This window comes from Paenibacillus cymbidii (assembly GCF_004764705.1).
GTDB classification, from domain to species: domain Bacteria; phylum Bacillota; class Bacilli; order Paenibacillales; family NBRC-103111; genus Paenibacillus_AN; species Paenibacillus_AN cymbidii.
Genome location: NZ_SHLX01000012.1, coordinates 57,672 through 115,342, shown reverse-complemented (window position 1 = coordinate 115,342; position 57,671 = coordinate 57,672). Strand labels below are relative to the sequence as shown.

The following is a 57,671-nucleotide window of genomic DNA, read 5'->3' as shown; positions in this document are numbered from 1 at the left end:
TCAAACCGCGCGGGCCGAAAGAGGATTTTCATGACATGGCTGTTCATTTGATGACATGTTGCGGCTTCGGCGCCTTCTTCTCGCCGAACGGCTCGCCGAGCCGCGGGATCAGGAGCCCGCGTTCCTCCAGCCCGCGCCGGCGCCAATCGGCAAGCAGCCGGTCGAGCGCTTCCTTCGGCGTGTCGTCGGCGAGCTTGAAGGCGCCGTAATGCATCGGCACCATGAAGCGCGCGCCGGTGTCGAGAAACGCCTGCACCGCCTCTTCCGGCGTCATGTGGGATGACGCCATAAACCATTCCGGCTCGTAGGCGCCGATCGGCAGCAGCGCGTAGTCGATCGCGAAGCGCCGGCCGATCTCGGCGAAGCCGCGGAAATAGCCGCTGTCGCCGCCGAAATAAACCGTCGCGTGCCGGCGGCCGGAAGACCCGGCCCCGGCCCGGCCGTCCGCCAGCACCCAGCCGCCCCAGTGGGACGTATTCATGTCCCACGGCGTGCGCCGCGTCCAATGCTGCGCCGGCACGAAGGTGAAGCGAACGTCGGCCAGCGCCGTCGACTGCCACCAGGCGAGCTCGGTCACACGTTTGAAGCCTTTGCGCCGCAGCATCGCGGCCAGCCCCTCGGGCACGAACAGCTGCGGCTCGCCCTTCAGCTTGCGCAGCGTGGGGATGTCCAGGTGGTCGTAATGGCCGTGCGAAATGAGCACGGCGTCGATCGCCGGCATATCCGCAAGCGGAACGCCGGGCGGCGACAGCCGCGGCTGGAACGCCATCTTCTCCGCCCATACCGGGTCGGTTACGATCGTCAGCCCGCCCAGCTTGATGAGGAACGTGGCATGTCCGATCCACGTGATTTCCGCTTCCTGCGAGCGGCTATGAAGCTGCTCCGTGTCGACGTCCCGGACAGCGGGAACCGTGTACATGAAGTTTTTCGTCTGCAGGCGGATTTTCCGTTCCTTGCGCCATTTTCTCAGATCGGACAGCGTTTTTTTCGTGCTGACGCCGTCCATGTTTTCGTACCGTTTGCTCAAGCGTTGCATCCTCCTCGGGTCGTTAGGCGGTTGCGGCGGCTCGCGCCCCGCATCGGTTACCGCTAGCGTAACATAAAAAGCCGCGCCGATGGAATCGGGCGACGGCGGTGCGGGACACTCGGCGGAATAAGCCATGTTTTATTGGTTATTTCGGCAAAAGAGGACAACAAACGAAAAATAGCCAGTGAAATCGCTGGCTATTTCTTGGAAAAGGTCCGTTTGGAGGTTGTTTGAGCAGAATAGCCAGCGAAATCGCTGGCTATTTTCGATGAAACGCCTAACAAAGGGCAAATAAGCAACTTTTTATGGCCTATTTTGAAGATGAGGTCCGCCCCGGCCAACTCGCCTAGAAGCCGGTTGCGTTCGCTTGCGCCAATTCGCGCTGCAACTCGTCGTGAATGCCGCCGTTCGTGGCGATGACATTGCGCACGGCCAGTTCGTACGGCCGTCCGGCCGTATCGGTGATGCGGCCGCCCGCCTCCTCGATGAGCAGCGTGCCCGCCGCCATGTCCCAGGCGTTCAGCCCGATTTCCCAGAAGCCGCTCAGGCGGCCAGCCGCCACATAAGCCATGTGAAGCGCGGCCGAGCCGGCGATCCGCACGTTGCGCACCTTCGGCGCAATCGCACGCACGCCGTCCATGTTGATCGGCAGCGCATAATCGCGGTCGGCCGGGAAGCCGGTGGCGACCAGGCTGTCGAGAAGCCGCGTTTCGCCGGAGACGCGCATCGGCTTGCCTTTCAGGTAAGCGCCTTTGCCCTTCTCGGCGACGAACAGCTCGTCGCGGCACGGATCGTAGACGACGCCGACAATCACTTCGCCGCGGTATGCGAGCGCTACCGAAACCGAAAAAAACGGAAAGCCGTGCACAAAGTTCGTCGTGCCGTCGACCGGATCGACGATCCACAAGTATTCTGCGCCGCTCATTTGCGCAAGTGCCCTGGCCGAAGCCGCCGGGCCGGGTTCGACGCCTTCCTCGCCGAGAAAGGAGTGATGCGGGAAATGCGTATGAACGAGCCGTCGAATGAGCGATTCCGAGCCTTTATCCACTTCCGTCACGAGATCGTGCGGAGAATATTTCAAGTCGAGCTTATTGAAGTCGCCCAGCTTGCTCTTGATCCATTCGCCCGCCTTGGCGGCCGTATTGATCGCCACGGCGGTGAAGCTTTTACCGCTGAGCGCATAAGTTGCGTTATCCGCTGCCATAAGTAACCACACTTTCTTGTCGCCGCCGTTGCGGCAATCTATGAAACTGCCACCGGGTTCGGTGACAAGTTCAGTATAGTCAATATACGGCGCAATTGCTACGGCGTTTCAACCAAAAAACATCGGCCGATCTGACAATAGCCCGATTACCACAATCCGATGCCGTCCGCGATCAGCCGCAGCGACAGCACGAACAGCGTGGCCCGCAGCAGCCAAAGCAGCCCGCGGCCGCTCATCCGCGACGCGATGCGGGCGCCAAGCCAGCCGCCGAGCCAGGCGCCGGGCGCAAGCGCGGCGACGCTCGGCCAGTCGATCTCGCCCGCGGCGACGTGCGTCGCGCTGCCGAGTATCGCCGACAGGAAAATGACGAACATCGAAGTGGCCGTCGCCACATGCGGCGGATAAGCGAACAGCAGCACCATGACCGGCACGAACAGCGAGCCGCCGCCGATGCCGAACAGGCCGGAGATGAGGCCGACCCCGAGCCCGACGAACAGCGCGGGAATCACGCTGTAGCCGTACTCCCAGGTGTGCCCGGAAGCGTCCGTGAACGTGCGGCGGATGCGCCATTTCAGCTCCACGGGCTTCAAATAATCGCGGGCGACCATCAACCCGGCCATAAACAGCATGAAGCAGCCAAATGCGAGCTGGAACGTCGCCTGCGGGAACAAGCCCGTGAGCGACGCCCCGGCGACCGCGGCGGGCCCGCTTGTGGCGAAGTACAGCCAGCCGCTGCGAAAATCGACGGTGCCGCGCTTCAGGTAAGTGAGCGTGGAAGCGAGCGCCGTGACGATCAGCACCGTCAGCGACGTACCGACGGCGACAGCGGTAGTAATGTCCCGGTCCAGCAGGTGCGGGCCGATATAAATAAGCGCCGGCACGATAATGATGCCGCCGCCCAGTCCGACAATGCTGCCGAACGTGGCGGATACGATGCCGATAAGCAGCAGCAATAAATAAGCGAGCATGATGCGTCTTCCTCTTCCTTTGCGCTAGTGTCACTTGTAACAGTACACCTTCGGCACCGGCTTTGCAAAGCGAATTTGGCGGGAGCGGAACTACCGTGCGGCGGCGATTTGTGGAATAATGATTTTATTATATCGAAGCAAGTCAGCGAAGCTACGGGTTCGGAAAGGACGCAACATGAACGCAGACGCGAGACCCCACACTCCACCACAACCGTTGCCTCCGGCGGCCAGATGGCTCGCTGCAGGCGGCTCGCTCTTTTTTGCCGGCGCGCTTGCCGTTTCGCTGCGCTATTCATCGGCCGGCTTGTTTCACTCGTTGCCGCACATGCTCGGCCTGCTGCTTGCGGCCCTGTTCGCCGCCGCCGCAGCGGTGCTGCTGCTGCGCCGTCTTCCGAGCGCCGCATACGCGGCCGTGCTGCTTGCGCTGACCGCAGGCCTGCGCGTCGCCTGGGTGCTCGCCGTCGATACGCAGCCGGTGTCCGACTTTCTCGACATGTACAACGCGGCCGTACAAGCGGCCCATGGCGATCTGTCGTTCGGACACAACGAATACTTCTCGCGCTGGGTGTACCAGCTTGGCTTCACGCTGGCGCAGGCGGCCGTCATCGCCTTGTTCGGCGACGGCCTGCTGCCGCTGAAGCTGCTGAACGTACTGCTGCAAGCCGCCACCGGCTGGATCGTGTACCGCACGGCGGCGCAGCTGTTCGGCGAGCTCGCCGGCCGGGCGGCCGGCTTCCTGTACGCCGTATACGTCCCGCTCATCGTGATGGGTTCGGTGCTGACGAACCAGCACCTGTCCACGTTCCTGTTCGCGCTTGGCTGCCACGCGGCGGCGCGGCGCCTGTGGCGTTCGCCTGCCGGCGTTGTCGCGATCGCCGCCTGCATCGGCTGCGGCGCGATCGTTCGCCCGCTCGGCGGCTTCTTCCTCGCGCTTGTCCTCCTGTATGCGCTCGCCTGCGAATGGAAAGACCGCTTCGGCGGCCGCCCGTGGCGCTCGCTCGGCAAGATCGCGGCAATCTCCGTCATCTACTTTGCAATCCAGCAGTTGGCCGGGCTGGCGCTCGTCGGCTCCGGCATCAGCGATTATACGCTGGCCAATCGCGAGCCGTACTGGAAGTTCATGGTCGGGATGAACCCGGCGACCGACGGCGGCTGGTCGCGGGAGGACGAACAATACGTCGCGGCGTATCCGATCGGCGAAGCCCGCAATCGCGCCGAGTTGGCTCTGTTTCGCGAGCGGACAAGCGACGCGCGTCAGGTGGCGGCGCTGGTCGGCCGCAAGTGGACCGCCATGTGGGGGCACGAGGACGCCGCCGCGATCTGGGGGTTGTGGGGCGTGGAGAAGCCCGGCCTGGCGAAACGAATTTCGCAGATTGAACGAATCGAATACATGGCGTTCTGCCTCTTCGGCGCCGCAGGCTGCGCGGCGATGGCGGTTGTGCGGCGGCGCGCCGGCGAAGCCGCCTTAACCGAGGCCGCCGCCTCCCCTGCAGCGCAAAAAAGCAGCGCGGCGCTTGCGCCCGCCCTGCCTTTATTGCTTGTGCTCGTCTACGCCGCACTGCACCTTGTCATCGAGGTGCAAACCCGGTACCGATTCGATATCATGCCTTGGATGCTGATGCTTGCCGGAGCCGGCTGCGTTTGGCTCATCTCACCAATACCGCCGCTAGTCAACGGTAAGAAAAACCATCAGGGAGGGTCACTCTGACGGTCCTTTTGGGTTGGGAGTTTAAACTTACTCCAATGTTGCCAGGCTAAGCGGCGGTAACAGGCGCGGCGCACGTGTTTGAACGTTATCCCATTGACTCAGGCTGGCGTGGCGGGTGTGGCAGTTCGTGTATGGGGAGAGGACGGGGCGAGGCGATGGTGGTCAACGAAAGGATGTGTTTGCCCGTTATCCCGTTGGCTCAAGTTAGCGCTTTTATAGAAATGGGATACAAGTTGTTGATGCTTGGGATGGAGCCAAGGGGATAACAGGCACAAGGAAGTTCCGGAGAGGACAACCCCGCTCAAGTTGAGCGAAGGGGATAACAGCACAAGGGGGTTCTGATGAGAACAACCGTTCCAGTCTGAGCGAAGGGGACAGTGAGCAGAAGGGGGGCAGGTGCTTATGGCAAGGAGGGTGACGTAGGCCGGACTCAAGCGACAACTTTGCATGCCATAAACGATGGCTTCCAAACTACCCTCTTGCCAAATAGGCCATGTTTTCTTGCCTATTTCGCCAAAAACGGGCCGTCCCTACGAAATAGCCAGTGATTTCACTGGCTATTTCGCTTGAAGTGCCTATTGGAAGGCGATCTCGGGCAAATAACCAGTGTTTTCACTGGCTATTTCCAATGAAGCACTCGAAATGGTGCAAATAGGCCATTTTTCATAGGCTATTTGGGTTGCCGAGCAATCAATCGGGCCACTAAGGGGGCGGCTCTGGAAGAAGCGGAGCGCTTTCCGTAAGAAAACGACTTCGAAAGCATACACGCTTAGGTCGCCTTTCTTTTCGGATGTTGGCCCCTTATATGTCTAAGAAGTCGCGAGCTCGACCCAAATAACCGTCGTCTCGCGGTCGGGCAGCAGCTCCGCCACATTATAGCCGCCATGAACCGCTTCTTCCGGGATGCGGAACCGGTACACCGGCCCTTCCGGCCGCGGCCCGGCCAGTTCGGCCACTCCCTCGGCGGCGCAAACGACGCCGTTCAAGCGCACTTCTCCGGAGAGCTCCTCGCCCGGCAGCACACCAAGGTAAAGATAGGCCGGCCCCTCCGGCCGCGGTCCGACATGCAGCCGGAATTCCCGGAACCGTCCCGGCGGGCATGCCGCCGGCAGCTGGAAGCCGGCGGCTTCGCCCGGCGCCCACGTATCCGAATAGGTCACGATATGGCGGCGCGGCTTGCCGGCCATCGTCTCCAGCGCTCCCGCTCCGCACAGCAGCTCGTTATAGTTGTCCAGATCGGCCATCGCCGTGTCCGAATCCATATAATTGAACAAATAGATCCGGTCGGCGCCTCGCGAAAGCAAGCTGCTTGCGGCGCCGCGCACCGTCTCCAGCGTGTTCATCTGCCGCAGCGCCGACTTCGGGAATGCGCGGATGAGCACCTCGATGCCCGCCGCCAGCGTCACGTCTGTGCCGCGCAGCAGCTGCTTCCATAGCTCGATCGGCATATCCGTTTCGATCGTCGCCCAGAACGGCGTTACGACGAGCATGTCGACAAGCCCCCGTTTCGCCCATTCCACGGCGTCCATCCCGAGACTCAGAGCCGTTTGCGGCCGCGACGCCACGCGCGCCGACAGCTTGATGCGGTGCCCGCGCTTTGCTTCCCAGCGGTCCAGCAATGCGCGAACATCGGCGGTAAACTGCGTCAGAATCGCCGCGCCTTCTTCCTCGAACCCGGGGCGGAAATGGTAGCCGAACCGCATCCAATCGAGCTCCAGCCCGTCGAAGTCGTACCGCTCCGCCAACTCCTCGATCAGCCGAAAATGATGCTCGCGCACTTCCGGCCGGGCATAATCGAACGCCTTGTCGGCCCAGTCGTCGAACTTGTACGGTGCCCGCCGCAGCTCGGGATGCTGCCGCCACAGCGTGCTGTGCATCGGATCGAGCTCGTTGTCGACGCAGTGAATGTCGTTCATGCGTACCGAAATCCACGGCGAAATGCCGCGCTCGCGGGCGCGCGCGATCCAGCGCTCAAACAAATCGATGCCGTCGCGATGCAGCTGCCAGCCGCGATGCACCCATTGTCGCCGCAGCTCGCGCGCCTCTTCGGGCAACCCGGCAAGAAACGGCTGGTCGTTGCCCCCCAGCGGATCGTAGCCGCTCCAGAAGCTTTCCCAGACGCGGCTGTCGTAGCAGGTGCGCATCGCATTCACGTTGAGCACAAGCTCTTCGACCTGGGTGTCCGCATACTGATCTACCCAGCGCTCGACTTCCTCCGCCGTTAACTCCCGGTGCCGTCGCGACACGATGTAATGATTGCAATCTTCGTTCAAGCTTATTCCCGCCATGTTGTTCGTTCCCCTTCCCGCCGCTTCGGGCATACGGACAATGGAAGCCGCCCGGCATCTCCTCACGGATAACCGGGCGGCCTCTTCTACATCTTACTTCAACTTTTTGTTCTCATAAATGATCGGCAGCTTGTTTACTTCCTCCGTCAGCTGTTTGCCGCCCGCCTTGTTCCAGCGATCGACGTAAGCGTCCCATTCCTTGTCGATGTCGAGTTGGCCGGTAATCGCCTTGACCTGGAACTCCTGCATGATTTTCAGCATTTCCGCCGACTGGATCGATTTGTTCTCCGATACGATGAAATCGACCTGCTTGATATCGACGACATTGTTGATCCGCGGCACTTTTTTGCGGTTCTCTTCAACCGCCTTCGCCACCGCTTTGCCGTTGACGATCTCGTTCATCGGGCCGAAGTAAAGCGGGAAGATGAAGATGCCTGCCCCTTGTTCGGCCGCGTCGACGCCTTGCTTCATGACGGCACCGCCGTTCACCATATCGTATGTTTGGCCGGCAATGCCGAATTTTGCGGTAACGGCGAGCGAGGCCACTGCGTCCGCATACTGGGCGTCGGCAATCTGCATGGCGCGGATCACCTGCTCGTCGGTCGCCTTGGCGCCGAACATGAGCCCCCAGCCGACCCATTCGCCGTTGCCGTAGCCGCCGCCGAAGCCTTCGGGACCGACGATATTAGGCAGCTGCACCGGAACCGCCGCCGGCGTCTTCTGCGACAGCAGGAACAAGGGGTCTTTGCTGATTTCGTTCATATAAATTACGTTCGTAAACTCGGTGCCGATTTTGTTGTCCAAAATTTTTGCCTGGCGCTCCGGCTTCTTGTCGCTGACCGACGCCGGGTCGATGATGCCTTCCTTCCACCAGGAATTAAGCAGCTTGAGCGCTTGCTTGTAGCGATCGGAGACGGCGCCGAACACGATTTTGTTGTCGGCTGCCTTGCCCCATTGGTTCGGATTGACGCCGTAAGCGGCAAAAATGTTGTTGAAACCGTAGTAGTAGAAGTTCGCTTCTCCAAAAACATCCTCCAATCCGTACGTATCGTTTTTGCCGTTGCCGTCGGGATCGTCGAACGTAAACTTTTTCAAAATGTCGTGCAGTTCATCAAGCGTCATCGTATCGCCCAGCTTGGTCACGCCGATTTTGTCCAGCCAATCCTTGCGGGTAAAAATCCCCGAGTTGGAAAGCCCCGCCGCCGAACCTACCGGAACTTGAATCAGGTCTCCGGTTTTGTAATCCTTGGAAATCGCCCACGCCGTTTTGTCGTCATATTGCTCGATGATTTTCATGACGTTCGGCATGTACTGCTTGACCATATCCATCGAAATTTTGCGGATGACGCCGTCGCGGTAATATTGCTGCGCGTTCCAGGTGACCATGACGTCCGGGATCGTGCCGCCGGCAAGCGTCACTTTCAGCTTCTCGGCGTCCATCGAATTGATCGGGACCGCTTTCAGATCGACGTTGAACTTGTCTTCGAATATTTTTTCGACCGGCGTGCCGTCCTTCCATTTGCTCATGTCAATCATGTTCAAATAAGTAAGCGTCAGCTTCTTCTCGTACGGATTCGTCGCAGCGGACGGCTTCGCCGATGCGCTTGCCGCACTGCTTGAAGGCGCGGGCGAGCTGCCCGTTCCTTTGCTTTCCTTGTCGCTGCTGCAAGCCGACAGCGCCACAACCGCGGCCATCGTTGCCGCGAGACCGGCGGCTGTCGCCGTTTTGCCTTTGCCCATCGAACGTCTCCCCCAGTAATGGTTAATATATATAGCAACTTGAATGGACGAACCGCGCGCGTTCGGTTATCCTTTCAAAGCTCCTATCATGATGCCTTTCACAAAATACCGCTGCAGAAACGGATAGACGAGCACGATCGGACCGATTGTGACGAAGATGAACGCCGCCTTGAGCGTGTTCGGATTGACGGCATTCACCTGGAGGCCCAGCAGCGCTTTGGCGGTGCCGATCGCCCCGTCGTCGTAATTGAACATGATTTTGCGCAGCAGCATCTGCAGCACTTGTTTGTCCGGATCGTTGATATAAATCATCGCGTCGAACCAGGCGTTCCAGTGGGCGACCATCGTCCATAGCGCAATCGTCGCCAGCACGGGCTTGCATAGCGGCGCGATGATTTGCGCAAGGATGCGGATCGGCCCCGCGCCGTCCATCGCCGCCGACTCCTCCAGGCTTTTGTCGATCGAACCCTGGATGTAGTTGCGCATCACCACGAGGTTGAATACGCCAAGCACGCCGGGCAATATCAGCGACAACCGCGAATTGACCAGTCCAAGATCGCGGATCCACAAATAGGTCGGAATCAAACCGCCGCTGAAAAACATCGTAAACAGAAAGTACACCGTGATCGCCCCGCGCAGCGGCATGCCGCGCTGGCTGAGGGCGTAAGCCGCACACATCGTGACGACGATCGACAGCGCCGTGCCGAACACCGTACGGATGAGCGTATTGACGTACCCCCGTGCGACGTCGTCGTTGCTGAACACGATGCGGTACGAATCGAGCGTGAAGTGCTTCGGCCAAAGCTGCAGCTGCTGCGTCAAAATATCGTTCGGCAGCGAAAACGAAGTGACCAGCAAATTGTAGAACGGGTACAGCACCGAAAGCATGAACAGCAGCATGAAACCAACATTGACCGCGTCGAATAAAGTTGTCGTCCGTTTGCGCATCCGATTCACCTACCAAATGCCGTTTTCGTTGTTGAATTTTTTGACGATCCAGTTCGCCCCGAAGATGAGCATGAAGCCGATCACGTTCTGGAACAACCCTACGGCGGCCGCGAAGCTGTATTCGTTGGCGCCGCCCATATTGGCGAGGCCCCGCCGGTATACGTAGGTGTCGATAACGTCGGCAACTTCATAAACGCTTACCGAATACAGGTTGAAAATCTGGTCGAAGCCCGCGTGCAAAATGCCGCCGACGCTCAGGATGAACATGATCGTCGCCACCGGCACAAGCGCGGGGATGGTGACGTACCGCGTTTTCTGCAGCCGGCTCGCCCCGTCCAGATCGGCGGCTTCGTACAACTCCGTGTTGATGCCGACAATAACCGCAAGATAGATGATGCTGCCCCAGCCGATGCCTTGCCAAATGCCGCTGGTGACGAGAATCGTGCGGAACCATTCCGGCGTGACGAGGAAGTTGATCGGCTCTTGACCGAACCACCGCAGCGCCATGTTGACCACCCCGACATCGACCGACAGCACCGACGTGACGACGCCCGCCAACACAACCCAGGACAGGAAATGCGGCAAGTAAGAAATCGTCTGCACAAACTTCTTGAACCATCCGATCCGCAGCTCGTTCAGCAGCAGCGCCAGCACGATCGGCGCCGGAAAACCGAACAGAAGCCGGTACACGCTGATGAGCAGCGTATTGCGCAGCACCTCGTAGAAGCTTTTGATCTCGAACAGGTTGCGGAAGTTCTCGAGCCCGATCCATTCGCTGCCGCCGATGCCTTTCATGATCTTGTAGTCCTTGAAGGCGATCGCGATGCCGTACATCGGGATGTAAGAAAAGACGAACACCGCAACGACCGCCGGCAGCAGCAGCAAATAATAAGTTTTGTAGTGGCGCAATGCCCGGCCCAGTGTTCTTGTAGCCATCCCCTGTCCTCCTGTTTCCGTTGCTCTGTTCCCATTGTAGAGGCATTGCAAGCGCTTAAACAGTAGGCGACATTGAACAAAAGAGGGCAGTTTTCAACTGCCCTCCGGGGTAATCGTATTGATCCGTTCCGCCTCCGCCTGCTCCTGCAGCAGGCGGAGGAAGTCGTCCGCATCGGCGCCGCCGCCGAAATATACGTTCATCCGCTGCAGGAACATGGCAAGCATCGCCTGCTCCATATGCTGGGCGAGCGCGGTGTCCTCGTTGCCTGCCGGCCCCGTCACAACCGCCGTTTCGTCGCGAATCCGTTTCAGTTCATCCAGGAAGGACGGCGGATAAATGCCGGTATGCACCCGGTTGTCGCGGTCCTGATACGTGTCGAACAGCTCGCGGAAATCGCTGGCGTTCGCCTGGCCGTAAGCCGAGGCGGCGCCGGAAAGCCCGGCGGCGGCTTCCGTCGTCAGGAAACGAACGAACTGGTACGCTTCGTACGGGTGCTTTGTGGACGCGCTGGCCACATAGCCGGAGCCGGCGGACAGCCGGAACGATTTTGGCGGCACCGACTCGTTCAGACGCGGATAAAACGTGGCGCCATAGCGGAACTTCAGCCCGTTCTCGCCGCCGAGCAGCTTGTCGTCGAACCGGCGTTTGTTCCACACCTGCGGCGTGCTCCAATCGGCTTCGATCATCGCCGCACGCCGATCGGCGAACAGGAACCTCGCGTCCCACTTCTGCAGCTCGATCTGCGCGAACGACGGAGCGGCGCCGCTATCCTGCATGCCCTTGTACCACGCCAGCGCCTGCCCGACCCGGCTGTCCCGGAATTGCGGGCTGCCGCCGGACAGAAACGACCAACCGCCGTTCAGCAGCGGGATGAAGATCGTGTCCTCCCACGACGACGGCACGAAGCCGAATACCCGGTCAGCCCCGTCGCCCGGTCGCGCAAGCTTGCTTGCCATCGCCGCCAGCCCGGCCAGCGTCGTCCGTTCGTTCGGGTAAGCGAGGCCGGCCTCGTCGAACATGTCCTTGTTGTAATACAACACCGAATAGTGCAGACTGGACGGCAGGAAATAATAGCTCCCTTTTACCTCCATCTCCGTCATGTAGGAGCCGAATGACGCCGCCGGATCGAACCGGTCGGCTTGCAGATACGGGCCGAAATCGAGCAGCACGCCTTCCGTCGCCCGCTGGATATGATCGCCGCCGTCCATCATCATGACGTCCATCGGCTCGTTGACGGCCATCGCGACGTCGAGCGATTTCATGTAGTCGGCGTCCCCGCCGGGATATTCCTTGTATTCGATGTCGATATCGGGATGCTCTTTGCTCCACTGGGCGATGATCCGGTTCGCGTTGCCGCCGCTTGCATACCCGTGGCCGACCCAGACGAGCTTCACGCGGTTCCCGGCGGAAGGCGGCTCCCCTTGGCCCGCCCGGCTTCCCGGCAAGCGCGCCCACCAGTAAACGGCGCCGAGCGCGGCAGCGGCGGCGAGCAGCAGCGCAAGCTTGCGGCCTGTTGCGTTCATGGGCGCACCTCCTCGATTTCCTTCGGCACGGCCAGCGGGACCGCCAGCGTCACCTTCGTCCAATAGCCGTACCGGCTGGCGATCGTCATGCCCGCCTCGCCGCCGTACATCAGCGCCAGCCGCTGACGAATGTTGCGCAGGCCGATGCTGCCGCCGTCGCCATCGCCGCTGCTGTCGCCTTCGGCAAGCGAACGATTCAGCTGCGCAAGCGGCTCCGGCGCAATGCCGCAGCCGTTGTCGCTCACTTCGATCTGCAGCCTCCCGCCGGCAACACGAGCGGAAACGGACACGCAGCCTCCCGCCAGCTTGTCTTCGATGCCGTGCAGCAGCGCGTTCTCCACGACCGGCTGCAGAATGAACCGCACCACCTGCAGCTGCAGCGTGTCCGGCTCGATGCTCCAGACGATGCGCAGCCGCTCGCCGTAACGAATCTGCTGCAGGAACAAGTAGGAGCGGATATGGGCCAGCTCGTCGCGGAACGACGTCAGCTTCAGCCCGGCATTCGCGCCCGAGCGGAGAAACACCGACAGCTCGTTGATCATGTCGACGGCGATATTGTTCTCCGGAGCCAGGTCCAGCGCGGCCCACTTGATCGTTTCCAGCGTGTTGTACAGGAAATGGGGATTGATCTGCTTCATCAGACTGGCGAGCTCGGCCCGCTTGAAGGCAAGCTGCACTTCGCGATTGATGACCTCGACACGATAAATGTCGCCCATCAGCTGCTGGATCTTGTCGACCATGCCGCTGACGTGCAGCGACAGCTCGTCGATTTCGTCCAGATCGACCGCAAGCGGCGCCACCTTGTACTGGAACTTGCTGTCGACCGTTTGGCGGATCTGGGCGACGAACTGGGTGATCGGGCGCGCGATGCTGCGCGACAGGAAAAAAATCGCGATCGGAATCAGCGCCAGCAGCGCCAGCAGCAAGTAGCCGTTCATCAGCATAATTTCCCGGCTGCCCTGGTAGATGCCCGTATTGTCGAGCGTGCTGATTACATACCAATCGGGCTTCTGGATTTGATCCACCAGAGCCAGTTGCTTCCTTCCTCCCAGCGTCGCCTGCCGGATGCCCGCTCCTTCCGCCAGCAGCTTGTCGATCTCTTCCTCCGTTTCCCCGGTGGCGCCGTTGTTTTTGCTGTAGACGATTTGGCCGCCGCTGTCCGTCACGATGACGTTGGCCGACGGAATGGCCAAATTCGCGCCAAGCGCCTGCAGTTCGGCTTCATTGATCGCAAACAGGTAATAGCCGAGCAGCCGGCGCGGATAGTCGGTGCTCCAAATTTTTTGGCCGACGGTGATGACGTGATCCCCGAACGGGTCCTTCGGCTCGTTCAGGTACACCGTTTCGCCGTTCGAACGCTCGAGCGCGCCGTAAATGTCGCGGTAGTGAATGTTTTTTTCATTGAGCCGGGAATTGATCGTGGAGAAAACAAGCAGCCCTTTGCTGTTGTAAATGTTGAGGTAGTTCAGGTTCTTGTTGACGATCTGCTGGTAGGAGAAGAAGCTCTTGAACTCCTCCGCCATCACTTCCTGGTTGTCCGGGAAACGCATCATTTCCTGAATGTTTTCGTTCCGCAGCACCGCGTTCAGAAACCTGTCGGTGTTGTTCAGCTGCAGCTGCAGCGTGTCGCCGGATTGACCGACGAACTGGTTGTAGTATTTGATCATGTGATCGCGCGTCAATTGCACGGAGAAGTAGTAGCTGACGGCCATGATCACCGCCACGCCGGCCAGCGCGGCAAGCAGCCAGCAGCCGAACAGGCTCGCGCGGAAGCTGAACCGGTGCCGGCGCACGATCCGGTAGTCCAGCAGCTCGTTGATGCTGCCGATTCGCTTGAATTCCGCCAACTGCCGCTTCATCCGGTCGATCGGCGACAGCAGCCGGGGGACGAACCAGTTCTCGTATACCGCCAGGCAAACAAGCAGTCCCAATACGACGAATACGAGCCAGCGCCCGTACGATTGCTGCAGCGCGCGGTATTCCGGGTCGTCCATGCCCAGCTTCAGCTCGAAGCCGTACTGCGACGCGGGCGAACCGATCGTCTGCTCGGACGGCGAGACGCCGGAAGCGGGCGCGCCGGCCGGCACGAGCTCGAACGTAAACACGGAGCGCGGGGAAACGAGCGTCTGCAGCATATCGGCGCCGACGGTCACCGTTACGACGGCATCGCTTGCTATCGGTTTCTCGTAGACGAACCGGTTCTCGAACAGCAGCCGGGCGATTTGGCGCGCTTCGCCGCCGTCTTCGGGCGGCAGCGCGAGCCGCGTCGACCAGACGCCGGCGTCCGCTGCGCCAAGCGGGCTTGCTGCGGCGGCAAAGCGGTTCAAGGTGCGGATTTGCGCCGTCGACAAATCGGCCCCCGCCGCGCCGGAAGCGAGAAACGTTCGCCCGTTTCGCCAGGAGATCAGAATCGATTCGACATGGGGGTAAAAGCGGGACAAGCTCGCCAGATCGGTTTCGATCCGGCGCAGGTGCTGCACTTCCGCCTGCTCGTCCGCTTCGCCGAACTCCATCTCGTCCATCATCGAACGGTTTTCCGAGATGAGCAGCGGAATTTTTTCCGCCTGGGCGAACATGACGTCGATATTTTGCAGCATCTGCTGCCGAATGAAACCGAACTCGCGGTTGCGTTCCTCGTCGGCCTTGCCGATCGAAAGCAGGTACGACACCGCCGCCGATCCGGCAAACACGAACAACGCCAGCAAGGCCGTGGCGAAACCGAGCTTGCGCCGCAAGCTGCTGCCGTTCATCGGTGCACCTTCTCCGCGTATTCCTTCGGCGTTTGCCCCGTACATTCGCGAAATACTTTGCTGAAATGTTTGGCGTCGGTATAACCGACCTGATAGGCCACCTCATAAATTTTGAGCAGCGGGTCGCGCTGCATGATCGCCTTCGCCCGGTTCATGCGCGCCGTTTTCAGATAGTGATGGAAATTCACCTTCTCTTCGCGCTTGAACAGCATCGACAAATATTCGTGCGTAACCCCGTAGGATACCGCAAGGTCGGTCAGTGAAACCGGCTCCGCCAGATGGTCGCGAATATGCTGCTTGAGCTGGTGGACCAGCCGGTTTCCGGGATCGCGGCCCGACGATTCGCGCTGCAGCGCCGCCAGCGCAAGGCGCTCCGTTTGCTCGTGCAGCTCCTGCAGCCGGACCGCTTCGCGGGCGAAACGTTGCGCCGCTTCCGCCGGATCGACGCCTCCTGTGTCCGGACGAAACGCGCCGCTTCTTTCGTCGCGAACTTCGCCCGCAACGCGGAGCATGTCGGCATATGCCGCGCGAACGCTGTCCGGCGCGAATGCCGCGTCTTGCAGCTTGCGTTGCGCCTCTTTCAACCAGCGGCGGACGGCTTCCGGATCGCCGCCCCGCACAAGCTCTCGCCATTGTTCGCGCTGCTCCCCGGACAAGGGGAAGCCGGCTGCCGGAGCGGCGAAACGATACGCCTGCCGCGCGAACGCGACGGGAAACGCGCTGTAGAACAGCTCCCGCTCGAGGCCGGCGCGCGTTTCGGCCGCAAACGGCGCGAATCCGTCCGCCTGCCGGAAGGAGGCGCCAAACACGCATGCCCGCAACGACGGGCAAGATGCGGGCAGCGCCATCGCCTTTAGCTGCCATTCTTCCTCGCTGGGCTGTTCCTCCCGGTCGTCCGCAACGAACAGGAGGCCGTAGCCGAAACCGATCGCTTCGGCAATCAGCAGTTCGCCGCCGCCCGGCGCAAAATGCCCGCGGATCGCCTGTTCGGCCGCGTCTCCCGGTTGATCGTTGGCCATGGCGGCGTATGCGACGCGGCAAGTCGCGCGCGGATTGGCGCGAAACAGCAGCTCCGCAAAAACGCCGGCCGATTCGGTTTCCCCGCCGCCGTTCAGCAGCTTGAACCATTCGGTTTCGAGCTGCGTCCGCTGCTGCAGCCGCAATTGAACCGTCTGCTCGCGCCGCCGGTCGAGCGACTCGCGGATTTTGTCCAGCAGCTCGGCCACTTCCTGCACTTTGACCGGCTTCAGCAAATAATCGACCACCGTATATTTCAGCGCTTGCCGCGCAAATTCGAATTCCCCGTATCCGCTCAAAATGACGACATGCGCCTGGAAGCCGGAGCGCAACAAGGCGTCCAGCAGCTCGAACCCGGACATGCCGGGCATTTTGATATCGAGCATAATCAGGTCCGCCGGCTGGGCGCGGAACAAGCGAAGCGCTTCCAAACCGCTCGCCGCTTCCGTCGTCACTTGAAATCCGTGCCGCTCCCACGGGATATGCTTGCGCAGCCCGGCGCGGAGATGATGCTCGTCGTCGACAAGCATGACCGTGTACATGCCGTTGCCTCCTCGCGATGCGTGATGTGTCTTGGTCGGACCGGCTTTTTTTACCCCCCATTGTATCAAATCTTGCGCTCTCGCATAAGCGGGCGACTTTAAAGTATGGAGGGTAGTTTTCATCTCTCCCGCAGCCCGTTTTGGCGCGGCAGAGGCGATCTGCCTTCCGTTAAGCCGTTCCCTTGCGCGAAAGTATATGCTTGCCCCCGGTTCCAAGCGCAACGCTTTCCCATATACTATCGAAACGACGAATCTATTTGCTGCCGGGAACCCCTCTACCTGGACCACTGGAAGAGAAGCGACCGCGTTCAGAAGCTTGGAACCGAATCGATGCGGAGTGGAAGAAGGGAGTGTTCAAAAAGGCGGCTTTTTGAACAACCTCTAAAAAGGAGGAGTTTGGAGTGGCTGATCAAAATGCGAATACAAACGGCAAGCGGTTGACCGGGCCTACGGGACCGACGGGACCCACGGGGCCGACAGGGCCCGCCGGGCCGCGGGGAGCGACGGGCGCTACCGGGCCCGCCGGACCGCGAGGCGCTACCGGACCTGCAGGCGTGCGGGGCGCGACAGGAGCGGCGGGACCGCGGGGAACGACCGGACCCGCTGGCGTTCGCGGGGCGACGGGCGCGACCGGAGCGGCTGGCGTAAGAGGCGCGACCGGGCCGGCGGGCGTTCGCGGCGCTACCGGCGCAGCAGGGCCGACGGGCGCGACAGGCCCGGCCGGCGTGCGGGGCGCGACTGGGCCGACAGGCGCAACCGGGCCGCAGGGAAGCAAGGGCGATAAAGGCGACACGGGCGCTACCGGGGCAACCGGACCGGCGGGGTCCGGCGGCGGAGCGACCGGGCCGACGGGACCGAGAGGGCCGCAGGGGCCGGTAGGACCGCAGGGGCCCGTTGGACCGGCAGGCGCGCAAGGACCGGCGGGGCCGCAGGGCATGAAGGGCGACACCGGGGCAACGGGAGCGACGGGAGCGCAAGGCGCTAAGGGCGACAACGGCGCGACCGGGGCGACGGGAGCGACGGGCGCCACGGGGCCGGCAGGCTCCGGCGGCGGGGCCACGGGGCCGACCGGCGCAACAGGGCCGGCAGGACCGACGGGGCCGCAAGGCGCCAAAGGCGACACGGGCGCGACTGGGGCGCAGGGCGCTAAGGGCGACAACGGCGCGACCGGGGCGACGGGTGCGACGGGCGCCACGGGGCCGGCAGGCTCCGGCGGCGGGGCCACAGGGCCAACCGGCGCAACAGGGCCGGCAGGGCCGACGGGCGCCACGGGGCCAGCGGGCGTGGTAGGCGCGACGGGACCGCAGGGGCCAGCGGGCACTGCCGGGGCGACGGGGCCGCAGGGGCCGGCAGGTACTGCCGGTGCTACGGGACCGCAGGGGCCGGCAGGCACTGCCGGTGCTACGGGACCGCAGGGGCCGGCAGGTACTGCCGGTGCTACGGGACCGCAGGGGCCGGCGGGTGCGCAAGGCGTCAAAGGCGACACCGGCGCGACTGGCGCAACCGGGGCAACCGGCGCGACCGGGCCGGCGGGTTCCGGCGGCGGGGCTACGGGGCCGACAGGGGCAACCGGGCCGGCAGGCGCCAAAGGCGCGACCGGGGCGACAGGTCCGTCAGGGCCAACCGGCGCGACCGGAGCAACCGGGGCGACAGGTCCGGCGGGGTCGGGCTCGGGCAACCTGCCTTACGTGAACCTGAAGCAGTGGGCCAGAGGCGACGGCGTTACCGACGATACGGCAGCTTTCGCCCAAGCGATGGCGGCTTTGCCGAACGGCGGCACGCTGGTCATACCGATCGGCACGTATAAAGTGACAAGCGTCCTCATCGCCAGAAGCAACCTGACCATCCAGGCCGAGGAGGGCGCCGTCATCACCAGCAATACCGTTCCGTCGACGCAGGACGTGCCGCTGCTCCGCATAACGGGCAACAACACGATCGTCAGCAGTTTGACGGTAGCCTACACGGGTCCTGCGACGCAAGCCGCTGGGGCGAAAGCGCGAAACGGCATCGAGGTGCGCGGCAACAATATCCTCCTCGAAAACTGCGAGGCCCGCAACATCACCTGGGCGGGAATCGCCGTCGGCGGCGCGGATACGAGCAGAGTCATGATCCTGAACTGCTACAGCCACAACAACGGCCATTCCGGCGTATGCTGCGGCTACACGGCCGGCGAAAACTCCGGCTCGATCCAGGGCTATCCGACGGACGTCACCGTCATGGGCGGCAACTTCAACGACAACGGCAACCCCAGCTTCAACGGGGCCGACGGTTACGGCGTGTCGATGGACTGCATCACCGGCAAAGTGATCGGCGCAACCGCCAACCACAACTGGGGCCGGGGCATCGATTCCCATTACGCGGTGAGAAGCATTCAATTTTCCGACAACTATTGCGAAAATAACGGCATCGTCACGGACGGCAGCAAAGACACCGTCGGCATCCACGTCGTCCGCCAGGCCGCCAACACCGTCATTACGGGCAATGTCGTCAAGGATATGCCGCGGCTCGAATGCGTCGGAATTCTTGTCGGCGGCACGCCCAGCTATCCGACAGGCGTCCAGAACATCGTCATCAGCAACAACATTACGGAAAACATTCTTAATGCGGGCATCTACGTGCGCGGCTACAAAACGGAATCCGCCGTCATTACCAACAATATCGTGCGCAACACGCTCGGCCTGTTCGTCGGACCCGAATCGAACGATCAGTATTCCCACGTCAAAAACCTGCTCATCCAGGGCAACTCGGTCACCAACACGAACAACGACGCCTATATGCAAATTTTGGACCAGAAGAACGGCGACTTCATCTCCGTCACCGCCAACGCCGCCAACAGCTTCCAGCTTACGTTCACGAGCGGCAATACGGGCAAATACAAAGTCAACGGCAACCGGTTTACTTCCGCCATGAGCATCACGGCGCCCGGCAGCACCGGCGACACTTCCAACAACTGACGGACGCGCCGCCGCATAGCCCGCCCCTCGACAAGAGGCGGGCTTTTTGCCGTGCGCTCCGCTTCCGAAAAAAATAGGCCATGAAAAATGGCCTATTCGCCTCTTTTCCCCCTGCTCCATCGAAAATAGCCAGTGATAACACTGGTTATTCGCATCAAACAGCTCCAAAATCGAACTTTCCTGCGAAATAGCCAGCGATTTCACTGGTTATTTCTTGGCATCCGTCCATTTCTGACCAAATAGCCAATGAAACATGGCTTATTTCGCAACATGGTGCAACGAAGCCGGCCTTTCGGCGCGCATCCGGCGGCAATTTCCCATTTTGTTTGGATACTTGTGGCGAAAGTGGTATGGTTAGATGGAAGCGTTTTTACCAAGCGGCTGCACGGCATTCGCACTCCCATTTCCCGACAGGACGGTGTTACGCATGGAACTCTCCCACATCCGCGAAGCTGCTGACCGGATCAAACAAAATATCGCCGGGGTAATCGTCGGCAAGGAAACGGTCGTCGATCAATTGCTGATCGCCTTGATCGCCTCCGGCCACGTACTGCTCGAAGACGTCCCCGGCACCGGCAAAACGCTGCTCGCCAAGACGCTAGCCGCTTCGCTCGACTGCTCGATGAAGCGCATCCAATTTACGCCGGACCTGCTGCCTTCCGATCTCAGCGGCATCCATTTCTACAACCAGCGGACGAACGAATTTACGTTCCGGCAAGGCCCGCTGTTCGCCAACGTCATCGTCGCCGACGAAATCAACCGCGCCACCCCGCGTACGCAGTCGAGCCTGCTCGAGTGCATGGAGGAGCGGCAGGTAACCGTAGACGGCGAAACGATGCCGCTCGAGCAGCCGTTTCTTGTCATCGCCACCCAGAATCCGGTGGAAAACCAGGGCACGTTCCCGCTGCCGGAAGCGCAGCTTGACCGGTTTCTGCTGAAGGTGAAAATGGGGTATCCGTCGACCGGAGAAGGGCTCGAAATTATGCGCCGGTTCAAGGAATCGAGCCCGCTTGCGCAGGTGGCGAGCGTCATTCGCAAAAGCGATGTCGTCGCGATGCAAACGAATTATTCGCGAGTACGCGTAAGCGACGACCTACTACGCTATATGCTGCAAATCGTGGAAGCGACCCGCGCGCACGACGACATCGCGCTTGGCGTCAGTCCGCGCGGCAGTCAGGCGCTGCTTCGCGCGGTGCAGGTGCAGGCGCTGCTGCAAGGCCGGGAATACGTCATTCCCGACGATGTCAAAGCGATGGCGGCGCCCGTGCTGGCGCACCGTCTGCTGCTGCGGAACGCGGCGCGGCGCTCTGCCGGCGACGCCGAACAGCTGCTTGCGCGCATCGTAGGCGGCATCGCCGTGCCGGCCGAAGAGCTGCAGCGCAGCTAGGGGCGGCCATGAGCATTCCGTGGATTTTGTTCGTCGCCTGCGTGGTGCTGTTCGTGCAAATGCGAATCTATCGCCGATACGGTTTGAGAAAACTGCAGTACAGCCGCCATTTCAACGTTGCGGCCTGCTACGAGGGCGACGAAGTCGAAATGATCGAACGGATCGCCAACCGGAAGCTGCTGCCGCTTCCCTGGCTGCGGCTCGAATCGATGATTCACGCCGGCTTGCGTTTTCGCGGCCAGTTCAATCTGGATATCAAGAGCGGGCAATTTTTTCAAAATCATACGAGTGTATTCCACCTGCAGCCGTATATGCAGATTACCCGCACGCACCGCGTCGTTTGCGCGAAACGCGGCCACTACCTCCTCCAGTCGGCCACGCTGACGTGCGGCGACCCGATCGGCCTGCAGCGCAGCTACAAGCAGCTGCCGCTCAGCTGTGAGCTGCTCGTGTATCCGCGCGTCGTGCCGCTGGCGGACATTCCGCTGCCTTCGCACAGCTGGCTTGGCGATTTGGCGGTGCGGCGCTGGATCGTCGACGATCCGTTCCTGCTCGCCGGCGTGCGCGAGTACCGTTCCGGCGACGCGCTGAACCGCGTCAACTGGAGCGCCACCGCCCGCACCGGCAGCTTGCAGGTGCACAAGCGCGATTACACGGCCGATCATCGGCTGATGATTTATGTGAATTTTGACGTTACGGAGCAAATGTGGAAGGATGTGTCCGATCCGGAGCTGATCGAGCTCGGCCTTTCCTACGCGGCTTCACTTGCTACTTACGCGATTCGCCAAGGGGTCGAAACCGGCTTCGGCTGCAACGGCTATACCTCCGACGCCAAGAACGAAACCGTTCGCGTCCCGGCCGGCAGCGGACAGGACCATTTGCAGACGCTGCTGGAAACGATGGCACGGCTGGAAATGGCTCGATACGTCGGCATCGACGCGTTCCTCGAGCGGGATGTCGCGGAAGGTGTCACGCAGCAGGACATCGTGCTGATCACCAGCTTCGTCAGCGACGCCATGCAGACGCACATCGACAGCTTGCGGCGCGCCGGCAATGCGGTCGATATCGTGCCGCTGACGCGGGCGCTGCTGACCGGCTCCGTTGACGCAGGGCAAGCGGCCGCGGCGTTGGCAGCCGAGGAGAGGGGCAGCTATGAAACGAGATAACGGCGGCGCAAGAGCCGCACAACAATTGCTGACCGCCTGGCGCCACGGGTTTGTCGAGCTGCTGCTGTACTATCCGTTTCTGCTGCTCGTCGGCTCCCTGATCGCCGAAGACGTCGACTTGCGGTTATGGCTTCCGGGTTTGACGGTTTTTTATGCGGTCGGATTCGTTTACCGCCGTCTGTTCGCCATCCGCCGCCGACTGGCGCTTATCCCGCTTGGCGCGGCAACCGCGCTTGTTGCGGCGTGGGCGCTGTTCGGGCTGTCGCTCGCGGCTGCCGTCACGGCGGCCGCAGGCGGACTCGCGCTGTACCGCGGCGCGGCATCCGCCGGCAGGGCGTGGTCCGAAGCGTTTGCGCCTGTGCATTATACCGTCGGATTGGCCGCCTATTTTCTGCTGACGGCTTATGTCGGACTGGCCAAACCCACGCCCGATTTGCCGCTGCAATCGACGGTTCCCTGGCTCGGGCTGCTCGCTCTCGCGATAACGCTGTTCGCGGCGGGACGGACGAACCTCGACCGCGAAGCGCAAGTGACCGGCATGCCGGCCGAAGGCAGTCAGCCGGCTGCGGCGTCGTCGCATTCCGTGCTGACGCGCCGGGCGCTGCGCAACAACCGGCTGCTGATCGCCGTCCTGCTCGCCGTTGTGCTGCTGGTCGGCTTCATCGGCCGCATCCGCGACGGCTTCGTGTGGCTCGCGGCCTGGCTGCGCGACTTCGTCGCCTGGCTGCTGTCGCTGATCGGCCCCGGCGAACAGGAGCCGCCGCCCCCGCAGGCGTCAGCTCCGCCGCAGCAGCCCATGCCGCTGCCGGAAGCGGGCGAGCCGTCGTTTTTGGCCAAGCTGATGGAAACGATCTTCATGATCATCGCTTACCTCCTGCTCGCTGCGCTGGCGCTGTTTGCGCTCTATATGGCGGGCAAGGCGCTTGTTCGGCTCGGCCGCAAGCTGACCGCCTGGCTGAACCGGCGGCTCAAGGACGCCGGAGAAACAACGGACGACGGCAGCGGGTATGTCGACGAAAGCGAATCGCTGCTCGACTGGAAGCAGCTGGCCGCCGGTTACCGGCAGCGCTGGCGGGACCGGTTCGGCGGCAACCGCGACAAAGAACCGGCCTGGGAAGAGCTGCCCGACAATCGGGCGCGCATCCGCTACCTGTACCGCCAGGTGCTGCAGCGCAGCATCGCCGCGGGCTACCGGTTCCGGCCGCAGCTGACGCCGCGCGAGACGGCCGACGAACTCGGCCGCGGAAGCGGCGGAGGCCGGGCGCCGCTGCCGGACGAGCTGCTGCAGGCGTACCAGCGCACCCGCTACGGCGAAGCCGAGGTCGACGACGCAACGGTAGCGCGCGTCGCCGGCCAGGTGCGCGAGCGGCCGAAGGGCGAGCGCTCGTAAGGTGCCCGCCCGCTTGGACGCGCGGCGTGGCGGGGTTGTCTTGCGAAATAGTGACGCAACGGTCGCGCGCGTCGCCGGTCGCCGGCCAAGTGCGCGAGCGGCGAGGGGCGACCGCACGGCTTGCTGCTTCCTACTTTTCGGCCAGACCGCCGTTCGTTAAATAAAGCACGCGGTCGCACAGCGGCACAACGCGTTCGTCATGCGTCACCATGACTGCGCTTTTGCCCGACTGCTTCACTTCGCCGGCGATCAAACGTACGACATCCATCCCCCTGGAGGCATCCAGGCTCGCTGTCGGCTCGTCGGCCAGAAGCACGGCCGGATCGTTCATCAGCGCTCTGGCGATGGCCGCACGCTGGCGTTCGCCTCCCGACAGCTTCTCGGGATACGCACTTCCGCGGTGGCTCAAGCCGAGCTTGTGCAGCATGTCGCGCGAGCGTCCGGCCGCCTTCATTCGGTCCATTCCCCCCAGCCTTGCGACAAACAACAGCTGCTCTTCCACCTTTAAATAAGGAATCAGGTGCGCGCTTTGGAAAATAAACCCCAGCTTATGCAGCCGCATGGCGGCCAATTCCTGCCCGTTTTTGCCGGATATCGCTTCCCCGTCCACATAAACTTCCCCGCCCGTCGGCTCCAGCAGCGCGCCGGCGATCGACAGAAATGTGCTTTTCCCGGAACCGGAAGGCCCCATAACGGCGACCAGTTCGCCTTCCGCCACTTGCACGTTCAGTTGGTCCAGCACCGTTCGCTGCATGCCGCCGTCCTCGAACGTATGCGTAATATTTTGCAGGATCAGCCTGTGTTTCATGCCGCAGCCCTCCCAATCGCGTCCAAGGCGTCGATTCGGGTCACTTTCCAGACCGAAAGCAACGATCCGGCTAGCGACATCGCGATAAAAGCGACGCTCGTCAGCGCCAGATCGGATACAGGAAGCCGGAACGGCATGCCGGCGGGCAAACCGGCTTCCACCGCCTGGACAAGCAGGATGGCGACTGTAAGGCTGCCCGCGGCCAAAACCAGCACCTGAAGCGTGACGCTGCGCGCCAGGTAGGCGGATCGGGCGCCGATCGCTTTCAGAATGCCGAACTGGCTGCTCTTCTGAATGGTAATGACGTAAAAAAATACCGCCAGAACGAAAGATGCGATAATAAACAGGAATACGATCATCATCATCAGCGAGCCTTGTTCTTCCTTGTAGCCCGGAATGGCCGAAACGGCTTGCGATTTGGCCACGACTTCGGCATCCGGCAGCAGATCCGCAAGCTGCTTCGCCTGCTGCTTGTTCGCCTTCACGGCAATCGCGCTGTAGGTCGTGCCGGCCTCTGCCGAAGCCACTCCCGGCCGCGCCGAAGCCGCCGACTGAATTTGCCGCCAGTCGGACTCGTTCAGGAATACCGCCGGCGAATGGCTGAACGATTCATGGCTGACGAACCCGCCGACCGTCCATTTCAAGCCGGAAGCCGAATCGACGATCACGTCGCCAAGGCCGATCCCCGAATCCTTCAGTTTGCTGTCGACCACCGCTTGGCCCGACTTCTGCGACGAAATGGCCGCCCCGGCGGTTACCGGGGGCATCAGCCAGCCTTCCGGCCTGATCCCGAGAAGCGTCACGTCGAGCTTGAGGGCGGTTCCTTCGGCCGTTACGGTTGCCATCCTGACTCCCAGCGGCTGCGCATACTCTTCTCCCGTTATGGAGCCGGCCGCTGCCAGGTCCTTTTCACCGATTTGCGAGCGGGTGAACCGATGATTCGAATCTTTCTCCATAATAAAATGGGTTGCGGTCATATTCTGAATCGATGCCGCGTTGTCATAAGCGAGACCGCGCGCAAGTCCGGTAACGAACAGGACCAGGAAAGCGACCAGCAGCATAATGGTTGCCAGCAGCGAATACCGGACTTTGGCGAATCTCATCTCCCGAATGGCCAGATACATTGCGCTTCCCTCCTTGATGGTTCCAGTGTAGGGGGCGAAAATGAACGGCGCGTGAATAACTCATTACAAAACGGGAAGCGTTACGATGAACTGTGTGCCGGCTCCGGGCGCGCTGGTTGCTTCGACGTTTCCTTCGTGCAGCAGCACAATCTTCTTCACGATGGCGAGTCCAAGGCCGGTTCGGCCGGAAGCGCGCTCGCGCGCGCTGTCGACGCGGTAGAACCGGTCGAACAGAAACGGCAGATGCTCCGCAGGGATCCCGTCCCCGGTATCCGCAATAACGACGCGCGCACAAGACGACGTCATCTCTGCGCGGATTTCAATTTCCCGGCCGGGCGGAATATGGTTCACCGCATTGCCGAGCAAATTGATCCACACCTGCATCAATAACACGTCATCGCCGCAAATCGAAATCGACTCCGGAACGGAAAGCTTCAGCAGCAGCTCCTTCTCTTCCAGCTGCCATTGCAGCATCTCGGCTGCTTGACGAATTTGGCCGCGCAAGGCGAACTGCTTCTTGTTCAGCGCCTCTCCCCCTTGCTCCAGAGAAGAAAGCAGCAGCAGCTGTTTGCCCAGCAAGGAAAGATGGCGGCTTTCGGCTTCAACAATCGCCGCATATTGCTCCCGTTCCTCCTGCGGCAAATCGCTCTGCGCCAATATTTTGGCAAAGCCCTGGATCGAAGCGAGCGGCGACTGAAATTCATGCGACACATTCGACACAAACTGCTGGCGCGCAAGGTCGACCCGTTCCAGCTCCCGGCTCATCGTCGTGAAGTGTCCGGCCAATTGACCGATTTCGTCTCGCCTTCCGGCTGTCAGCCGCAGATTGTAATTTCCTTGCGCTAACCGCCTTGTCGCTTCGGTGAGCCTCGTAATCGGCTTGACGATGTAGCGGGTGCTGATGACAAAAAGCAGCATGCTGATGATGACGGTCAGCAAACCGACCAAAGCAAAAAAAGAGCGAAGCTCGCCGAACTGCAGCAGCACGTCCGGCCGCATGAACAAGGCATACGGCTTCGCCGCCAATTGAACGGGGACGCCTACCGTGTTGCTCAGGCGGTTGTCGAAGAAGCCGGAGACGAACGGCTTGTTCGGAAACTGCGCCACGCCGTGGTAGACGCCGCCGCCAATCACCAGCGCGACGTCCCGCTCGTCCAGATCCTGTTGACGAAAGCTTTTTCCATAAAATTGATTATCCGCTTTCCCGTCCGTCACATAGATTTCATAGCCGAGAGCGGCGGCATTGCGCAGATAACGATCCATGCCGGCAGGCTCCGCTTCAATAAACCGCTTCATCTCCTCCGCGATGGACACAAGCTTCCCGTCGTTATAAGGCTTCAGCTTGACATGGTAATAAATGTTCGATGCGAAAAAACCGAGCATGCTGCTGGCGAAAATAACGGCCAATGTGATCAGCAGCACCCGGCTGTAAAGCGTCTTCATTTATTCGCTCACCACCATCTTGTAGCCGATGCCCCGTACCGTCTGAATCGTAAAGTCGTCGGCGTAATCGGCAAACCGCTGGCGGAGCCGTTTGATATGGACGTCGACCGTCCTGTCGTCTCCCTCGTAATCCGCTCCCCATACGAGAAGGATCAACTCGTCGCGCGAAAACAGACGCCCCGGATATTGCGCCAGCTGAGCCAGCAGCTCGAACTCTTTCATCGGCAGCAAAAAAACTGTTTGACCGTCGGTAACTTCCACGTTTCTGCGGTCGATGGCGATGCGATGCAGGCGGATCGTATCGTTCGAAGCCCGGCTGTAGCGGCGGAACAGCGCCTTGACCCGGAAGAGCAGCTCCTCCGGCTCGAACGGTTTGGTCACGTAGTCGTCCGTCCCGCGAAGATAGCCTTGTTCCTTATCCGACAGTTGGTCTTTGGCGGTAAGCATAATAATCGGGATGTCGTAATGGTGCCGAATATGCCCGCACAGCTCAAACCCGTCCATATGCGGCATCATGACATCGATGATGGCGATGTCGATCGGCTCGGACTGCATCACCTTCACCGCCTCGGCCCCGTCCCGCGCTTCGTGCACGCTGAAGCCTTCGCGGGTCATGACATAACGGACCAGCGCCCGGATATGCGGATCGTCGTCTGCCAGCAGCAGATGGTTCATCGCGATCCCTCTTTTCCTCGGAGTTTTCAGACACGCCCTAGCATAGCACAAATCGAAAAGAGGCGCCCCAAGGTCGACTGACCTTTCGGGGCACCCCTTTTAATAGGCGCGATTTACGGATAAAACGTGCTCGCCGGCGTCGTCGAAGGGCACCAGCGGGCGCCCCGGAGAAACTCGAGCAGCGCGTCCTTCGCCTGCTCCGTGCCGATGTAGTACAGCGCCTCCGCCGCATGCGCGCGTACGTAGCGGTTGTCGTCCTCCATCGCGCGCACGAGCGCGGGCACGGCCGCTTCCGCCGTCGCGCCCAGCTTGCACAGCGCCAGCCCGGCCGTGAAGCGCACCTGCGCGTTCCCGTCGCCGAGCGCTTCGGCCAGCGCCGCCACAAGCGCAGCGCCCGCGGTCCCGCCCGCGCCGATGCAGCCGAGCGCTTCCACTGCCGCGCAGCGCACGGGAGCGGACGCGTCGCCCAGCTTCGCGGCCAGCGCCTCTGCCGCTCCCGCCGCGGCGGCGCCTTGCTCGCCGAGCGCAAACGCCGCATGCGCGGCCGTCTGCTCGCGCTCCGCGCCGAGCGCGGCGACAAGCCCCGGCACCGCCTGCGGCCCGGCGACGGCAAGTCCGTACGCGGCGCACCGCGACGCTTGCTTCGCTTCGCCGTGCAGCGCCGCCAGCAGCGCGGCCCGGCCCGGCTCGCCAAGCGCAGCCAGCGCGTAGGCCGCGTCCAGCGCAGCCGGCTCGTCGGCGCCGGCCAATGCGGCGGCAAGCTCGCCCGCGCGAGCCGCCGACCCGTCAACCGCTGCCGCAACGCCGCCGCGGCCCTGCAGCCAATGCCACGACTCCCGCCACAGCGCCTCCTGCCGGCGAACCGAAGGATCGAGCGAGGCCGGCAGTCGCCATTCGCGCTCGCGATTGTCCCAGCTCGGCGAGGTCGGCAGCTCCGTACGCATGAACTCGAACTTGAGCATGTACCGCTCCTTGCCGGCGGTGTTCGCCGTCGAACGATGCCAGATGTCGTAATGAATCAGCGCAAACGTGCCCGCTTTTCCGCTCGCTTTGGCCTCCGCCTCGTGCTCGTCTCCCGCAAACGTGCGCGACTCGTAATACTGCGTGCCCGGCATCACGCCCGTCGGCCCGAGCTCCAGCGGCGTATCCTGCGGAAAATACATGATCATCGCCCACCACGGCCGAAGATGCCGGGTGTAAGAGTAGCCCCAGTAACTGTCCTTGTGCCAGCCGCCCGGCTTCGGCGAGTTGTTGAAATGGCCGTGCCGGTGCGCATGCAGCATGTAGTTCGGTCCAAGCACGCTGGTCAGCGCGCCGCGCACGATCTTGTGGTCGAACACCTGGCGAAGCTCGCGGATGCGCGGCAGCAAATTGTTGCCCGGGTTGCCTTCCTTGCTGTACACCTCGTTCAATTGGCCGAGCAGCCGCTCGTGAAACGCATCGGAAAAGTCCGTCTGCAAAATCAAATACCCTTGCGCCAAAAACGTACGCATCTGTTCGTCGCTCAGCAATTGCAGTTGATTGGTCATGGTTGTCCTCCGCCATCGTGGTTTGCGCCGGCCGGCAATGCATGCCCCGGCTGCTGACCTTATTGTAACGGCGGGCAGTACGGACATGAAATGACCGATCCTCACTTCCATTTGCATAAAACTAACCTGTTTTCGGCGCAATCAGTCCTGCTGTCCGAACGTATGGCGGTATTCGGTCGGCGACATGCCGACCGCTTTGCGGAAGCTGCGCGAAAAATAATACAGCTCCATGCCCAGCTCTCCGGCGATTTCCGAAATCGATTTGCCGGTCGTCGACAGCTGCAGCTTCGCTTTGTCCATCCGCAAGCGGTGCACGTACTGCATGGGCGGAATGCCGACCAATTCGTGAAAATGGCGGATAAAATAGTTCGGGTGAAAATGGATATGTTCGGCCATTTGCGGGATCGTAATATTTTCGTGCAAATGCCGTTCGATAAACGCCAGGATGCGCTGGATTTTGTGCATCTGTTCGTCTTCCACGACCGCTTCCGGCTCGTATTGGCCGGCGAACGCCGTCTCCAGAAATTCGCTGACGATTTCGAGCAGCACCGCTTTCTGCAGCAGCCCGGCGGTCACTTGCGGACTGCGGTACGCTACGATCAGCCGGCGGAACAGCTCGATCATTCGCTCCTGATCCGGCACGTCGATCCAGTAGGGCGATTTGAGAAACCGGAACAGGTTCGCATCGCCAAGGTTGGCGGTGAAGTGGCACCAAAGCTTGCCGAACGGATTGTCGCCGTTTGTTGTGAAGTACGACTGGGTAACCCCGGACGGCATGACGAACAGTTGCCCGGGCTTGGGATAATACGTCGTCCCGTCGATGACGAGCGCCCCTTCGCCCTCCTGAATATAGTAAAATCGGTTGAACTCGGGGACAAAATTGTACTGCCGCCATCTGCTGTCCACCTTCGTATAGGCAGCCAGCGACAATTGGCACTGCACGTTCGCCAGCACGCCTCTTAGCCGCGACAGCGATTTGACCGATTTGCGCATGGAATGTGACAACCCTTTCTCCGCTACCTGAAGGTGGCAATCGTCGCCCCGTCGACCGGAACGATTCCCGGTTCCCCGCGCAGCTCCTCCATCAGCCGCAGCAAGGCTGCGTCCTTGGCCTTCGCTTCCAGCATCACGTCGAGCCGCTCCGTCTCCGGCGCAATCGCGCGCAGGAAGCGGAGCAGCTCCGCCGCATCGACGTAGTCGGCATGGGCGCGCGGTTCGCGTTCGCTGCGCGGGCTCGAAGCATGAATTTTGGGCGGCACCCGCTGCCCGGACCACGTCCGCGCGATGCGCGGCCAGAGCCGGACGGCGTCCTCCCCGTCATGGTTCACCATATGGTGGTGAATGTCCAGCACCATCGGCGCGCCGACCTGCTCGCACACGGCCAGCGTTTCCGCCGCGGTGAACGTTTTGTCGTCGTTCTCCAGCGTCAGCCGGCGCTTGACGCCGTCGTCCAGCCGCGCGTAGTTGCCGCAGAAGCGCGCCGCAGCCGCCGCTTTGTCGCCGTAGGCGCCGCCGATATGGATGTTGCTTTTGGCCGTGTCGTCCAGCCCCATCAGTTCGAGATACCGCACGTGCCGGCGCAGGTCGGCGATCGAGCTCGCCAGCACATCCTCGCGCGGCGTGCTCAGCAGTGTAAAATGGTCGGGATGAAACCCCGTCCGCATCCCGTGCTCCCGCACGTAAGCGCCGATCGCCGCAAAGGCGGGCGCCAGCTGCGGCAGCGGGTCCCAGTCCGCCACGTCGCCGTGCCCGATCAGCGGCACCAGCTTGGAGGAGAAGCGGTACAGGTGAATATCGTGCGCCTTGTTGTGGCGCAGGAGGCGCAGCGTGTTGGCGAGGTTCTCCCCGGCGATGCGCGCGAGCCGCCTTAGCGCGGCGTCGCGGTCCGGCAGCTTGCGGAAGCCGGTCAGCGTCATTGTTTTGGCAGGCGAGGCGTTGTCGACCAGCAGGGACATGGCGACGTAACCGAAACGTACAAGCATGCGCATCACTCCGCGTCTGTCGAATCGTAGAGCCCTGTTGGCGTTACGATTCCCCGATCCGGTCCGGTTCAGCCTGAAGCGAGTCTACCATATCGGCTTGCAAAAGCAAACGGGTTCCGCGCCCGCTTCGCCCTTCACTCCAGTTCTACCGCGCCTCCGGCCACATGCCGCTGCTTCAGCACGACCCACATATGCCCGGCGTCGGTGGGCAGCCGGCTGCCGCCTTTGGGCTCGAGGCTGATCGCCAGGCCGCGCAAATCGCCGAGCCGTTCGCCGCGGTAGTATACATGGCTTGTGCCGCTTCCGGAGCGAAGCACGCCGGCGCTGGCGTACTCGTCGCCCGTGACGATCCACGCCTGGTAATCGCGATCGCGCAGGGGAGCGAGCCCCTCCATCACGACCAGCACCTCCTGCGAACGCCGGTTCATCCAGACGTAGCCGGTTACGCCTCCCGCGTCCGCCGCCTGCCCTGGCTTAAAAGCGAACTTGACCGTTTCCGGCTTGAGCGCGATGTCCATATGCGGAATCGTGCCGTCCTGCGGCGCCGGTTCTCCCGGCGCACTCGCCGGCGACGACAAGTACAACGCCAATGCGAGCATGCACATGGCGACGGCTGCCAAGGCGTGCGATTGCCGTCGCGGCTGCAGGCGCCGGAGGAACGCGGCCGCGCGCCGGCGCCGGACGGCATGGGCGAGCCGCTTTCGCAGCGTGGCCGGCGGCGCAGCCGTTGGCGTTGGCGTTGGAGCCGGCGCTGGCGCGTCAAGCAGCCTGCGCCATTCCTCGTACATGGCGGCACAATCGGCGCAGCCGGCGATATGCCGCCATACTTCCCGCTCCCGCCTGTCGCCGAGCCGGCCAAGGGCGCAGTCGACGATCGTTTCTTCGGGCATTCCGCATTTACTGGGGTTTGCCGCCATAGATGCGCCCCTCCCCTGCCGAACCGGATTGCGGCGAGTCGCCCCAGCCGAGCTGCTCCATTTTCCGTCGCAAATTGCCGAGGCCGTAACGAACGAGCGATTTCACCGTGCCGAGCGGCCGCTCCAGCGTCTTTGCCAGCTCCTGCTGCGTGCGATGCTCGTAATACATGCCGCGCAGCGCCTGCTGCTGCCGGCTCGGAATTTGCCGCATCGCCTCGCGCAGCGATTCGCGCTGCAGGTTGACGAGCACGCGCTCCTCTGCCGTCGTCGTCTCGGCCCTTTCCGCCGCGGCGCTGCCGACGACCGTGCGCTTGCGTTGCCTCAGCCGGTCGATGCAGCGGCTGCGCGTTTTTACCGCGAGCCACGCCTCGACGCTGCCGCGCGCCGGGTCGAACTTCCCCGGCTTCTGCAGCACCTCGAGGAAGATGTCGTGGCACGCATCTTCCGCTTCCATCGCGTCGCCCAGCATGTGGGCGGCGATTTTGTAGATGAGCCCCGCGTATCGCGAGTAGAACCGATCGAACGCATCCATGCTGCCGTCCGCCATTTCGCGCAGCAGCGCGGCCGCATTTTCCGTGTCGCAAGCGGTTTCGCGCATGTTGAACCCCTCCCGTCGTTCCCTCCGGCTCCCGTACCTTGCCTCTCTCTTTACTGCATTTGTAGCAGAAAAACAGCCGGAATTGAAGGATCCGGCCCGCATTTTTATGTTGTTTTAAGCGAAAATTTACCTTATTTTCAGCTTTCTCGCCAAGGGCGCGATGCGCTGAATTTCCGCGAATCCGACGGGGTTTGTTTTTTGCCTCGTTTACCAGTGGAGAGCCGATTGGTTGGTTTTTCCTTCCCGCTTCGATTGGATTGGATTCGAAAAGAGATCCATTCTCCGCCTTATTTGTCAGAGTCCTCCCAGTGACAGCGATTTAAGTCGGTTTTTCCGCCTTATTTGCCCGGGTCCTCCCAGCGGCAGCGAGTTACGTCGGTTTTTCCGCCTTATTTGCCCGGGCCCTCCCAGCGGCAACGATTTAAGTCGGTTTTTCCGCCTTATTTGCCCGGGTCCTCCCAGCGGCAGCGAGTTACGTCGGTTTTTCCGCCTTATTTGCCCCGGTCCAGGCAAACTGTTCGTTTATGCGCGATGACGATAGTCATTTGGGCCGGATTTGACGCTCTCCCCACTCGTGAATCGACGGCCTCTTTTTTATCCTCTATTTTCCGCCCCCTCCGTTTCCCCTGGAAATAAATAAATTCCGGCGCGGTAAATCCAAACGGCGGCGAGCGCCGTACTCAGGGTGATTCATTTCATATTCAGGAGGTCATCGACATGAGGAAAAGAAGGTTGCTGGGCGGGCTGCTCGCCGCCCTGCTGATGCTGGCGCCGCTCCCGCTCGGCGGCAAAGCGAGCGCCGCGGACGCGTCAATCGAGCTGTTCACGCCGTATACAAGCATATCCGTTCCCCCGGGGGAAGTCGTATCGTACGATATCCAGGCGATCAACGGCAGCACCTCGATCCAGAGCGTCGATCTGGCGGTCAAGATGCCTTCCGCCGACTGGAAATACGAGCTGACCGCCGGCGGCAAAAACATTTCCCGCCTGTCCGTCAAACCGAACGAACCGCAATCGCTCAGCCTGCAAGTTACCGTGCCGCAAAAAATCGACAAAGGCGACTACGCGTTCGGCGTGCTGGCGAACGGCGCAACGGCGCTGCCGCTGAACGTGACGATTTCCGAGCAGGGCACGTTCAACACCGAAGCGACGGTAGCGCAGCCGAACGTCGAAGGCCACGCCGACGCCACGTTCAGCTACAGCATGACGATCAAGAACCGCACGCTGGAGAAGCAGCTGTACGCGCTCAAATCCGACGTCCCCCAAGGCTGGACGATCACCTACAACGTCAGCGACAAAAGCGTAACATCGGTGCCGGTCGACCCCGGCAACTCGGAAACGGTAAGCATTACGCTCGACCCGCCGGATCAAATCAAAGCCGGCTCGTACAAAATTCCCGTCACCATCGCCGGCAGCGGCACCCAGTCCAACGCCCTACTCGAAGCGGTCGTCACCGGCTCGTACGGCTTGACGCTCGGGACGCCGAGCGGCGTGCTCAGCACCGACATCACCTCGGGCAAAACTCGCAAGCTGACGCTCCAGGTGACGAACAGCGGCTCCGCCGATCTGAAGGACGTGCAGCTGTCCACCAGCGCGCCGGTCGATTGGGAAGTATCGTTTGCGCCGCAGAAAATCGACAATCTGGCCGCCGGCCAGTCGGCCCAGGTGGAAGCGACGATCAAGGCGAGCGGCAAATCGATCGCCGGCGACTACGTCGTGCAAATGACCGCCAGCTCGCCGGAGAAATCGGCCGACGCCCAATTCCGCGTCGCCGTCAAAACGTCGATGCTGTGGGGCTGGATCGGCGTCATTATTATTTTGCTGGTAGCGGGGGGCATCTACTACTTGTTCCGCAAATACGGGAGGCGGTAACCGTGGGCGAACCGATCATCGAGCTGTACGGCTTGTGCAAACAATACGGCGAACAAACCGCGGTCGACCGGCTCACGCTTACGGTGAACAAAGGGGAAATATTCGGCTTGCTCGGTCCGAACGGGGCGGGCAAATCGACCACGATTCTGATGATGCTCGGGCTGACCGAACCTACCTCCGGCACCGTCAAAGTGTGCGGGCTCGATTCGACCCGCCAGCCGCTGCAGGTGAAGAAACGCGTCGGCTACTTGCCGGACGACGTCGGCTTCTATGAAGACCGCAGCGGCTACGAGAACCTGCTGTTTACGGCCGCGCTAAACCGGATCGAACGGCCGGTCGCCGAACGCCGCGCGCGCGAGCTGCTCGACCGGGTTGGGCTCGGCGAAGCCGCCCGCAAGAAGGCCGGCGCCTACTCGCGCGGCATGCGGCAGCGGCTCGGGCTGGCCGACGTGCTGATCAAGCAGCCCGAAGTCGTCGTGCTTGACGAACCGACGCTCGGCATCGATCCCGAAGGGGTGCGCGAGCTGCTTGAGCTCATCCGCCGGCTCAGCCGCGACGAAGGCATCACCGTGCTGCTGTCGTCGCACCATCTGCACCAAGTGCAGCAAATTTGCGATCGCGTCGGCCTGTTCGTCCGCGGTCAACTGCTGGCCGAAGGCACCGTCGAAGCGTTGTCGCGGCAATTGTTCGAAGGCGAGCCGATCGGCATCACGGTGGCGGCCGAACCGCTGACCGACGAGCTGATCGCGCTCATTGCCGGAATTCCCGGCGTGATTGCGGTGGAGCGGGACGGCGGCGCACTGCATGCGTCATGCGAAAGCGACATAACGGCCGCGATCGGCCGCACCGTCGTCGAAGCCGGCGCTGCGCTGCACCAGCTTGGCAAACGCGAGCTTGGGCTCGACGAAATTTACCACCGCTATTTTGAAGGAGGGGAGAAACGTGAAGCTGTCGCCAAATCAGGCCGGCGCAAGTGACGACGCCGCCATTGAAGCGTCCTCATCCGGCAAGGCAGGCGTTCTCCATCCGTTCTGGGTCATCGTGCGCAAAGAAATCGGCGACCACGTCCGCAGCTGGCGGTACATCGTGCTGCTGGCGCTGATGGCGCTGACGTGCATCGGTTCGTTGTACGCGGCGATCCAGGGCATTCGCCATCCCGACGCGGACACGCAGCAAACGAACGATTTGCTTGGAGACGCGTTCGTTTTTCTCAAGCTGTTTACCGAAAGCAACGGCACGCTGCCGCCGTTCATCACCTTCGTCTCTTTCATCGGCCCGCTGCTCGGCATTGGCCTCGGCTTCGACGCCGTCAACGCGGAGCGCGGCAAAGGCACGCTGAGCCGGCTCATGTCGCAGCCGATCCATCGCGATTACGTGATCAACGGCAAGTTCGTCGGCGCCCTGGCAGTCATTTCCGCCATGTTCGCCGCGCTGGTGTTCATGATGCTCGGCGTCGGCCTCGTCGTCACCGGCATTCAGCCGTCGCCGGAGGAATTTTGGCGGATGATGCTGTTCCTCGTGCTCAGCATCTGTTATGTCGCCTTCTGGCTGAACCTGGCGATCGTCTTTTCGATCCGCTTCCGCCAGGCCGCCACTTCGGCGCTGACGTGCATCGCCATCTGGATTTTTTTCAGCGTGTTTTATTCGATGATTATCGACCTGATCGGCAGCTCGACGTATCCCGGCGACGCCGCTTCCACTTCGGATCTCATCAGCCATACGCAGTGGATGCAGTTCCTGATGCGGCTGTCTCCCGGCCAGCTGTTCAGCGAAGCGACGTCGACGCTGCTCACGCCAAGCGTGCGCAATCTCGGCCCGTTGACGATGGATCAGGTCATCGGCGCGATTCCGAGCCCGCTGCCGCTCAGCCAGAGCATCCTGCTCGTTTGGCCGCAGGTGACGGCGCTGATCGCGCTGACCGCCATTTGCTTCGGCCTCTCGTACGCGCTGTTCATGCGTCAGGAAATTCGCTCGCGCTAGCGGAGTAATCGTTCGAAAACCCGCGGTATTTATGCCGTATTGACAATTGTTGGACGTTCAGGCATAATGAAGGCAATAGTGTCGGGGAAGCACCTCGCAAAGTCAAACACGGGACGTGTTTCTTTGCGGGGTGCTATTTTATTGGGATCGGGGGCCGTTCGCATGAAAAAGAAAACCTATGAAGAGGTCATTAAAGAGTCGCCCGTTACGTACGACTTGTACGCCAATATGGCCGACGACGGCAACCGCTACGAGATTGCCGACGGCGTATTGGAGCTGATGAGCCCTTCGCCTACAACAACCCATCAATCGATCATTGCCGGGTTGCACCTTAAGCTCAACGAAAGCTGCCGAAACGAATTCATTATCTTCTTATCTCCGATCGATGTCATCCTGTCCGATACGGAAGTGCGGCAGCCGGACATTGTCATGATTCATCGCACGCGAAAGTCCATCATCAGCAACAGAGGCATTAACGGCGCTCCCGATCTTGTCGTTGAAGTGGCATCCGAGCATTCGCGCAGACGGGACAAGGTGCAGAAACGTATTGCCTATGCGAAATACGGCGTTCCCGAGTACTGGATTGTTGACCTCTCCAATTTTACGCTGGAGCAATACGTACTGCATGGAGACCGCTATGAACTGATCGAAGTTTACGCCGAAGACGATACGATCCATTCCATAACGGCCCCCTGCGCCTCGTTCAGCATGAAGGAGATCGTGCAAAGCCTTCCTATTCACCCGGACATGCTGAAGTAGTCGTTTCGCGAGCAAGCGGCGTTTGCCGTGTCCTACCCCTGGTGCTCGCCGAAAAACATTTCGTCCGCCAGCGCCGTTTGCACGCGCGCTTCCTCTTCGTTCAGCTTGCGGACAAGCTCCATTTCCACTTGCGTAATTTCTTCGCCCTGGAAGTTGATTTCCGCGATCGAGGCGACGATGCGCACGATGGCGATCGCCTGATTGTCCGGCGTATACGCGATCACCTTCTGGCCGGTCGGGAACACGCGGAACCCGCTTTTGACCATTTTGCCGCGGCCGTATTCGAGCAGTTCGTCCAGCTCCTGGCGCGATTTAAACTTGCAGACGGAATTAAATTCGGTTTGAAACCCCATTCTTCGCTCCCCTTTCAGTGTTTCCTTCCCTCCATTGTACCACGCAACTCGATAATATCCGACAACAACCCATAATCTGACCCGATTGTTCCGCACCGGCGCCGGCTTTACACTGATAACAAGCACGACACTTACAGAGCCTTTACATCACGAGAGAAGGAGGAAGCCATGCTTCATAACACGCCGCACAGCAGCCCGGCAGGCGGTACGGCGGTCATCCGAAAGAAGACGAGCGCGATCCGATACATCCTGAACCATCGCGAGCTGTATTTGATGCTCGTGCCCGGCATCGTCTTTTTTCTCTTGTTCCGTTACGTTCCGCTGCTGGGAAGCGTGATCGCCTTTCAGAACTACAACATTTTCAAAGGCATGACGGGCAGCGAATGGGTCGGCTTCAAATGGTTCGAGCAAATGTTCGCGTATCCGAATTTCAAGCGGCTGCTCGGCAACACGCTCGTCATCAGCCTGTACCAGCTTGTTTTTGCGTTTCCCGCGCCCATCCTGCTGGCCTGCATGCTGAACGAGCTTCATCGGAAACGACTGAAACGCTGGATGCAAACGATTCTTTATTTGCCCCACTTCCTGTCGTGGACGATCATTTTTGCGCTGGTGTACGCCATTCTGTCTTCGCAATCGGGGCTGCTCAACCATTTTATCGTGCAGATGGGCGGAGAAGAGATTCACTTTTTGCAGAAACCCGCTTATTTCCGCACCATTATTATTGCGACCGGCATGTGGAAGGAGATGGGCTGGGGCACGATCATTTACCTCGCCGCGCTCGCCGGCATCAACCCGGCGCTGTACGAAGCGGCTACCGTCGACGGAGCGGGACGCTGGAAACAGTTTCTGCACATTACGGTGCCCGGCCTGCTGCCGGCAACGATGGTGCTGCTGCTGCTCAAGGTCGGCCACATTCTCGACATCGGCTTCGAGCAAATTTACGTCTTCCTGAACCCGGCCACGTATTCGGTCGGCGACGTAATCGACACGTATTCGTACCGCGCCGGCCTGCTCAACGGGCAATACAGCTTCTCCACCGCCATCGGATTGTTCAAGTCGGTCGTCGGTTTCGTGCTGCTGCTGATCGCCAACTGGACGAGCCGAACGACAACCGGGGAAAGCTTATACTGAAGGGAGAAGCCAGATGCATGCGAAATCGCCGGGCGAACGGATTTTCGACGCGCTGAACGCCGTCGTGCTGACCTTATTTTGCCTGCTGGTCATTGTCCCGTTCGTCCATTTGCTGGCCGCGTCCTTCAGCTCGAAGGATGCGCTCATCCACAACCTGGTCACGTTCTGGCCGGTGGACTGGACGCTCGATAATTACCGGCTCGTCTGGTACAATCAAATATTCTGGAACGCCTTCCGCATCTCGGTGCTCGTCACCGTCGCCGGAACCGCGATCAACATGTATTTGACGCTGCTGACCGCTTATCCGCTAGCCAAAACGGCGCTCAAGGGACGAAGATTGGTGCTGCTGGCGATCGTCTTTACGATGATTTTTTCGGTGCCGCTCATTCCGATGTACCTGATCGTCAAAAGCGTCGGCATGGTCAACACCTTGTGGGCGATCATGATCCCGAACGCGATCGGCGCTTTTAACCTGATTCTGTGCATCACCTTTTTCCGCGGGCTGCCGGAGGAGCTGTCCGACGCCGCCAAAGTGGACGGCATGCGCGAGCATTCGATTCTGTGGCGGATCTTCATGCCGCTGTCGCTGCCGATCGTCATGACGCTCACCCTGTTCTACGCCGTGGCGCACTGGAACAACTACATGGGGCCGCTCTTCTACATCACCGATCCGGCGATCAAGCCGCTGCAGTTGTATTTGTATGCGGTGCTGAGCCAGTTCAATACGCAGGATTCGCTGCTGAACTTGTCGGAGTCGATCGACCAGTTTTCGCCGCTTGGCATTCAGATGGCCACCGTCGGCGTGGCAACGGTGCCGATTCTGCTGATTTACCCGTTCATCCAAAAGCATTTCATCCGCGGCGCGCTGCTCGGCTCGGTCAAAGGGTAAGCGCGTACAAACGTGCGGCGACAATTAGGCATTATCACTCATTCGCATACGATTCGAAAGGGGTACAGACAATGAAAGCAACTATCGATCGAAAATGGGCGGGGGCGCTCGCGGCCGTGCTGCTCGGCTCTACATTGGCGGCTTGCTCAAGCGGCGGCAAGACAGAGGAAACCAAGGGAGCGAGCACGCAGCCGTCGACGGCCGCAAGCCCGTCCGCAAGCGCCAGCGTCAAACCGGCGGCACCGGTGAAGCTGAAAGCGTTCGAAACGGACGTCAACAACCCGATTCCGCCCGGTGACTCGATGAGTCTACCCATGATCGCGTACCTGGCGAAACAGACGAACACCAATCTCGACGTTACGTTTCTTTCCCATGGCAAATACAACGAACAGCTGCGCCTGAAGATGGCCGCGGGCGAATACCCGGACTTTTACTGGACCGGCGGCTTCGCCAACGAAGAGACGCTGGCCAACGGCATGGTGCAGCCGCTGAACGACCTGATCGACAAGTACGGCCCGAATTTGAAAAAGATCATTCCGCAGTCCGCCTGGGACGCCGTGACGCTGAAAGGCCAAATTATGGCGATCCCGCGCTTCGCCGCCGGCGGCACGGATACCGACCGTCTGCTCTACGTGCGCAAAGACTATCTCGACAAAGTCGGCGCCAAAATCCCGACCACGTCGGACGAGTTCCTCGATATGCTGCGGCTGCTGCGCGACAAGGACCCGGACGGCAACGGCAAAAACGATACGATCCCATTCGGCGGCCGGCAAAGCTTCGGCTGGATGGAAAACATTTTTGGCATGTGGGGCGTCGACCCGTCGGCGAACACAGTCTACAACAACGAAGTCATTCCCGGCTACCTGCATCCGAATATGAAAAAGGCGCTGGAGTTCATTCGCACGATGTACAAGGAGAAGCTGCTTGACCAGGAGTTCCTGTCGAACACGGGCAGCATCTTTAGCCAGAAGGTCAACTCCGGACAAATCGCGTCCTACAACCACACGGTTGAGCAAGTGGCCGACTACCAGAAAGCGATCCAGGACGCCAACAAAAACGTCAAGGTCGACGTGGTCGCCATCCCGACACCGCACGGCACGGGGTATGAAGGGCCGGTCGGCAACCGCAAAAATCCGATCAGCGTTTCGACCATCGTGATGAAAACGAGCAAAAATCCGGAAGCGGTCGTCAAGCTGTTCGACTGGATGGCGTCGGAGGAAGGGCAAGTTTACGTCGACCTTGGCATCGAAGGCGACACGTACCGCAAGGAAGGCGACAAATACGTCTACGACGCGAGCAACGACAAGAGCAAAAACCAGCGCAACGTATTCGCCGTCACGCCGCTGTACTACAATGCCAAAACGATCCCGGCCCGCTACGCGCCGGAAGCGACGCAGCGCATCGATGCGGCGTACGCGATCGCTCGCAAGGAAGGCTTGCCGAACCCGACGGTGGCCATGCCGAAGCCGAAGGCACTGTCGGAGCATCCCGAGCTGGACTGGTATTCCGGCAGCATGATCCAGGAAACGATGACCAAAATCGTGTACGGCGAACTGCCTGTCGACTACTTCGACACCTTCGTGCAAAATGTCCGCAAGCAGGGCGGGGACCAGCTGATCAAAGAAATGACCGAGTGGTACAACAATAACAAAAGCAAATAACGCGCTTCCGCCCCGCTCTTGTCCGCATACAGCCCTGGTTCGTCCGGGGCTGTATTTGCTTCGGGTGCAGGGCCAGGCGCTTTCCGGCAATGTGCGATTGCGTCCGACGGGCTCCGGTTGTAGACTGAACGGAAAGCGGGTGCGCGGGGAGCGGTGGACATCATGAAATGGCTGCAATATATAAGGGAATCGATCAAACGCAAATTGATCGTCGCATTCGTTACGGTCATTCTGCTGATCGCTTCCACCGTGGGCGTCGTGCAATACGTGCTGACGTCGTCGATGCTCCAGCTCGATCTGGAACGGTACAGCGGCCAAATATTGGAACAGGCCAATTTGAACATCAACCGCTATTTCAAGGAATACGAGCAGGCGTTTCTGTTCATCCAGGGCAGCGAAGAGTTTTACCAGTGGACGCGCGAGCAGGACAATTTTACATCGTCCTACCTGAGGCTGAACAATTTGATCTTTCAGAATTCGATCCAGCCCTTCGTGATGCAGCATCCCGAAGTGCTTTCGATTTCGCTGCTGAATCCGTACGGCTACGAGCTGCGCTACAATCCGAAATTTCCGTTCAAGCTCGGCTACAAGCTGGCGGAGCACATCATCGGCCAGCCCGAAGCCGGCACCAGCTCGCCCTACATCACGGTCAGGCGGTCGACGGACTACGAAGGCGAGCCGATCGTAGTGCTGACGCTGTCGAAACAGTTGAACTATTACGGCAGCAAGGCATATATCCAAATGGACATTTCCGTCGACCCGCTGCTGACGATCCTGCAGAAAATGAACAACGGCGAGCACCACGACCGGTATTTGCTGGACGCGGAAGGCACCATCGTCGCCCATTCCTCTGCGGAGGCGATGCTGACTCCGGTTCCCCGGGAGTACCGGGACAAGCTGCTGCAAGAGCCGTCCGGCGCGTTCATGGACAAGAAGACGAAACAATTCGTCGTGTTCGCCTCCATTCCGAATACGCCGGGCTGGAAGTCGGCGATTGAAGTGCCGTACCGCGAAGCGGCCCGTACGATTTACCTCGTCCGCGACGTAACGCTGACGGTAACGGCCGTCGGCATCGTGTGCACGGTGCTGCTGATCTACGCTTTCAGCTCGTCGCTGGTCAAACGCATCCTGCTGCTCAAGCGGCAACTGCTGCATACGAAGCTCGGCCATATCGCGCCGGGACCGGAGGTCGGCGGCACGGACGAAATCGCCCAACTCGGCCACGCTTTCAACGACATGCTGCGCAACCTCGATTCCTCGGTCGACGAGCTGGCGCGAACGCGTGGGCGCGAGCAAACGGCGATTATGACCGCCGTGCAGTCGCAGATTCATTCGCATTTTCTGTACAACTCGCTGGAGACTATCAACGCGATGGCCAGCGTGTCGGGCATGAAGCCGATCGAGGAGGCGGTCGCCGCGCTGTCCGCGATGATTCGTTATTCGTCGCGGATTCGCGATATCGCCGTGACGGTCGGCGACGAAATCGAACATACGCGGCATTACCTGGAGCTGGCCGCAATCCGCTTCGAAACGATCGAGTACCGGTATCGCGTCGACAGCTCGCTGCTGTCGGTCCGTTGCCCGAAGCTGATGCTGCAGCCCGTGCTGGAAAACGCCATCCGTCACAATGTGGAGAAGCTTGGCCTTCCGATCCGGCTGGACATTTCCGTGCGAAACTGGCGCAACCGGTACGTGCTGATCCGGATCTGCGACAACGGCGCCGGCATTCCGCCGGAAACGCTGGCCTCGCTGCGCAGCAAGATCCGCGAGGAGGACCTCGACATTCCGGACGGCGACCGCAGCATCGGGCTGCAAAATGTGGCCTACCGCATCCGGCAATTTTATCGCCGGGAAGGGTTGCAGGCGGAGCTGGCCATCGGCAACCGCCATTCCCGCGGCGGGGTGCGCGTCAACCTGATACTGCCCATGCACACATCATGACAGGGAGGTAAGCCGATGCTGTTCATCTTCATTGTCGACGACGAAAAATGGATTCGAAACGGCATCGTCAGCCGCGTGGAGGAATGCCCCGGTTTCGCCGCGGCGGGAGTGGCCGCCAACGGGGAAGATGCGCTGAAGTGGCTGGAGAGCGGCTACGCGGACATCCTGATCACCGACGTGCGCATGCCGCGGATGGACGGCCTGGAGCTGATCAACATCGTCAACGAGCGGTTCCCGTGGATCAAATCGATTCTCGTCTCCAGCTACGACGATTTTGAGTATGCCAAACGGGGGATTTCGCTCGGCACGATCGACTACATCGTCAAGCCGGTGCGCCGTTCGGATCTCGAAGGCGCGCTGCACACCGCCGCCGAAAGGCTGCGCACGATGCGCACGAACGAGGCGAAGGCGTTGCTGCTGAAGTTTTACAATGCCGGCAGGCCGCTGCTCTCCAGGTGGCAGGAGCCTCCCGGCAACCGCACCTCCCACTCGCTGCCGCTGCTCGTCATCGACACGCTGGCGATGCTTGAAGGCTGGGCGAACGAGCGCTACGACCTGCTCGCGCCGCTGGCCGACGAATGGATCGCCCGCGTGGCCGCCGCCCGCAAAGCCGAAGGCGTAAACGCCTGGCTCGCGGAGGAAACGGAGCGGTCGCCGGTTCCGGTAACGAGCGATCGGCGGCTGTATTTTCGCCTAACGGCGGTGTTCCGGCTCGAGCTGGCGGCCGCCTGGTTCAACAACCGCGAGGCGATGGCCGGCGCCGGCTCGGGCAAACGGGCGATCCACGAAGTGAAGCGCTACGTGGAGAGCCATTACCAAGGCAAGCTGAGCCTGCAGGAGATTGCCGATGCGGTCAACGTGAGCAAGCCGTACCTGGCCAACGTGTTCCGCCAGGAGACGGGCACCACGATCTGGAACTACCTGATCGCGGTGCGCATGCGCAAGGCGAAGGAACTGCTGCTGACGACGAACAAGAAGCTGAACGACATCGCGGCGGAAATCGGCTATACGGACAGCGCACACTTCGCCAAAGTGTTCAAAGCGTATTACGGCATGAACACCAGCGCGCTGAAAAGCAAGTTTTACTCAACCGGCCTGGAGGAGCTGGAGGAGTGAGGCGGCTGCGGTGGCAGCCGGCGGGCATACCGGCACCGCTCCGGTGACGCCCCGGCCGCGCCTCCCGCCGGCTGGCGAGCCTTCGCCGGTCGGTGATCGGCCCGGCTCCACCGCCGCGCCGCCGAAATCAGCGGTTCGCCGGAAATAGGCCATGAAAAATGGCCTATTCGCCTCATTTTGCCCGGCTCGTCGGAAATAGCCAGCGAAAACGCTGGCTATTTCTCTGCGGCGGACCCAATTCCGGAAAAAACAGCCAAATAGCCAGTGAAATCACTGGCTATTTGGCTGTTGCCGGTCACTTTGGGCCGAATGAGCCATAAAAAGTGGCTTATTTCGAAAACTGCGACGCTCCCGGACAATAACCGCCGCCCCCAACCAGTAGCTACTCTTGTCTTCCTGAAATGCAAAAATACGTTTAAACCTCGCGGTCCCAACTGGCCGCGGCATGCTCCCGTACGCAAAAAACAGCCCCCGGAAACCGGCCCGGGGACTGTCTTTTGTTCTTCGCGCTTAGCCGCGAAGCTTGCGGAATACTTCGTATGTGCGGCTTGCGCATTCCGAGATGGAGATCGGATGGAAGTCGGTCAACTCGGCGTACAGCGTATCGTTGAGCGGCGCCGTCCAGCTCTCCGGCAGTTTGCTTGCGCCAAGCGACGCGCCCATGATCGAGCCGACAGTGGCGCCGTTGCAGTCCGTATCCCAGCCGCCGAGCACCGAGGTGGCAACCGCCAGCTCGAAATCGCCCTTGGCGAAGATGAGCGACGCGGCGACCAGCGCGGCATTGTTGTTCGTATGCACCGGGTGGTAGTGCTTGAACGCTTCCCATATGCGGTCGACCAGCTGTATCTGATCCGTCGCTTCCTTGGCGATGGCGATGGCTTGCTCGATATCGTGCGCGAGCCGGCAGTTGCGTGGGATTTCGCTGAGCCCGATGCGCACGATCCGCTCCGGATCGTTCTCGACGAACGCAGCCGCGATCATTGCCGCCACGAACATTTCCCCGTAAATGCCGTTCTTCACATGCGAGAAGGCGGCATCGCGCCAGGCCAGATCGGCGGCCAGCTCCGGGTTGCCGGCGGCGCCGTAGGCGAAGCCGTCGGCGCGAATTTGCGCGCCGATCCATTCGCGGTACGGATTCAAATACGTGCGCACCCACTCGATATCCTCCGCCCACGTGGCCGGCCTGTCCATATGATGGGCGGTCACCTGGGAGAAATTCAAGTAAGCCTGCGTCTCCGCCGTACATACCTGGCGATAAGCCAGCCTTCTGTGCCACATTTTGCCGATGTCGTAGGAGTCGAAGTCGAATCCGTGCTCCTCCAGCATAATCAGTCCCAGCACGGTGTAGCGGATATCGTCGTCCGTTTCCATGAAACGGATGCGTTCTCTTGTGCTCTTGGCGTCTTTCGTCGCCAGCGCCAGGCCGTATTGCTCCTGCGCCCTGGATTCCGACGGCGTGTAGCCGCGAATCGGCCAGGCGTCCGCCCCTTCGAACCACAGCTGCACGTTGCGCCAGCCGGGATTGCCGCCGGAGCCGTTCATGAACGGCCACGCCTCCACCGGTTTGCCGAGCGCGCAGCCCACGCAGCGGCCGAGCCAGGCGCCCAGGAACTTGTCCCGCCAGGCGGCCTCGTCCAGCGTATCGGTCAAGCGCCGCGGCCCGTCCGGCCGCTGGGCGCGAATCGTCGCCAAATCCGACGGCTCCTCGTAAGCGAAGTCCGCCCGAATCGGAAGCGCCATCAACTCGTTATATACCGCCATCAACCGCGTCCGGTCGGTTCCCGCTTCGGCGACTTTTTCCGCGAAGCCTTCCGTCGCGCAGCCTTCCTCCGTCCGCTGTTTCACTTCCGCTCGCACTAGTTCGTGCAAATCGCGCCAACCCGCCACTATAATTCGCCTCCCGCAGATGTTTGATTCCCGCTTTCGTTTTCATTATACTGCCGCGCGGCCAAACCATCTTCTCACGGATAGGCGAGTCATTCTCAATTCTTGCACAATCGCTGGCAAATCACGGCCGGAGCGAAACAACCGCCGGTCACTCTCCGACGTCGAACGAATAAGTCAGCCGACGCTTCTCTTCATGCCGCTTCAGCGCCAGCTCGATCAAGTTGCCGAGCAGCTCCGGGTACGACTTGCCGGACTCCTTCCACAGCAGCGGGTACATGCTGAACGGCGTAAAGCCGGGCATCGTGTTGATTTCGTTGATGTACAGCCTGCCGTCCGCGCGGCTCAGGAAAAAGTCGACCCGCGCCAAACCCGAGCCGTCAATCGCCTTGAACGCGCGTATCGCCAGCGACCGGACGGCCTCGGCCGTCTCCTCCGGCAGCTCGGCCGGAATAATCATGGCAGAATTGCCGTCGACGTATTTGGCCTTATAATCGTAAAATTCGTTGCAAGGCACGATCTCGCCCGGTACCGAAGCTTCCGGCTCATCGTTGCCGAGCACGCTCACTTCGATTTCGCGCGCGTCGACGCCTTCCTCGACGACCACCTTGCGGTCGTAGCGGAACGCCAGCGCCACCGCGTCCAGCAGCTCCTGGCGGTTCTTCGCTTTGGAAATGCCGACGCTCGAGCCAAGATTGGCCGGCTTGACGAAACAAGGATAGCCGAGCGCCGTTTCGATCTCGAGCAAGTGATACGACTCGTTCTTCTCCCAATCGCCGCGCGTAAAATAACGAAACAGGCATTGCGGCAGCCCTTCCTGCGCAAATACCTTCTTCATCATCGCTTTGTCCATGCCGACCGCCGAGGCCATCACGCCTGCGCCGACATACGGAATGTCCGCCATTTCCAGCAGCCCCTGGATCGTGCCGTCTTCGCCGTACGTGCCGTGCAGCAGCGGCAGCACGACGTCAAGCGTCGCGCCCGCGGCGGCGGCCCCTGCTTCCCCGCCGGTCGTAGGCAACCCGCCTCCGAGCGTCGCAAACAGCGGCTGCAGCGCGCTTGCTTCATCCGCGCCGCCGGCCGCTCCCTGCTCGCCGAACGTCAGCTGGGCGACGCTTTCCGCCGGTCCCGTCAACGCCGGCCCGCTGCGCCATGCGCCTTGCTTCGTAATAAAGAACGGTTTGATTTCGTATTTCGTATGATCGAATGCACCGATGACGGCCAGCGCCGTCTGCAAGGAAACGTCGTGTTCGCCCGACTTTCCCCCGTAAACGAGTCCGACCCGGATTTTGTTGTTCATGGCAGCCTCCATATGAGAAACTTTCTATCGAAGCCCATCGAAGATGATGGCCCGGCTTCAGGGGTCAAAAATAGTCGGCAATATGAAAAAAGCGATACTTCGTTCGCTCCGTCCATGCGTAAGAATCGCGGTAATCCCAGTAGCGGTGCCGGCTGTTGACCGTATGCGCGTTGACGAGCGGCATGCCGTCCGGCGCCATCGCCGTCACGAACGTGTTGTGGCCGAAACGAACGCCGTCCCAGCTGTAGCAAATAACGTCGCCCAGCGTCAGTTGCGCCGGAGAGTCCACCTCCGCGGCCTGCAGGCCGAAGGCCGAACCGCCGCCGCGCAAATACAGCTGCAGGCTGTTCGCCACCGCCCAGCTGTAGCTCCACAATTCCTGCCCGCCGCTAAGGCCGCGATACCACCAGCCCAAATCCCTTTTCCCAGTATAGTTCATCGGGGCGTTGCCTGCATAGATGCACTGCGATACATAGTTGGTGCAATCGACTTCAAATTGCTCGAATTGCGGATTATAGGAATTCCACCATCGATCGGCATATTGAACGGCCGCCTGCCTGTCGTAACGCGTCTTGCGCCTTCCCGTTTCGAACGAATACAACACATCCCGGTTCAAATAAGGAAGCGGCGGATAAACCGCCGGCAAACCGACGCCGCCTCCGTCCGCCTGCCCGGCAGGCACATTGCGCGCAAACGCCGCGGCGTCGGCTTCGTCGCCGAGCGGAGCGATGCGCCGGACGCGCCACTTGCCGCCTTGAGCCGTCAGCTCCACCCGTTCCCGCTCCGCCCGCTCCTCCTCGTGCGTCTGCCCGAAACTCTCGTACCGGAACAGCTGGCGCAGCTCGATGAGCGCGGTGACGGCATCCTTGCCCGCATCCACGCGGAGCACGCGAGACCGCGTCTCGTGGCGGACCGGCTTCAGCCCGCGTTCGCCCCGGTCTGCCGCCCTGCGCCTGGCTGCCGCCCGGATTCGTTCGAACACGGCCTCGTCTTCCGCGCCAAGGGGGCGATCTCCGTCGTATTCGTCTGCCGCGGCGGGAACGATCTTGCGCCCCAAGGCGCGTTCGTTGCGATCATGGACGTAGTCGTAAAGCGCCGATTTCCAGCTCACCTGCGATTCCTCCCCCGGATGCCGCAAGATAACCCTGTCAGTTTGCACCCGCTGCACGGGCCAAAAGGCTCGCCGCTTGGCGAAACCGTTCGTGCAGGCAGTCGGCGCAAAACCATGCTCTTACCATCCTATGAAAAAAGTTCCTGCTTCATGTTTATTTCGCTGCGGCCCGGGAGAATGTAACGTTGGAGGGTTTACGGAATCGGCGGAAAGCGATATACTATGTGTAATGAAATTTTGAAATTTAGTTTCATGCAATGAAACAACGAACGGATTTGCCGCTTATTTCGCTATTTGAACGATTACTACCAAGTGACGAGGGGGAGTGCCTGTATGGCAAAGCAAGACCACTTTTCCGTAAAACGCCAACTGACGGTCGGCGGGAAAGACTATGCGTATTTCGACTTGAAAGGACTGGAAGATCGCGGCTTCGGCGGCGTTTCCAAGCTTCCTTTTTCGATTAAGGTGCTGCTCGAGGCGGCCGTTCGCCAATTCGACGGACGCGCCATCACCAACGAGCATGTGAAGCAGATTGCCGGCTGGGCCGAAGGACGCGACAGCAACAAGGAAATTCCGTTCATCCCCGCCCGCATCGTGCTGCAGGACTTCACCGGCGTGCCGGTCGTCGTCGACCTCGCGGCGATGCGCGCGACCATGAAACGCGCCGGCGGCGACCCGAACCGGATCAACCCGCTTGTGCCGGTTGACCTCGTCATCGACCACTCCGTTATGGTAGACGCCTTCGGCACCGAAACCGCACTGGCTACCAACATGGATCTCGAATTTGAACGCAACGAAGAACGCTACCGGTTCCTGCGCTGGGCGCAAACCGCATTCGACAACTTCCGCGCCGTTCCTCCGGCAACCGGCATCGTGCACCAGGTCAATCTGGAATACCTCGCCTCCGTCGCCGCGACCAAAACCGCAGACGGCGAAACGCAAGTTTACCCGGATTCGCTGGTCGGCACCGACTCGCATACGACGATGATCAACGGTCTCGGCGTTGTCGGCTGGGGCGTCGGCGGCATCGAGGCGGAAGCCGGCATGCTCGGGCAGCCGCTTTATTTCGTAACGCCGGACGTCATCGGCTTCAAGCTGACCGGCAGCCTTGCCGAAGGTTCGACCGCTACCGACCTGGCGCTGACGATCACGCAAATTTTGCGCAAGAAGGGCGTTGTCGGCAAGTTCGTCGAGTTCTATGGCCCGGGCCTCAGCAACATCAGCCTGGCCGACCGCGCGACGGTCGCCAACATGGCGCCGGAATACGGCGCAACGATCGGCTTCTTCCCGGTCGACGCGGAAACGCTGCGCTACCTGCGCGGCACGGGACGCGAAGAAGCGCAGATCGAGCTGGTAGAATCCTACTACAAAGCGCAAGGCATGTTCCGCACCGACGAAACGCCGGACCCGGTGTTCACCGATACGATCGAGCTTGACCTCTCCACTGTCGTGCCGAGCCTTGCAGGACCGAAGCGTCCGCAGGACCGCGTCGAGCTGACGGCAATGAAAGAATCGTGGAGCTCCATCGTGCGCACGCCGATCGAGAAGGGCGGCTACGGCCTGTCCGACGAGAAGCTGGCCGAGAATGTCGTCGTCAAATACAACAGCGGCGATTCCGTCACGATGAAGAACGGCGCCGTCGTTATCGCGGCGATCACTTCCTGCACGAACACGTCCAACCCGAGCGTTATGGTCGGCGCCGGTCTTGTCGCCAAGAAGGCGGTAGCGCGCGGCCTGAAGAAACCGGCCTATGTGAAGAGCAGCCTCACTCCGGGTTCGCTCGTCGTCACCGACTACCTGGTGAAAGCCGATCTGCTGTCGTCGCTTGAGGCGCTTGGCTTCTACGTCGCCGGTTACGGCTGCGCCACTTGCATCGGCAATAGCGGCCCGCTGCCGGACGAAGTCAGCAAGGCGATCGCCGACAACGACATGACCGTTGCCGCCGTGCTCTCCGGCAATCGGAACTTCGAAGGCCGCGTGCACGCGCAGGTCAAAGCGAACTACCTGGCTTCGCCGCCGCTCGTTGTCGCCTATGCGCTGGCCGGCACGGTCGACATCGACCTGACGAGCGATCCGATCGGTTATGACGGCGAGAACAAGCCGGTTTATTTGAAAGACATTTGGCCGTCCAACCAGGAAGTTGCCGACGCCGTCCGCTCCGCGCTCGGTCCGGACATGTTCCGCGCCAAATACGCCAACGTCTTCCGCGCCAACGAGCGCTGGAACGCGATCGACGTGCCGGAAGGCGAGCTGTACGAATGGGACGACAAGTCGACCTATATCGCCGAACCGCCGTTCTTCAAGGACCTCGGCTCCGAACTCGACGACATCGCCGACATCCGCGGCGCCAAGACGCTTGCGCTGCTGGGCGATTCGGTCACGACCGACCACATCTCGCCTGCCGGCAACATCAAGGCCGACAGCCCGGGCGGCAAATATTTGATCTCGCACGGCGTGAAGAAGGAAGACTTCAACTCGTACGGTTCCCGCCGCGGACACCATGACGTGATGATGCGCGGCACGTTCGCCAACATCCGCATCCGCAACCAGGTGGCGCCGGGTACGGAAGGCGGCGTTACCACCTACCTGCCTAGCGGCGAAGTAATGTCGATATTCGACGCATCGATGAAATACCAAGCGAGCGACACGCCGCTTGTCGTCATCGCCGGCAAAGAGTACGGCACGGGCAGCTCCCGCGACTGGGCGGCCAAAGGCACGTTCCTGCTCGGCGTGAAGGCGGTCATCGCCGAAAGCTTCGAGCGCATCCACCGCAGCAACCTGGTCGGCATGGGCGTCCTGCCGCTGCAGTTCCCGGAAGGCCTCGGCTGGAAAACGCTCGGAATCACCGGCACCGAAACGTTCGACATCGCCGGCCTCGACAACGCCGTGCAGCCGGGTGAAAAAGTCCGCGTCACCGCGACGCGCACCGACGGCTCGACGTTCGAATTCGACGCGATCGTCCGTCTCGACAGCATGGTCGACGTCGACTACTACCGCAACGGCGGCATCCTGCAAACGGTGCTTCGCCAGATCATGGCGGAGAAGGCATAAAGAAGCGGTATCTTGCCAACAAACGGACAGCCGGGGAGCCGAAAGGATTCCCGGCTGTCTGTTTAGATTTGACTCGCTTCGTTCGCCGCACTCGTTTTCAACCGGTACTCCGTCGGCGTCGAGCCGAGCGTTTTTTTGAACACGGTAAAAAAGTATTTTTTGTTCTCCCATCCGATCTCGATCAAGATTTCGTCGATGGTGGCCGATGTGCCGCGAAGCAGCTCGCAAGCCCGTTCCAGCCGGACCGCGGTCAAATCGTCCGCGATCGACAAAGACAGATGCTCGCGAAACAGCTTGCCCAAATAGGCGGTCGACATGTTCACATGGTCGGCCACCATACCGGACGACAACGATTTATCCTTGTAATAGCGGCGAATATACGCCTGCGCGCTCTGGATTACCGAAGCCTTGTGCTCGTCCTTGCGCTGATGCCGCCGACCTTCGATGAAACGAAACAGCCGATCGAACTCGTCATGCATGTCGCCGAGCGTCTCCAGACTTTTGACATGACCGTCGAATGAGGCAAAGTCGAGCTCGAAGGCAGTCGAGGCATGCTTCTCAATCGACGATAACGACTGGAAGATCGCCACCGCAATCGCCGAGACGGTAACCAACGCATCGTTGCAGGAAACCTCGCGAAGCGGCATCGTAAGCTCCCCGTAAACCGCCGTCATGTCCTCGTACTGTCCCCTGAGAATACTTTCGGATAGTTTGGCCAGCAGCGCGGAATCGAGCTTGTGCAAGCGGTGCTCGTTCCTGTCGAGCGCGGAAGCGTACAACAAACAGCCGTGGCCGTACTGCAGGCGGTATTGCGACAGCGACAGCGCTTCCTCGTAGAGCGCGCTGGCTTCGCGAATGCCCGCGGCGGCCGCGCTGACGAAGACGGAAACCGACACCGCACAATAGTCGATGAAGCTTCGCTGTATCTCCCCCCATAATGCGCGCTCTTCCCGTTCCGAATCGCCTTGCGGCGTTTCGCTGCGGCCGTACAGCAGCACGATGTGGTCGCCGCCCATGTCGACGCAAGCGCCGCTGCCGGCAATTTCCTCCGCGATGTTCATCAGCGCATACTTCATCAGCGTTTGATCGTGTTCGTCGTATTTGGCGCAAAACTGCGACCGATAATGGTCGATGCGGAACAGGACGAGCGTCAAGCTCGCGTCCGGCTCCAGCGCGATCGAATAATCGGCGAACAGCTGCTTGCAGTCGGCCGGAACGTTGCGCTTCAGGGTGCCCGCGAGCAGGTTCATCTTCAGCGCCTGCAGGTTTGACTTCCGGAACTGGCCCAGCTGCAGCAGCTTGTCGTGCGCCGCGAGGAACGACCTCGAGATCGTTTCGAACTCGTCCGGACCGTCCGTCGGCGCGGCAGCCCCGGTCAACCGGCCTACCGTCGAGCGGAGCCGATCGATCGGCCGGTACAAGTGGCGGGCGAGCAAAAAAGCCGATACCAGGCAAACGAGCAGCATGACGGAGCCAATCAGCACTGTAATCGCTTTCACTTTGTTGATCGGACCGGAAATCGCGCGATACGGCGTAACGCCGACCATCTTCCAGCCGCTGTCTACGTTGGCCGAGAAGGTAACGACCGACTGTTCGCCCGGCTCACGCGTAAAGAAGTAGCCGCCGCTGTCCGAAGTGCGCAGCGCCTTGGCAATGTATGGCGTCCCGGCCTGATTGGTCAGAAACAGCCGATCGTCCGAGCCCGCCACGACCCGCCCATTCGCGTCCAGCACGATCAGCGCCGTATGAGCGCCCGGCTCGAGCCGGGCATCGGACAATAGCGTATTGAAGATCGATTCGACCTTCACGTTGATGACGAGCGCGCTGCGCGTATCGCCTTCCGGGAAGTTGTCCTTGACGATATAGCTGAACACGAGAACAGGCTGCGGGTTGAGCTCGCTTGCGGGCAGGTTGCGCGGAATCGGTGCAATCGGCGCGTTCGCGCCCTGCCGTTCGATCAGCGGCAACGCGTCCCGGTCATAGAACGACGCGGACGGTCGCGTAATGACGTTGTCGCCGATCTGGTACATCGTATGCGTCGTGCCGTTGTACAAGTAAGCCGAATACAGCAGCGGCGCTGCCGTCAGCGCCTGGTCGAGAACACGCAAATCGCTTGCGGCGTTCACCTCAGGCACGGATTCCTTCAGCATCAATTCGATCGCGGCCGGGTGACTGTAGAAAGCCGACGTGTAATGGACGGCGCTGGCGCTTAGCTGCATGGCGTTCTCGAACGTCTGGCTCATTATTTGTCCGTTCGCCTTCGCCAGCAGCTCGAGGCTGTACGACTTGAAATTGAGGTACAGAAACACGGTGAGCACCGAAACGAGCAGCGCCGTCGTAAAGGTGATCCGGATAAACAGCTTGTTGAAATAGTGAGCGCTCCGTTTGGCGAACATGCGCCGCCGCCCCCGTCCGTCGAATAGTAAGCACATTATAGCAGGTAGCCGCCGGCATGGTGCGATTTCATTTAATTTTGCACCCTGGCGCAAATATTGGACCCCACAAGCGGGATGGGCCGTCGTTTTTTATGCACTTTTCCGCTTTTTTTGACCCTATCCGGCCGCACTTCTCCGGCAGTAAGCTTGCCGCATAGGAAGGAATGGTGAGCTGAAGTGGATCAGACGGCTGGAGAGACTAGGATGCGAACAGGCACGGCGACAGTGCCGGGAAGGGGGAAAACCGCAAGAGGAGGGAGCGCGGCAAAAAACCGTTTTTTGTTGCTGCTGGCTCTGCCCATGGTATTGTTCACGCTGCTCTTCAAATACGTGCCGATGGCCGGCGTAATCGTCGCCTTCAAACAGTACCAGTACAACAAAGGCATTTTCGGCAGCGGCTGGGTCGGCCTCGCCAATTTCCGTTTTCTGGTCGAATCGCCCGATCTGGTACGGCTGCTGCGAAATACGGTCGGGTACAACGCCGCGTTCCTCGCATTGAACACGATTTGCGCCGTGCTGCTGGCGCTGCTGCTTTACGAAATGACAGGTCGCAGATGGCTGAAAACGTACCAAAGCATTTTATTTTTTCCCCATTTCCTATCTTGGGTCGTCGTTGCGTACATGGCTTACGCGTTTCTGAATCCCGTATCGGGACTGCTGAATCAATGGCTGCACAGCTTCGGCTTGTCCGCCCTCGATTGGTACAACCGGCCAGCCGCCTGGACGTTCGTTTTTCCGCTGGCCAATTTATGGAAGGAAATCGGCATGGCCTGCATGATCTATTACGCCGCCTTGCTCGGCATCGATCCGACTTACTATGAGGCGGCGCGCATCGACGGCGCGGGCAGGTGGCAAATGATGCGTCTGATCTCCATTCCGTTCCTGTATCCGATCATGATGATTTTGATAATCCTCGCCATCGGCAACATCATGGACGCCGATTTCGGGTTGTTCTATCAGCTGCCGATGGACTCGCCGACGATCCGCTCGACGACCGACGTACTCGATACGTACATTTATCGCGCGTTGATCAACAGCGGCGATATCGGCATGTCCAGTGCGGCCGGCCTCGCAAAATCCGTCGTCGGATTCGCGCTGGTCATCGGCGCCAATGCGCTGGTGCGCAGAATCAATGCCGAGCATGCGCTATTTTAGCCAAAAGGAGGCAAACAACATGAACGGCGCACGCCGCATCGGCTTGTTTGCAATTGCCAACCACACGCTGTTCATCGTGCTCTGCGCCCTGTTTCTCGTGCCCGTCTGGTCCCTGATCGCCATATCGGTGTCGCACGAGCCGGACATTACGAACGAAGGCTACCGACTGCTTCCCGCTCATCTCGATTTCTCCGCCTATCGGCATCTTTTCGCGAAGCCGAACGTTATTCTGGGCGCCTATCGGGTAACGGTCTTCTCCTCCGTACTCGGTACGCTGTTATCGGTCGCAATCGTTTCCATGTGCGCTTATGCCTTGTCGCGCAGAGACTTTCGTTATCGCGGTTTCCTCACCTTCCTGCTGTTTTTTACGATGCTGTTCCACGGCGGCCTCGTGCCGACTTATATTCTGATGACGAATTATTTGCACCTGCAGAACACGTATGCCGCGCTGATCATTCCGCTGATGGGCAGCGTCTGGTTTCTGCTGATCATGCGCACGTTCCTGCAGCAGTTGCCGATGGAGCTGATCGAGGCCGCTACGATCGACGGCGCGGGCGAATGGACGATTTACGCGCGCATCATCGTGCCGCTGTCGGCTCCCGTGCTCGCCACGATCGGTTTGCTGCAGCTGCTGCAATACTGGAATTCGTGGTTTCCGGCGCTGCTGTACATCAACGACGACAAGCTGTATCCGCTGCAATATTTGTTGCAGGTCATGCTGCGCAACATGGCGGAGGTGCTGCGCAACATGGAGATGGGCGTCAGTGCGGATCAATTGGCCCCGCTGCCGTCGGAATCGATCCGGATGGCGATGTCCGTTATCGTCATCGGTCCGATTCTGTTCGTCTTCCCGTTCTTCCAGAAGTATTTCACCAAAGGAATGACGGTCGGCGCCATTAAATAAGCTCGCAAACATGACGGCGTTATTGGAATCGGAACTTGTTCCGGTTTTAATAGAGAAGTACACACTGAGGAGGTCGTTGGATTGGAAACGAACAAACAAAAGGTGCGGGGACGAAGGTTGGCGACGGCATTGGCCGCTATTGTCGGGTTCGCCGCTCTGCTCGCCGGCTGCTCGTCGGCCACGAACGAAGGAGCGTCGCCGAAACCAGGCGGCGGAGCGGCAGCTTCGCCAGCCGCGGCGACAGCCCCGGCCGCAACCGTCTCGCCGAAGCCGGCGGAGCTGAAGCCGGTGCAGCTGGTCTGGTATTTGCGGCAGGCGAAGCCGCAGAATGACCAGGCGGTCATTCAGAAGTTCAATGAAATGGTCAAGGCCAAAATCAACGCCACGGTCGAATTCAAATTTCTGAATCCCGGCGATTACGACGACAAGATGAAGCTCGTGATGTCGTCCGGCGAGGCGTACGATCTGGCGTTCACCGCTTCCTGGTCGAACAACTTCGCGAACAATGTGAGCAAAGGCGCCTACTTGCCGCTCGACGCCTACATCGAGCAGTATCCCGCCATCAAAAACATGTATACGCCGCAAATCTGGGAAGCGCTCAAGACGAACGGCAAAACGTACGGCATTCCCAACCTGCAAATTATGGCCACCGGTCAAGGGATCGCCTTCCAGAGCGAGATTGTCAAGCAGCACGGAATCGATCTCGGCAAAGTGAAGAGCCTGGAAGATTTGACGCCGATCCTGCAAAAGGTGAAGGATAATAATCCCGGCGTATACCCCGCCCGCAACGGCAATATCGCGCTGACGACCTTCAACAAGTATTATCCGAGTGTCGCCGGATTTATGATCGATCCGGCCACGATGACCGTAATGGCCGATTACGATTCCCAAATGAAGCCGCGCTACGACCTTATGCGCGAATGGAACCAGAAGGGCTTCTTCCCGCCCGATGTAGCCACGCTCAAAAACGAGGACGAGCTGCTGAAAGCCGGCAAAATATTTGCCATGTTCAGACGCAGCAAGCCCGGCACGGAAGCGGAGTGGAAAGCCAAATACGGACGGGACTTCATGCAGCTTGACACGGGTACGCCGACGATCAATCAGGCGGCCGTGCTGTCGACCGTAACCGCCGTCAGCCAAACGTCGAAAAATCCGGACCGCGCCGTCATGCTGTACAACCTGCTGCTTACCGACAAGGAAATTTATAATGTGCTCGTGAACGGCATCGAGGGGCAGGATTACACGAAACTGTCGGCCAACCGGATCGAACCCAAGAAGGACGGCTACACGATTCTGAACTGGGAAATCGCCAGCGTATTCAACAGCTATCTGATCCCCGGTCAGGCCGACGACGTCTGGGAGCAAACCAGGAAGCTTAACGACAGCTCGATCATCGACCCGCTGGTAAGCTTCAACTTCAATCCGGCACCGGTGCAAAGCGAGCTCGCCCAAATCAATGCGGCAAACTCGGAATTCAATCCGATTCTGCTGAACGGGATGGCCG

General features: G+C 60.7%; 42 protein-coding genes (1 of these 42 only partly in view). 18 read left to right on the top strand and 24 right to left on the bottom strand.

Annotated elements, in window-relative coordinates; translation table 11 throughout:
• Positions 1-43: 43 nt before the first annotated feature.
• From EXY20_RS17885 to EXY20_RS17875, 3 genes are all read right to left on the bottom strand, one after another.
• Entirely contained in the window at positions 44-1,027 is a 984-nt protein-coding gene (locus EXY20_RS17885) for an MBL fold metallo-hydrolase (protein WP_135553468.1), read from the bottom strand.
• Positions 1,028-1,373: 346 nt separating this feature from the next.
• On the bottom strand, positions 1,374-2,231 hold the full coding sequence (locus EXY20_RS17880) for an inositol monophosphatase family protein (RefSeq protein ID WP_135553467.1): 858 nt from the start codon (positions 2,229-2,231) through the stop codon (positions 1,374-1,376).
• 146 nt (positions 2,232-2,377) lie between these two features.
• Positions 2,378-3,199, bottom strand: a complete 822-nt coding sequence (locus EXY20_RS17875; RefSeq protein WP_135553466.1) for a sulfite exporter TauE/SafE family protein — start codon at positions 3,197-3,199, stop codon at positions 2,378-2,380.
• 175 nt (positions 3,200-3,374) lie between these two features.
• Between EXY20_RS17875 and EXY20_RS17870 the strand changes: the two genes are divergently transcribed.
• A complete protein-coding gene (locus tag EXY20_RS17870; protein WP_167859329.1) occupies positions 3,375-4,907 on the top strand; it encodes a glycosyltransferase family 39 protein in 1,533 nt (510 codons plus the stop codon).
• An 809-nt stretch (positions 4,908-5,716) separates the two neighbouring features.
• On the opposite strand, the gene EXY20_RS17865 is transcribed toward EXY20_RS17870, so the two are convergent.
• From EXY20_RS17865 to EXY20_RS17835, 7 genes are all read right to left on the bottom strand, one after another.
• Positions 5,717-7,195 carry a glycoside hydrolase family 10 protein gene (locus EXY20_RS17865; RefSeq protein WP_135553464.1) on the bottom strand — a complete coding sequence of 493 codons (1,479 nt, stop codon included), beginning with the start codon at positions 7,193-7,195 and terminating at the stop codon, positions 5,717-5,719.
• 93 nt (positions 7,196-7,288) lie between these two features.
• Positions 7,289-8,935 carry a type 2 periplasmic-binding domain-containing protein gene (locus EXY20_RS17860; RefSeq protein WP_135553463.1) on the bottom strand — a complete coding sequence of 549 codons (1,647 nt, stop codon included), beginning with the start codon at positions 8,933-8,935 and terminating at the stop codon, positions 7,289-7,291.
• Positions 8,936-9,001: 66 nt separating this feature from the next.
• Positions 9,002-9,883 (bottom strand): carbohydrate ABC transporter permease, encoded by an 882-nt coding sequence (locus EXY20_RS17855; RefSeq protein WP_135553462.1) that lies wholly within the window; start codon positions 9,881-9,883, stop codon positions 9,002-9,004.
• Between the two features lie 9 nt (positions 9,884-9,892).
• Complete coding sequence (locus tag EXY20_RS17850) at positions 9,893-10,819, bottom strand: ABC transporter permease (protein WP_135553461.1); 927 nt, start codon at positions 10,817-10,819, stop codon at positions 9,893-9,895.
• 93 nt (positions 10,820-10,912) lie between these two features.
• A complete protein-coding gene (locus tag EXY20_RS17845; RefSeq protein ID WP_135553460.1) occupies positions 10,913-12,343 on the bottom strand; it encodes an ABC transporter substrate-binding protein in 1,431 nt (476 codons plus the stop codon).
• Entirely contained in the window at positions 12,340-15,093 is a 2,754-nt protein-coding gene (locus tag EXY20_RS17840; protein WP_167859328.1) for a sensor histidine kinase, read from the bottom strand. Before EXY20_RS17840 ends, EXY20_RS17845 begins: the two co-directional genes overlap by 4 nt.
• On the bottom strand, positions 15,090-16,652 hold the full coding sequence (locus EXY20_RS17835) for a response regulator transcription factor (protein WP_167859327.1): 1,563 nt from the start codon (positions 16,650-16,652) through the stop codon (positions 15,090-15,092). Before EXY20_RS17835 ends, EXY20_RS17840 begins: the two co-directional genes overlap by 4 nt.
• A gap of 401 nt (positions 16,653-17,053) precedes the next feature.
• On the opposite strand from EXY20_RS17835, the gene EXY20_RS40435 reads away from it, so the two are divergent.
• From EXY20_RS40435 to EXY20_RS17815, 4 genes are all read left to right on the top strand, one after another.
• The gene (locus EXY20_RS40435; RefSeq protein WP_135553457.1) at positions 17,054-19,606 is read left to right on the top strand and encodes a collagen-like domain-containing protein; all 2,553 of its coding nucleotides are present in this window, start codon (positions 17,054-17,056) and stop codon (positions 19,604-19,606) included.
• A 427-nt stretch (positions 19,607-20,033) separates the two neighbouring features.
• Positions 20,034-20,993, top strand: a complete 960-nt coding sequence (locus EXY20_RS17825; RefSeq protein ID WP_135553456.1) for an AAA family ATPase — start codon at positions 20,034-20,036, stop codon at positions 20,991-20,993.
• Positions 20,994-21,001: 8 nt separating this feature from the next.
• Positions 21,002-22,159, top strand: a complete 1,158-nt coding sequence (locus EXY20_RS17820; RefSeq protein WP_135553455.1) for a DUF58 domain-containing protein — start codon at positions 21,002-21,004, stop codon at positions 22,157-22,159.
• Positions 22,146-23,549, top strand: coding sequence for a DUF4129 domain-containing protein (locus tag EXY20_RS17815; protein ID WP_135553454.1), 1,404 nt, complete (start codon positions 22,146-22,148; stop codon positions 23,547-23,549). The genes EXY20_RS17820 and EXY20_RS17815 overlap by 14 nt, the downstream gene beginning before the upstream one ends.
• Before the next feature lie 130 nt (positions 23,550-23,679).
• On the opposite strand, the gene EXY20_RS17810 is transcribed toward EXY20_RS17815, so the two are convergent.
• The 9 genes from EXY20_RS17810 to EXY20_RS17770 form a co-directional block, all read right to left on the bottom strand.
• A complete protein-coding gene (locus EXY20_RS17810) occupies positions 23,680-24,357 on the bottom strand; it encodes an ABC transporter ATP-binding protein (protein ID WP_135553453.1) in 678 nt (225 codons plus the stop codon).
• The gene (locus EXY20_RS17805; protein WP_135553452.1) at positions 24,354-25,481 is read right to left on the bottom strand and encodes an ABC transporter permease; all 1,128 of its coding nucleotides are present in this window, start codon (positions 25,479-25,481) and stop codon (positions 24,354-24,356) included. Before EXY20_RS17805 ends, EXY20_RS17810 begins: the two co-directional genes overlap by 4 nt.
• Before the next feature lie 63 nt (positions 25,482-25,544).
• Entirely contained in the window at positions 25,545-26,924 is a 1,380-nt protein-coding gene (locus tag EXY20_RS17800; RefSeq protein ID WP_135553451.1) for a sensor histidine kinase, read from the bottom strand.
• Positions 26,925-27,599 carry a response regulator transcription factor gene (locus EXY20_RS17795; RefSeq protein WP_135553450.1) on the bottom strand — a complete coding sequence of 225 codons (675 nt, stop codon included), beginning with the start codon at positions 27,597-27,599 and terminating at the stop codon, positions 26,925-26,927.
• Positions 27,600-27,712: 113 nt separating this feature from the next.
• Entirely contained in the window at positions 27,713-29,128 is a 1,416-nt protein-coding gene (locus EXY20_RS17790; protein WP_135553449.1) for a HEAT repeat domain-containing protein, read from the bottom strand.
• Between the two features lie 141 nt (positions 29,129-29,269).
• The gene (locus EXY20_RS17785; RefSeq protein WP_135553448.1) at positions 29,270-30,121 is read right to left on the bottom strand and encodes an AraC family transcriptional regulator; all 852 of its coding nucleotides are present in this window, start codon (positions 30,119-30,121) and stop codon (positions 29,270-29,272) included.
• A gap of 23 nt (positions 30,122-30,144) precedes the next feature.
• The gene (gene uvsE / locus EXY20_RS17780; RefSeq protein ID WP_135553447.1) at positions 30,145-31,110 is read right to left on the bottom strand and encodes a UV DNA damage repair endonuclease UvsE; all 966 of its coding nucleotides are present in this window, start codon (positions 31,108-31,110) and stop codon (positions 30,145-30,147) included.
• Between the two features lie 134 nt (positions 31,111-31,244).
• The gene (locus EXY20_RS17775; protein ID WP_135553446.1) at positions 31,245-32,027 is read right to left on the bottom strand and encodes an anti-sigma factor; all 783 of its coding nucleotides are present in this window, start codon (positions 32,025-32,027) and stop codon (positions 31,245-31,247) included.
• Positions 32,008-32,625 (bottom strand): sigma-70 family RNA polymerase sigma factor, encoded by a 618-nt coding sequence (locus EXY20_RS17770; RefSeq protein ID WP_135553445.1) that lies wholly within the window; start codon positions 32,623-32,625, stop codon positions 32,008-32,010. The genes EXY20_RS17775 and EXY20_RS17770 overlap by 20 nt, the downstream gene beginning before the upstream one ends.
• A gap of 717 nt (positions 32,626-33,342) precedes the next feature.
• Between EXY20_RS17770 and EXY20_RS17765 the strand changes: the two genes are divergently transcribed.
• From EXY20_RS17765 to EXY20_RS17750, 4 genes are all read left to right on the top strand, one after another.
• Entirely contained in the window at positions 33,343-34,497 is a 1,155-nt protein-coding gene (locus EXY20_RS17765) for a COG1470 family protein (RefSeq protein ID WP_135553444.1), read from the top strand.
• A gap of 2 nt (positions 34,498-34,499) precedes the next feature.
• Positions 34,500-35,474: an ABC transporter ATP-binding protein gene (locus tag EXY20_RS17760; protein WP_135553443.1), complete on the top strand. Its 975-nt coding sequence runs from the start codon at positions 34,500-34,502 to the stop codon at positions 35,472-35,474.
• Complete coding sequence (locus EXY20_RS17755) at positions 35,440-36,477, top strand: ABC transporter permease (RefSeq protein ID WP_235886082.1); 1,038 nt, start codon at positions 35,440-35,442, stop codon at positions 36,475-36,477. The genes EXY20_RS17760 and EXY20_RS17755 overlap by 35 nt, the downstream gene beginning before the upstream one ends.
• Positions 36,478-36,639: 162 nt before the next feature.
• Entirely contained in the window at positions 36,640-37,236 is a 597-nt protein-coding gene (locus tag EXY20_RS17750) for a Uma2 family endonuclease (protein WP_135553441.1), read from the top strand.
• Positions 37,237-37,268: 32 nt separating this feature from the next.
• Here EXY20_RS17750 and EXY20_RS17745 read toward each other — a convergent pair whose 3' ends face one another.
• Positions 37,269-37,589 (bottom strand): hypothetical protein, encoded by a 321-nt coding sequence (locus EXY20_RS17745; RefSeq protein ID WP_135553440.1) that lies wholly within the window; start codon positions 37,587-37,589, stop codon positions 37,269-37,271.
• A 168-nt stretch (positions 37,590-37,757) separates the two neighbouring features.
• Between EXY20_RS17745 and EXY20_RS17740 the strand changes: the two genes are divergently transcribed.
• The 5 genes from EXY20_RS17740 (at position 37,758) to EXY20_RS17720 (ending at position 44,327) form a co-directional block, all read left to right on the top strand.
• On the top strand, positions 37,758-38,720 hold the full coding sequence (locus EXY20_RS17740; protein ID WP_235886081.1) for an ABC transporter permease: 963 nt from the start codon (positions 37,758-37,760) through the stop codon (positions 38,718-38,720).
• A gap of 13 nt (positions 38,721-38,733) precedes the next feature.
• Positions 38,734-39,609, top strand: coding sequence for a carbohydrate ABC transporter permease (locus tag EXY20_RS17735; protein WP_135553439.1), 876 nt, complete (start codon positions 38,734-38,736; stop codon positions 39,607-39,609).
• A gap of 71 nt (positions 39,610-39,680) precedes the next feature.
• Positions 39,681-41,270: an extracellular solute-binding protein gene (locus EXY20_RS17730; protein ID WP_135553438.1), complete on the top strand. Its 1,590-nt coding sequence runs from the start codon at positions 39,681-39,683 to the stop codon at positions 41,268-41,270.
• A 162-nt stretch (positions 41,271-41,432) separates the two neighbouring features.
• Complete coding sequence (locus EXY20_RS17725; RefSeq protein WP_135553437.1) at positions 41,433-43,211, top strand: cache domain-containing sensor histidine kinase; 1,779 nt, start codon at positions 41,433-41,435, stop codon at positions 43,209-43,211.
• Between the two features lie 15 nt (positions 43,212-43,226).
• Complete coding sequence (locus EXY20_RS17720) at positions 43,227-44,327, top strand: response regulator transcription factor (RefSeq protein ID WP_135553436.1); 1,101 nt, start codon at positions 43,227-43,229, stop codon at positions 44,325-44,327.
• Positions 44,328-44,837: 510 nt separating this feature from the next.
• Here the strand turns inward: EXY20_RS17720 and EXY20_RS17715 are convergent.
• From EXY20_RS17715 to EXY20_RS17705, 3 genes are all read right to left on the bottom strand, one after another.
• Positions 44,838-46,214 carry an ADP-ribosylglycohydrolase family protein gene (locus tag EXY20_RS17715; protein WP_135553435.1) on the bottom strand — a complete coding sequence of 459 codons (1,377 nt, stop codon included), beginning with the start codon at positions 46,212-46,214 and terminating at the stop codon, positions 44,838-44,840.
• Positions 46,215-46,362: 148 nt separating this feature from the next.
• Complete coding sequence (locus tag EXY20_RS17710; protein WP_135553434.1) at positions 46,363-47,511, bottom strand: D-alanine--D-alanine ligase; 1,149 nt, start codon at positions 47,509-47,511, stop codon at positions 46,363-46,365.
• Between the two features lie 64 nt (positions 47,512-47,575).
• Positions 47,576-48,622: an amidase domain-containing protein gene (locus EXY20_RS17705; protein ID WP_135553433.1), complete on the bottom strand. Its 1,047-nt coding sequence runs from the start codon at positions 48,620-48,622 to the stop codon at positions 47,576-47,578.
• 333 nt (positions 48,623-48,955) lie between these two features.
• On the opposite strand from EXY20_RS17705, the gene acnA reads away from it, so the two are divergent.
• Positions 48,956-51,673 carry an aconitate hydratase AcnA gene (gene acnA / locus EXY20_RS17700; protein ID WP_135553432.1) on the top strand — a complete coding sequence of 906 codons (2,718 nt, stop codon included), beginning with the start codon at positions 48,956-48,958 and terminating at the stop codon, positions 51,671-51,673.
• Positions 51,674-51,735: 62 nt separating this feature from the next.
• On the opposite strand, the gene EXY20_RS17695 is transcribed toward acnA, so the two are convergent.
• A complete protein-coding gene (locus EXY20_RS17695) occupies positions 51,736-54,069 on the bottom strand; it encodes a helix-turn-helix domain-containing protein (RefSeq protein ID WP_167859326.1) in 2,334 nt (777 codons plus the stop codon).
• Positions 54,070-54,312: 243 nt separating this feature from the next.
• Here EXY20_RS17695 and EXY20_RS17690 point away from each other — a divergent pair, with 243 nt between their 5' ends.
• The 3 genes from EXY20_RS17690 to EXY20_RS17680 all read left to right on the top strand — a co-directional run.
• Positions 54,313-55,263 (top strand): ABC transporter permease, encoded by a 951-nt coding sequence (locus EXY20_RS17690; protein WP_135553430.1) that lies wholly within the window; start codon positions 54,313-54,315, stop codon positions 55,261-55,263.
• A 19-nt stretch (positions 55,264-55,282) separates the two neighbouring features.
• Complete coding sequence (locus tag EXY20_RS17685; protein WP_167859325.1) at positions 55,283-56,167, top strand: carbohydrate ABC transporter permease; 885 nt, start codon at positions 55,283-55,285, stop codon at positions 56,165-56,167.
• 81 nt (positions 56,168-56,248) lie between these two features.
• On the top strand, positions 56,249-57,671 hold the 5' portion of the coding sequence (locus tag EXY20_RS17680; protein ID WP_135553428.1) for an ABC transporter substrate-binding protein. Its footprint extends 110 nt past the window's final position; the window shows 1,423 of its 1,533 coding nt (coding positions 1-1,423); it begins with the start codon at positions 56,249-56,251; the stop codon falls past the right edge of the window.

Bases quoted from the DNA above. Each gene is read 5' to 3' on its own strand.
- EXY20_RS17880 (WP_135553467.1), bottom strand. From the start codon at position 2,231: ATGGCAGCGGATAACGCAACTTATGCGCTCAGCGGTAAAAGCTTCACC.
- EXY20_RS17875 (WP_135553466.1), bottom strand. From the start codon at position 3,199: ATGCTCGCTTATTTATTGCTGCTGCTTATCGGCATCGTATCCGCCACG.
- EXY20_RS17870 (WP_167859329.1), top strand. From the start codon at position 3,375: ATGAACGCAGACGCGAGACCCCACACTCCACCACAACCGTTGCCTCCG.
- EXY20_RS17865 (WP_135553464.1), bottom strand. From the start codon at position 7,195: ATGGCGGGAATAAGCTTGAACGAAGATTGCAATCATTACATCGTGTCG.
- EXY20_RS17860 (WP_135553463.1), bottom strand. From the start codon at position 8,935: ATGGGCAAAGGCAAAACGGCGACAGCCGCCGGTCTCGCGGCAACGATG.
- EXY20_RS17855 (WP_135553462.1), bottom strand. From the start codon at position 9,883: ATGCGCAAACGGACGACAACTTTATTCGACGCGGTCAATGTTGGTTTC.
- EXY20_RS17850 (WP_135553461.1), bottom strand. From the start codon at position 10,819: ATGGCTACAAGAACACTGGGCCGGGCATTGCGCCACTACAAAACTTAT.
- EXY20_RS17845 (WP_135553460.1), bottom strand. From the start codon at position 12,343: ATGAACGCAACAGGCCGCAAGCTTGCGCTGCTGCTCGCCGCCGCTGCC.
- EXY20_RS17840 (WP_167859328.1), bottom strand. From the start codon at position 15,093: ATGAACGGCAGCAGCTTGCGGCGCAAGCTCGGTTTCGCCACGGCCTTG.
- EXY20_RS17835 (WP_167859327.1), bottom strand. From the start codon at position 16,652: ATGTACACGGTCATGCTTGTCGACGACGAGCATCATCTCCGCGCCGGG.
- EXY20_RS17825 (WP_135553456.1), top strand. From the start codon at position 20,034: ATGGAACTCTCCCACATCCGCGAAGCTGCTGACCGGATCAAACAAAAT.
- EXY20_RS17820 (WP_135553455.1), top strand. From the start codon at position 21,002: ATGAGCATTCCGTGGATTTTGTTCGTCGCCTGCGTGGTGCTGTTCGTG.
- EXY20_RS17815 (WP_135553454.1), top strand. From the start codon at position 22,146: ATGAAACGAGATAACGGCGGCGCAAGAGCCGCACAACAATTGCTGACC.
- EXY20_RS17810 (WP_135553453.1), bottom strand. From the start codon at position 24,357: ATGAAACACAGGCTGATCCTGCAAAATATTACGCATACGTTCGAGGAC.
- EXY20_RS17805 (WP_135553452.1), bottom strand. From the start codon at position 25,481: ATGTATCTGGCCATTCGGGAGATGAGATTCGCCAAAGTCCGGTATTCG.
- EXY20_RS17800 (WP_135553451.1), bottom strand. From the start codon at position 26,924: ATGAAGACGCTTTACAGCCGGGTGCTGCTGATCACATTGGCCGTTATT.
- EXY20_RS17795 (WP_135553450.1), bottom strand. From the start codon at position 27,599: ATGAACCATCTGCTGCTGGCAGACGACGATCCGCATATCCGGGCGCTG.
- EXY20_RS17790 (WP_135553449.1), bottom strand. From the start codon at position 29,128: ATGACCAATCAACTGCAATTGCTGAGCGACGAACAGATGCGTACGTTT.
- EXY20_RS17785 (WP_135553448.1), bottom strand. From the start codon at position 30,121: ATGCGCAAATCGGTCAAATCGCTGTCGCGGCTAAGAGGCGTGCTGGCG.
- uvsE (WP_135553447.1), bottom strand. From the start codon at position 31,110: ATGCTTGTACGTTTCGGTTACGTCGCCATGTCCCTGCTGGTCGACAAC.
- EXY20_RS17775 (WP_135553446.1), bottom strand. From the start codon at position 32,027: ATGGCGGCAAACCCCAGTAAATGCGGAATGCCCGAAGAAACGATCGTC.
- EXY20_RS17770 (WP_135553445.1), bottom strand. From the start codon at position 32,625: ATGCGCGAAACCGCTTGCGACACGGAAAATGCGGCCGCGCTGCTGCGC.
- EXY20_RS17765 (WP_135553444.1), top strand. From the start codon at position 33,343: ATGAGGAAAAGAAGGTTGCTGGGCGGGCTGCTCGCCGCCCTGCTGATG.
- EXY20_RS17750 (WP_135553441.1), top strand. From the start codon at position 36,640: ATGAAAAAGAAAACCTATGAAGAGGTCATTAAAGAGTCGCCCGTTACG.
- EXY20_RS17745 (WP_135553440.1), bottom strand. From the start codon at position 37,589: ATGGGGTTTCAAACCGAATTTAATTCCGTCTGCAAGTTTAAATCGCGC.
- EXY20_RS17740 (WP_235886081.1), top strand. From the start codon at position 37,758: ATGCTTCATAACACGCCGCACAGCAGCCCGGCAGGCGGTACGGCGGTC.
- EXY20_RS17735 (WP_135553439.1), top strand. From the start codon at position 38,734: ATGCATGCGAAATCGCCGGGCGAACGGATTTTCGACGCGCTGAACGCC.
- EXY20_RS17730 (WP_135553438.1), top strand. From the start codon at position 39,681: ATGAAAGCAACTATCGATCGAAAATGGGCGGGGGCGCTCGCGGCCGTG.
- EXY20_RS17725 (WP_135553437.1), top strand. From the start codon at position 41,433: ATGAAATGGCTGCAATATATAAGGGAATCGATCAAACGCAAATTGATC.
- EXY20_RS17720 (WP_135553436.1), top strand. From the start codon at position 43,227: ATGCTGTTCATCTTCATTGTCGACGACGAAAAATGGATTCGAAACGGC.
- EXY20_RS17710 (WP_135553434.1), bottom strand. From the start codon at position 47,511: ATGAACAACAAAATCCGGGTCGGACTCGTTTACGGGGGAAAGTCGGGC.
- acnA (WP_135553432.1), top strand. From the start codon at position 48,956: ATGGCAAAGCAAGACCACTTTTCCGTAAAACGCCAACTGACGGTCGGC.
- EXY20_RS17695 (WP_167859326.1), bottom strand. From the start codon at position 54,069: ATGTTCGCCAAACGGAGCGCTCACTATTTCAACAAGCTGTTTATCCGG.
- EXY20_RS17690 (WP_135553430.1), top strand. From the start codon at position 54,313: ATGCGAACAGGCACGGCGACAGTGCCGGGAAGGGGGAAAACCGCAAGA.
- EXY20_RS17685 (WP_167859325.1), top strand. From the start codon at position 55,283: ATGAACGGCGCACGCCGCATCGGCTTGTTTGCAATTGCCAACCACACG.